This is a genomic window from Arundinibacter roseus (assembly GCF_004348825.1).
Classification (GTDB): Bacteria; Bacteroidota; Bacteroidia; order Cytophagales; family Spirosomataceae; genus Arundinibacter; species Arundinibacter roseus.
Window position 1 is genome coordinate 1 of sequence record NZ_SMJU01000011.1, and the last position, 57671, is coordinate 57671.

The following is a 57671-nucleotide window of genomic DNA, read 5'->3' on the forward strand; positions in this document are numbered from 1 at the left end:
ATCGTATCATATCTGACCGTATTAGAGCACATAATCTTGACAACCACGATTCAGCCATGGAAGCATGTGCTGGATTATGGAATTTTTACTTATCTACTTGAAAATCAGCATTGCATCAAGTCTATTGATGATTTCGGAGAATCGATCCTGAGCCTCAGCAGAACCGATTCAAAAATTGCGCCCTTTTTTCATCTCGCAGTTGACAAACGACCCGAGGAAGAACTATATGACATACGGGTAGATCCGTACTGTTTGAACAATTTAGCCGGCAAATCGGAACACGAGGCTACTACCAAAAAACTTCGCTTGGAGCTGCGGGCATACTTAACCCAAACCAAGGATCCGCGCATGAGTCCGGATGGTGAAAAAATCTATGAATCGTATATCCGGTATAGCCCAATCCGGAAATATCCCGAGCCCGGAAATTGATTTTTTTGGTCATCGAAATGTATTTAAATCGGATCGCAACAATAGCATGAACTCAACCTGCGCTGATGGATTGCACACTTTGTGGGCTGAGTGCAATTTAGCTCTGAAAGGGCGCAATCCGCTAGCATGGGTTGTAGCCCCAGGATGGATGATACGAGGGAATCTGGTTTTTCCTGAATATTCCCAAAATCATTAACCCCAAACCAAAAACGTATGTAGTATTTTTACATACATTTTAACTAATGGCCCCCAAAACCACATGAGCGTTCTGCTTGATGAATTGCGAAAATTAGCAGCAAATTCCAATTTCGAATTGGCCCTGTAATATTCGGGAAAATACGTCCTTGCGGGTACAGAACTTGTTTTCTTGGAAAATCGGTGCTATCTAAGCCTGGTTGGTTTTATGTTTATGAATATTCTTCTGCTGGGCGTAAAAGTGCCTTTTCATGTGAATTTCCAGCAAGTCGATTTACGATTTTATGTCAAACGGCTGGAACGTGGCGAATGGAAGCATGGGTTGATTTTTATTAAAGAAATTTCCCCAAAATATGCGCTGTGGTCGTAGCAAAGACCCTCTATGGCGAAAAGTCGAAACCCGTCCGGTGAGCCTAGTTGGCAGGAAAATTCCACCGAACCAAAGTAAAGAAAAACCGTATCCAAAAGTCGTGGCGGTTTTGTGGTCTACCACCGATATCCCTTTCGAGACACATAGAAGCTGTCTGAAAATCTGTAAGGTAATTCCAGGGGGATACCTTCTTGGGGACTCCTTGCCTACATATTGACCGATAATAGTCAAGGAGCATCTCCCACTTTGCCGCCAGAATCGAATCGCCGAAGCAACAGCACTTCCTTCGGGAAGAAATCTGGATGGCTTCTTTAAACAATCAGGACAGAGGCGAAATTAATTGAAGATACAGCAGGCAAATTATAAGAATTCCATGGGAATAAAACTTTTGGATTTTAATCAATTCAAAGAGAATACTTACCGTCGAATTTAACGGAACCTTTTTTGAAGGCCCTTCTGTTATGCACCATCGACGGGATATGACTGATTCCACCATCAGTTAAGTAAAGACTAAATGGTGAAATTGAATGTACAAATACCCAAAAATGCTTTGCGATGTATCATTCCAGATAAACAGACATTCTTTCTTAGCATCGAAATCTTAAAACTTAAATGCATTTATGATTAGTAAATCGGCGCTTACACGATCAATTTCAGTTTTGATCATGTTCTTTTTCTCAGCGATTACTTTGGCACAGAACCTGGCTTCCGATTACATGAATAACCCATCGCAACGGATACAGATCGCTCCTGAAAGTGTCTTCGAGAGTTTCCGCGAGGCCGGATTGAAACCAACCAACCATGAACTGACAACAACCCAAAAACAGAAAGTTTTTCATGCTTTTACTTTGTTACCGCCTTTGTATCAACGCATTTTGAAGCTGCACTTGCAGAGCCTCAGCTTTATGGATAACATGCCTAATACGGCATTAACTTCACCAGTAGATTCAGTCGGCGGAACGAAAATGTTCAATATTACATTTCGGGCGGGTTTATTGGATGAAACCATTTCACAATGGGCAACGTGGAAAGAGAATTCATGCTATAAGGTGACAGATAGTTCTAACTTTCAGGTGTATGTCGAAGCGGGCAATATGGACGCTATACTTTATGTATTGATGCATGAGGCTACCCACATTGTGGATGCAGTAATGAATATTACTCCACATCCCGACAATGCAAATGAAATCGTAGATCTGACCCAATATACCACAGATATATGGCGCCTAAGTAATTTGCCGGATAAAAGATACATTGATCCAATCCTGGAACAAACCCGTTTTCGAAGCGGAAAGCCTGTGCCGATTAACCTGGCATCAGAAGTGTATCGTAAGCTCGCGGAGACACCCTTTCCTTCATTATATGCGATGTCAGCCTGGTTTGAGGATATAGCCGAATTGGCAACAATCTATCACCTGACCAGCAAGTTGAATCAGCCTTATCATGTGGTTGTCACTAAAGATAATACTGAATTAGTCCGCTTTGAGCCAATGCTTAACACACTGGTTAAACAGCGATTGGAGCAGTTAGCCACTTTCTACGAGAAGTAATTTCAGCTTCATAGATACTATACAATCTGGTTTAGCAAGCTGAATCTTATTACCTATTAACCTGATGCACTTAAATATTCAACCCACCAGTCTCTGATCATTAACCTGCCCTGTGCAGATGATTTATGCATATATTTAAAATCAAGTAAAGAACAAAACTCACATTACATTTGAACAAATCAAGAAAGCTCATGGCAAAGCCAAATCCCTAAAAGTTTTTCCCGCCAACATCCAGGATTCAAAAAAATTAGGTGTAATCCATTAGGACACCATTTTGCGGGACGGCCACATAGGTTATTAGGATACTGAGGAATGTAACACATCAACACTCGCTGCCTATGATCTGCTTGAAATTGCCAGTATAGCCCAAACCACGTAATTTCTATCCACTTTTCTTGCACACCAGCAGAGACCAACAGGCTATCAACCCTTTTGTCAGGATACCGCCAAATCGAGTGTCGACGAATGGACGGTCAGAATTAGTACGATGACATGAACGTACCAGGAAAAGAGTGGGAAAGAGATTTTAGTGGAAAGGATACCGTATTAAGAAACGCACTGCAGAAGCCGCCCATTCAGCGTGAAATTTAATAGTAGTAGTAATCCATCATCCATCTCAGGGTTTCAAAAAGTACATTGGTCATTTAAAGGACAGACAGGTTGCACAGGTAAATGTTGTAGGCCGGTCCGTTCAGAATTTAGCCACATAATTTGAACAACGATGAATTGTGAGCTGATCAATTTTGGAAGGACACTGATGATTCCAAACTGACAGGTGGGTAATAAATTCCTAAATCAGAAAATAAATGTATTTGCGTGTCTGAAGGAAGCTGCAAAAAGGCCAAAAACTTCATGAAAAGCCCCTAACCGTCTATTTGTCTTTGTAAGACCATCAATTTTCTCACAAAGTGAACATACCACTTTACAAGTTAGTAGGTTGCTACCTTTCATCGCTTTAGAACTCGGTAAGCGCTCTTTATTTACACCCGCACAGTCTTTCAAAAAATAACTGATATCAGCCACCAGGGAAAAGGGAGTTACAGCCTGGTACAAATAAATTTGATGAATGTCATCATTTATGTATTTCCTTACAAGGAAGATCTACTGCATGGGATTGCAGAGGATTGTTAATGCAAGTGAAGTTATCTACGCTTCGTATTGATTAATTATTGAGATTATCTTTTTAAATCCAGGCTAATAGTAGGATTGCAGTTATATGGACGTTCGCAGTAATTTCAATGCAAACATTTGCAACAATTAAATGGTGACTTTACCAGCTTTTGTCTATTAATTATCTGTTCTGACCAAAAACACTATGTATCATTTAGAAAAGGAAAAATATTTGGGAAACTCGAATAAGAAATTTAGTAACAAAAAAAGCATTTCGATTATTGAAACAGAATATCATCAAAAGGTCTATGAAGGCTGGCATTCACATCAAAATGCACATATTACTTTGTTTTTGAAAGGGGGAACCGTTGAAAAAAGAAAAAAAGAAACCAACCTGGTTTCTCCTGGCACTGTTTTATTTTATCATAGTGATGAATTACACCAAAACCAAAATACTATATTCCCATCAAAAAATATTAATATAGAGATTGATGAAACACACTTCAAAAATTTTGAAATCACCGAAGAGGTACTTAAAAATAGAATTGCAAACAGTGTAGAAACTAAACTTTTGATACTTAAAATCTATAAAGAATCTTTAATAAATGACAATTTCTCAGAAGATTCAATTAATATACTTCTTTCAAATTATGTATCAAATCAGTATTATTTTGAAAAATTTTCAAATTGTCCAACTTGGGTAAATACCTTATTTGAATTATTAAATGATTGTTGGAATGAGAATCCTAGTCTAAATGAATTATCAAAGATTTTAAATATCAACCCTATTTCCATTTCTAAGCATTTTCCAAAATATTTTGGTTGTACATATGGCGAGTATATGAGGCGTTTAAAGATAGATAAATCAATATATTTGATACAACAAAAAAAAGTATCTTTGACCGAAGTCGGTTATACGTGTGGATTTTCCGACCAAAGTCATTTTATTAGGACATTCAAGCAATGTACTGGGTTTTTGCCAAAAGATTTTAAAAAAATTCTGTGAAAGGCAAATATCATTCTATTTTGAGGTTATACAATGGAGTAGTTTTGCAAGAAATTACTCAATCTTTTGGCCAATTAAGACAAATTTATGAAACATATAATTATTATTTCAATTTTGAGTATATTGTATTTCACCGGAAAAGCGCAATCACTTTTGGTAGAGCAGAAATGTAGTAAAATTGATAGCTTGATTACATTATGGTCAAATCACAAGACGTTTAATGGAGGACTTGTGATTATGCAAAAGGGTGAAATCATTTATCAGAAATCCGCTGGCTTTGCAAATTTTGAAAAAAGTATATTAAATACTGAGACCACCCCATTTAACTTGGCTTCTATTTCCAAGCCATTAACCGCAGTGGCAATTATGCAATTGGTGGAAAGAAATAAACTAAAATTAACTGATTTAGTAGTTTCATATTTGCCTGATTTTCCATATAAAAGTGTAACAATAGAACAGCTTCTCTCTCATACCTCAGGCTTACCAGAAATTGACCAATTTGAAAAAATATTTACACAAGAAAATCCATTCAATATTCTTTCAAATCTTGAAATATATGAAGAATTGGTAAGTAAAAAAGCTAAGCCATTGGCGGAAGCAGGCGAAAAACATTTTTATAATAATTTAAACTATATTTTACTGGCAAACCTATTGGAAAAAGTATCCAAGATGTCTTTTAGCCTATACATGAAAAAAAATGTATTTGAAAAAGCAAATATGAATAATTCTTACATTCGTGAACGAATCAGTCCAAATACAGCCCGATATTTCCTGCCTACATTTTATGATACTACATTTGTAAATACTGACTCGTTGAAAAATCAAAAAATTTATACAGATTATAATTTAGGAGGCACCTATGGTGACAATAATGTCATCACAACTTTGCAAGATATGGTATTGTTTGACAAGGCCCTTAAATCAGGTAAATTGCTTTCCCAAAGTGCAATCAATCAGATGTACCATCCAGTGAGATTGAAAAGTGGCAATTTTTTCTTCACAGGTGGCACAAAAACTTATACACTTGGCTGGAATGTCAATGAAAAGAACTTTGCAGGACAGTTTGTAGCATGGCATGATGGTAGTTTGGTAGGACTTACAACCATCTACTTTAAAAACCTAACTGATGATGTTACTTATATTATGTATGAGAACAAAAATACACCACTCTTTTTTAGGCGCTTTTTAGCAGTTTCAAATATTATGGATGGAATAAAACCTGCTGATGTATCGCTTCAGAAATCGTTAGTACGGGAGTTTGGCTTTTTGCTAATACAAAAGGGCCCTCATTATGCAACAGCTCGTTTCAATGAATTGAAATCAAATAAGGATTGGTATTTTCAAGAGCATGAAATGAATGAATTAGGGTATCAATTATTACTTAAATCTGAAAATCAAAACTATAAGGAATTGTCCATTGAAGTATTTAAAATGAACACCTTATTGTTTCCTGAAAGCCCGAATGTTTATGATAGTTATGCCGAAGCGTTAATGACTTTAGGATTAAATGAAGAAGCTATTATATCTTACAAAAAAGCCATACTATTAAATCCAAAAAATGAATATGCAAAGACTAACTTAAAGAAACTTGAACAATTGAAAGGTACGAATCGTTAATTTGGTAACTCTGAAAAGTGGACTTACTTAGTATTTAGGTTTTAGAACTATAATTGCTATTTGAACAAACAGGTGAAATTCTGTGAAATGGTTGAAAGTATTTCTATTTTAATTCGAAATTAATTGTCTATTAAAATTAAAGTAACACAAGTAATAATTATCATTTATTCATAATTATTTCCTACCAGCAGTACTGTACCAGACTTTTCAACAATCTATTCCATTCAAATGAAATTCCTGCTTTTAATAGGTTTTTACGGTTTAGCTATCGTTCCTTCTCCAATACTCGGACAAAATATCCAAAAGAAGATTGTCAAAGCAGATAAAATGTCATTCAATTGTTCTTTATTTGAACCAAAAGCGAAGGTCAGCAGCATACTTTTATTACTGCCCTGCCTGGGAGAAAAACCTGAAACTATATTTGAGAAAACACGGCTGCCCGCGCTATTGGCGGAGCATGGCTTTCTCACCATTTTGCCTGATCTTGGAAAAACCCTATTTGCTGACAGTACTACATGCGCAGATTTACACAAACAGATGCAGTATTTTATTGAAATGAATAAGTTGGGGGAATTGCCGGTGGTCGTTGGAGGATTTTCGAGAGGCGGAGCAATTTCCTTACGTTTTGCAGAGCACATACTATCAGCTGGCATAACAGTAAATTTAAGAGGTGTATTTGCGATAGACCCGGCCTTAGATTTGCAGCGACTTTATTATTCTTCAATAAATAAAAGTCGGTATGGTTGTTCAAAATTGATAACCAAAGAAGGAGCATCAATCACAAATTACCTGGTAGAAAAACTAGGTGATTCTCCTCAAACTCAAAGGGTAAAATACATTGGCCATTCTGTTTACTCTCACAACATCGATAGTGGTGGCAACGCAAAATATCTTCTAAACATTCCTGTTCGATTGTATAGCGAACCCGATTTAGCTTTCGTAAAACAGAAGTACTGTCAGCAACTGCAGGAAGATGATTTAAACGCATTTGACATTAGATACTTTTTCTCAGTCTGCTCAGAGAAGTTTGAGTGATACCTAAATAAGAAGCAAGTTGTTTTAGCGGAACTCTTTGTAAAAGGTCTGAATGTTTCAACATATTCAAGTACCGTTCTTCTGCTGTCATTGTCTGATAACTTAATATTCCGTTAATAACCTTTAAAAATGCATCTTCCCAAATTTCTCTTCCAAACTGTTGCCAGGCTGGAAATTTTGTATACAAATTCTCCATTTGAATTTTGTCAATTGAAAGCAATGTCGTGTCTTCTATGGCCTGAATGTTGAATAGTGTAGGCTGTCCTGATTTAAGGCTATTAAGTTCTGTGAAGAAATCACTCTTAAACGCCAACCATCCAGTTATTTGTTTTTCGTCTCTATCAAAATAAATGCGTAGTCCTCCTGACTTAATGAAATAAAAAGAAGTTACAAATTGTCCTTTCTTGATGAGGAAATTCCCCTTTTGAACGGTTCGTACTTGAAAGCTTGAAACAATGGCCTGTAAATCATTGTCTGAAATATTGATTTTAGATTTTATAAAGTCGCTTAATTCTAACATAAGTTCTTTATCAAATGATGGATCAGTACAATTATCGTTATCGCAACTATAATTTAAACTTAGTTACAAGTTTTCTCAAAACCACGGTATATTCATATGGGTGGGCAGGTAAGTAGCAATGGTCAAAATCCCCATTTCCTCGATTCAGATGCTACAAATTGACACATAGGGACATTTATTGAATAATCCATTTTCGCCGTATCTTCCTGGTAATATGCGGGCATTTGCAGGCCTGGACTGAAAAAGTCCTGATTGGGTCAATGATCCCTGATGGCAACCTTCAAACCTACCAACTCTAATAATAGGAATAAACGCCGCATATTCTCGCTGGGCACTTGCTGGTCTCAAACGAATAAACGCCGCCAACAGGTATGATAAAAGTGTTGGCGGCCCGGATTAATCCTTCAAAATGTACATTTCAACGGGTATACTACCGGAATATTTTCCCATCTTTTTCCAGCTCTTTATACTTTTCAATATACTGCTTGTCAAGCTCTTCCGAATCTTTGTACTTTATTCGTAAATCGGCTAGTTTTTTGTGTAGCTCCGCTTTTATGGAAGCATATTTTGGATCGATATAGACGTTTTTCATTTCATTCGGATCGCTCGTGCGGTCATAGAGCTCCCACTCGTCGATGTCATAGTAAAAATGCACGAGTTTGTATTTCTCCGTCACAATGCCGTAGTGCCGCTTCACCATGTGAACGCTTGGGTACTCGTAGTAGTGGTAGTAGGCCGCGTCCCTGAAATTCTTACCTTCTCCTTTAAAAATTGGAATCAGACTTTCGCCCTGCATGTCGGCAGGTGGAACGATACCGGCTGCTTCCAGAAACGTTTGTGCAAAGTCCAGATTCTGAACCATTTGGCTATTTTTTGATCCTGGTTTAATCACCGACGGCCATTTGACCAACAGCGGTGTTTTGAAGGATTCATCAAATATAAACCGCTTGTCAAACCAGCCGTGTTCTCCCAGATAAAACCCCTGATCGGACGTATAGACCACAATCGTATTTTCGTCCAGACCATTTTCTTTCAAAAAGTCCAGCACTTTGCCTACACCCTCATCAACCGCCGCAATCGAACCCAGATAATCCTGCATGTAACGCTGATACCGCCATTTCATTTGGTCAGTCCTGGACATGTTTGGGTAGTTTTTAATGAATTCCTCGTTCATTTTCCCGTAAACTTCATCCCATGCCCTGCGCTGCTCAGGATTCATGCGTCCCACGGTGCTTGTGTAGTTTCCCTTGTCGTACGAATGCGATTCTTTAATGCCCAGTTTATCCATATTTTCAGGAGTAATCTTCGAGTCTCCTGCCCAGTTCATGTGCGTCAACAGGTTCATTTCCTGCTCTTTTGAAGCTCTTCCCCGCCCTTCGTAGGTATCAAAAAGGGTGGCCGGCTCCGGAAAACTGCGGTTAATAAATTCCTTATAATGCCGCTCCGCAGGAAGCCATTCGCGATGGGGAGCTTTATGCAGAAAGGCCAGGAAAAAGGGTTTATCTTCCTGCCGCTCATTTTTCAGCCAATTCAGCGTCATGTCCGTAATCAGGTCCGTCACGTAGCCTGTCAGAGTGATTGTACCTTCATTTTTTGTTATAAAGTCTGGGTTATAATAATGACCCTGTCCTGGAAGAATTTTAAATTCATCAAAGCCCTTCGGATTATTTCCAAAGTGAAGTTTGCCAAACATAGCGGTTTGGTAGCCATTGGATTGCAGAATTTGAGGAAAGGTAATATTAGTGGTATCAAAAGGGAAATAGTTGTCAATCTTGCCGTTCAGATGACTGTGCTTTCCCGTCAGAATCACCGCCCGGGAAGGTGCGCAAAGAGAATTGGTTACACAGGCGTTGCTAAAAAGCATGCCTTCGTTAGCAATCCGGTCAATATTGGGAGTTTGCAGCAGCTTGTTGCTGTACGCCGAAATAGCCTGATAGGCATGGTCGTCGGACATGATAAAAACAATGTTGGGGCGTTTGCGCTCTTTTTGTTGGCAGGAAGTCAGAAGCGTAGCCGCCGTCAACAAGCACAAAGAGGTGAATACGAACAGTTTTTTCATTGAGTAAAAAAGGTTGAATCCGATAAAATGTAAACATTCAGGAAAAGATTAAAATACCCCATCAATCAATTTTGATTGATGCAGTTTTTGACATCTAATTCACACCAAAGGCCAAAGGCTTTTCCTTTTGATTTTTATAAAATTACCAGATTACAATCGAGGAAATCCTGAGTAATCTGGCAATTTGTACCGGAAGAGTCATTGAAAGATTACTTATTGAATTTTGAATCCTTCCGGATTTTGAGTGATTTTACTGGTAGAAATAGCCTGAAATGGAATTGGAGCAATGTATTGCTCCTTGGTTGGGGACCGAACGGGCTTAACATTTTCGGCAGGATCCCGCAATGCAGCAATTTCCTCCACCCGTTCGGTACGTACCAAATCAAACCATCGCTTACACTCACCAGCAAGCTCCCATCCGCGCTCATCCACAATTTCATTGGGAGTCGCGGTAGTACGATCAACGTCTGGATTAGGGGTTAGATATGGTAAACCGGCCGCTCTTCTTTTGACCTGATTTAATGCTTCTATTGAACTCGCGGTTTCCCCGATTCGTGCCTGTGCCTCGGCATAAATCAACAATACTTCGGCATAGCGATAAAGTTCAACAGCCCGAAATCCAAAGGTTTGTGTAGCTACCGTCAGATCTTCGGAGATGGTAAATTTTTTGTACATCGGATGCGCGCGCTGCGACTGTTGCCAGGGCTTGAATGCAGGATTCAAGGATACAATTACCCCCGCAGCCACACCCCGCTGAGGGATTTGGGTCGCAAAAGTGGCCTGTTTTCTTGGGCCTTCGGGAAAACTCCTGAAAAATTGCAGCTCGGGAAAGATATCGGAAAATCCACGAGCCTCATGAAAGCTGAACGCAGTGGGATAAAAAGATGTCATATTCTCCGTTTTCGAAAACTGCACCGCAAATATGGATTCCAGACTATTTTGGTTGGAAAGCAGCCACAATTGATCAATAGGCAAAAGTTTATGATAGCCCCTATCAATCACTTCTTTTGCTTTGGCGGCAGCCAGGGCATATTTGGAGTTATCTTTCAGCGGCCAGCCCCCCCAGGTCAGGTATAAGTCGGCCAGAAGAGTTTTGGCGGCAGCCGAGGAGGCCCTTCCCACGTTTGAGGTGGCACCTGGCGAAGGAAGCGCCGCCTCAGCGATCAGCAAATCACTTTCTATTTGCAGATAGTTCGCTAAAACTGTTGCCCGTACTTCTTCACCTGTGGGTTGATTGCCATCCAGAATTATGGGCACATTTCCATGGGTACGCACCAGATTAAAATAGCTCATGGCCCTGAGGAACCGGGCTTCTGCATCAGCAATATTTTTGACCGATTCTGAAACAGGTGAAGTTTTCAGACCATGGATCAGCGTATTAGCAAAATAGATGATACGCCAATAGTTATTCCACCCGTCGGCCAGCCAGTTTATCTCGGCATTTTCACCCTTTCCGTAATCAAAGCGATCAAACACGCGGAGTGGAGCCTTGTTACCAGCTTCCCAGGTCGTAATGTCATCCGCGCCAAAGGTAGGGGTGCGAAGATTCTGGGGGTTACGGTGTGTCACCTGCATTTGCCGATAAATGGGCGTCAAGGCGGCAATTACATCGTTCTCAGTTCGCAAATTATCTATATCCAGGATACTGCTTACATCTTCTTCCAAATCAATACACGAGTGACCAGAAGTTATAAAAATGGCAATAAGAAGTATGTTCAGTAGGCGTTTCATAAGCAAGTTTGGTTAAAAGGTCAGGTTGAGTCCCAAAGTAAATGTGCGGTTGATCGGATAGGCATCGTAATCAATTCCCAGGTCAATATCAGAGTTTCCGGAGGCCGTACTTTCCGGATCGAACCCACGATAGCCAGTTAGAATCAACAGATTATTGGAGCTTACATACAGCCTGAGTTTGCTGATACCAATTTTTTGCAACAAGCTGTTGTCAAAGTTGTAGCTGAGAGCCGCATTTTTGAGCGTGGCATACGATCCGTCTTCCAGAAATTGGGAAGACAATAGCTCCGTTCCGTTTCGGCCTGATGGAATATTCGAAGGGTTTGTTGGGGTCCAGCGGTCGATATAATCCTGATGCACGGCATGAAACTGCTGGGCACCCAGGGCCATCATGCGTCCGCGTTGGAAATTGTAAATATCATTACCTTGTGAACCGGTTATCAAGAAATTCAGGTTGAAATTTTTGTAGGTAATATCCCAGTTCCAGCCCCAGGTAAAGTTTGGGTTTCCGGTTCCGATGTTGGTAATATCGTCCGTCGTGATGAGACCATCCCGGTTAATATCGCGGTACTTTGCATCACCGGGACGGCGGTTAAACTTTGCTGCTTCACTTTCTTCTCCCAACTGATACACCCCTTCAAAAATATATCCCCGAAAACTACTAATCGGCATTCCGACCTCAACGCGGGTAGGATTGACCGAAAACGTACTTGGAACGTATCCGGCGCCCAGTTCCAGAGGCTGACCATCGACCAGTGCCAATACTTCATTTTTATTTCTGGAAACATTGAGCGATGACCGCACGTCCCAGTCATCGGTACGAATCATATTCCAGCCCAGCGAAATATCAAACCCCTTGTTTTCTACTTCACCAACATTGCGGGTAATTAACGTTGGGCCAAGGAAAGAGGGCAATTGGGCGTTCAGCAACAAATCGGTTGTATTTTTTTTGTACAGGTCAACTGACAGCGTCAGGGCTGAATTGAAAAGCCCAAGATCCAGCCCAATATTGGCCTGCCGGGTGGTTTCCCAGGTCAGGTCAGGATTGGCCGCCCGCTCGGAGGGAGCCACGCCGATCGTAGCGGTATTGCCGGTAAAGGGATAATTAACGTCCGGAGAAATCACGGGCGTTGCCCGGGTGGCCAGCGGACCAATGGCCTGACTGCCGATAACGCCGTAGCTAACCCGCACTTTCAGGTCGCTGATGGCAGGTATATTTTTTATAAATTCCTCCTCAGCCAGTTTCCAGGCCACGGAGCCCGAAGGGAATACGCCCCACCGATTATCCTTCCGAAATTTGCTTGAACCATCAGCCCTGACTGAGGCAGTAACCAAAAACCGGTTCAGCAAAGAGTAGTTCACCCTGCCCAGAAAAGATTGCAGACTTTCGTCCGAAAACGTGTTCATTGTTCGTTGAATCGATCCCAGCGAGAGATTTTTGTAGGTGGTTTGGTCGGAGAAAAAATTACTGGCAAAAGATGTATTGCCCGAACGTATGACGAGTTGCTGTTCATGCACGGCGTCGATGGTTAGGCTGTGATTTGGGTTTTTGTTTAGGGCATATGTCAACCGATTGGTATTCTGAATTCTGGTTACTGTTTGATTAAAAACCGTCGCGCTGCCGATATTATTTACCAGTATGGGCGTGTAGCCATTATTGTTTGTCGTAAATCGGTCTACTCCACCAGAAATGTTGAGTGTAAGATTTTTTAGTATATCGTAGTTTGCAAAGCCGCTTAGCGTGAGACGATCCTCAAAATTTTCACGCGTGTTGTTTTCCGGTATCAGCAAGGGGTTTGGGGCGGCATTGCCCACGCCCGGTTTGAGGGGGGCGAAGTTATAATTTCCCTGTGCGTCAAAGGCCGGTGTCGTGGGGTCCCAGGTCAAACCAGTCGATAGTTCTGCCCGGACACCGGTGGCTTTTTCATGACTGATAAACGAATTCAGACCAAGCCTGATTTTTTTTGAAACCTGGGCATTAAAATTGGCGCGCAGGGTATAGCGTTTATAATCCTGATCAATAAGGGTCCCTTTCGAGCTATTCAAATTTCCCGAAACAAAGTAATCAAAGTTCTCACTTCCTCCGCTCATCGATAGCTGCGTATTGGAAAAAGGGGCGGTTCTGAAAAATCTATTTTGCCAGTTTTCACCGGCTCCAACCCGCAAAGCGGCGATTTCGTCAGCCGTATAAAGCTCCCGGTTTTCTGCAAAGTTTACTCCCAGGGCAAATTCAGCCGGACTCATTAAATCCAGTTTCTGAGCTACGTTTGAAACGCCTGTGAAAAAACCAACTTCTATCTGCGCCGGACCTTTTCTACCTTTTTTTGTGGTAATCAGCACTACCCCATTTGCCCCTCTCGACCCATAAATAGCCGTAGCGGAGGCATCTTTTAACACCTCCATGGATGCAATATCATTTACATTCAGGGAGTTTATATCTCCTACCACCAGGCCATCCAAAACGTAGAGCGGGGAATTATCACCGCTGATTGAGTTTGCCCCCCGGATCCGAATTTTAAAGCCGCTGCCCGGTGCGCCGCTTGTTTGGGTAACCTGTACACCCGCCGCCCGGCCCTGCAAGGCCTCGTCAATTTTGGTAAGCGGTTGTTTTTCAAAATCTTTGGCAGTAACCGATGAAAGCGAACCGGTCAGGTCAGACTTTTTAACGGATCCATAGCCAATTACAACCACATCAGCCAGCTGCCGGGCATCAGGTTCTAGGTTTATATTGATGGTTGAGCTTTCACCTACAGGTTGTTCACTGGACTGATACCCCAAAAAACTAAAAACAAGTATATCGCCCGAGTCAGCCGTGATGGAATAGGTGCCATCTGCCATTGAGCTTGTGCCAACAGTACTGCCTTTAATAAAAACATTGGCTCCCGGTACGGCCTGGTTCTGCTCATCCACAATCTTTCCCCGGATTACTTTCTGAGCGATTACCTGCGGCAATCCTAAACCAATTAGTAAGGAAAACAGCAGGAAGGCTCGCGATAAAAACGTAGTATAATTATTCATTTTGTCATGGGTTTAGTTTAGTAATTTTCAATCTCATTTTTACTTTGGCATCCATTAGATCCAGAATAGCTACCCTTTTACCTTCTATTGTGGCAATGCAAACGCTACATAACTATCCCCTTTTTTGGTGCCAAGTTTCGCTCCGCCGCAGGCAATTACTACATATTGGCGGCCGTTGGCCTGGTAAACCGACGGCGTGGCAAAGCCGCCCGCAGGCAGTTTGGTTTCGTAGAGTAGTTTGCCACTGCGTTTGTCGAAAGCCCGAAACATACCGTCTTTGGTAGCCCCAATGAATAGCACCCCGCCCGCCGTTACGACGGGTCCGCCATAATTCTCACAGCCCGTGATGGGAATGCCTTTGGCCGTGAGTTCTTTAAATTCACCTAACGGAATTTTCCATTCGTATTTACCCGTATTCAAATTCAAAGCACTTAACTGTCCCCAGGGAGGATTAATACCCGGATAACCATCCTGATCCAGAAATTTTTTGTAGCCATCCAATTTGTAGGGAAGCGGAAATTTTTTATTTGCTGGCTGAACTCCGACACTTTCTTTTTCCAGATCAAAAAGAAATTCGATGAGCGCCTGCTGCTCCTGTGCTTTGAGCGCAAAACCGGGCATCATTCCCTTCCCATTTTTAACAACTCCATTGACATACGCCTGATCATGACGTTTATAAATGTTCTTTAGCGAAGGAAACCCACTCGCCGGATTGCCCAGCAAATCCTTGCCGTGGCAGCTTGAACAGTTAAGGCTATACGTTCGGTGTCCCGGACTAAGATTGGCTAGTTCATCCTCATCAGGAATCGTGCGCATGTCCATGACGTAGGCCATTTCGTTAGAATTGATGTAGAGAATTCCCGACTCGGCGTCGTAGGCAGGTCCGCCCCATTCGGCTCCGCCGTCAAAGCCCGGAAACAGCAGCGTCCCTTCCAGACTGGGAAGCTCAAACTGGTTTTTATGTCGCAATTTTTTTAGCCTTGCCTTGAGCTCCTGCCGATTGGCTGCGTAAGGATTGACATCATCTTCTCCTATGGACTGCCGGGCAAAAGGTGCGGGCTGCTGAGCAACCGGCTGCGTAGGCGAAGGCACCTCGCCAGGCAGAGCGTTGGTAGGTACCGCCATTTCTTTTATAGGAAAAAGGGACTTACCCGTCATTCTATCAAAAACGAAAACAAATCCCGACTTGGTAATCTGGGCTACGGCATCAATCGTCTTGCCCTGACGCTTAATGCTTACCAGCGTAGGAGGCGAAGGTAAATCCCGGTCCCATACGTCGTGGTGAACAAATTGATAGTGCCAAATCCGCTTGCCGGTAGCGGCATCAAGCGCCAACAGGCAATTGGCATACAGATTATCGCCCGGACGATTGGCGCCATAAAAATCATAACCCGCCGAGCCCGTGGGCACGTAGACAATGCCCCGGCCGCGGTCAATAGCCATGCCAGCCCAATTATTGGCGGCTCCCACATCCGTGTTTTTCCAGTTATCCTTGCCCCAGGTGTCATATCCCTCCTCGCCCGGGTGAGGAATGGTACGAAATGTCCACACAAGCTGACCCGTTTGCACATCAAACGCCCGCACGTGCCCGGGTGCTGCATCCGGTCCTTCTGACACACGGACTGGCATAATGATTAGATTTTTAAAGAGTGTACCGGGAGTGGTGGAGCGGATAAATTTAGTGCGAGCACTTTCTGGCAAACCCGTGTAAAGACTCACGCGCCCATTCTCTCCAAAGGATTCAATCATTTTACCCGTGGTAGCGTCCAGCGCATACAGCCAGGTGCCCGCACCGTACAAAATCCGTTTGTCATTCCCGGATTCCCAGTAGGTAACGCCCCGAACCATGTTGGATTCGGTGGCACCTTTAAATCGCCAGATTTCCTTACCTGTGACAGCATCCAGGGCAAAAATCTGGGAGGAGGCCGTAGGTGCGTATAACACCCCATCGACAATGATTGGATTGCTGGGCATTAATCCCGAAAAATCGCCGGTATGGTACTCCCAGGCCACCTGAAGATTTCCCACATTTGCCGCTGTGATTTGGGTTAAAGGCGAGTAGTTCGTCCGCCCCGGACCACCCAGATATTCCCGCCATTCGCTCGTGGTTTCTGTGGCAGTTTTTGTAAAATTCAAAAAGAAAAGTGCGCTACCCACCGCAACCAGTGATAGTACCAGTAATTTATTTTTCATGGTCTTTGTTCGATTATACCCACCACAAATTGCAGCGGGTTCCACTTATTTTACCGGCGTGACTTCAAATGTCAGAACGCCATTCAGCCCTTTATTTTTTACCTCGAAAACGAGCCTATTCACCTCATTTCCAAGGTTACTTAGTAATTTGGGATCATCAATTTTGATGTTTTCAATGCTGGCGGTCAATAAATCCTGATTGTATTTCATTTGCATGTCAAAATCATCGCCCCTTAGTCGGATCATACCCGGCTGAATGATTTCGGCGGGTAGTTTTGTCATGAAGTGCAGACTGGTCTTACCGGAATTTTCGGCCAGCTGATACTGATCCCGAATGATGAATTTCTTACCCCGCTGCAAGGTGTAGGTACGCTGCCAGGATTTTACATGAGCCTGCTCGGTGTAGGCTTTGGCAAGATCGGTTGAGTAACTTATGGCATTTTTTGAGGGTGTATAGCTGGAATTAGTGGCTTTAAATGCTCCCCCATTTTTTTGACCTAAACCATTGATGACGGGAAGGTTATGGTAGTTGGACTGCATCGTCCAGATGTCGTACCGGCCCCGGCCGAAGGTCTCGCGGGTATACGTACCTACTCCCAGGTCGATAAATATCGGATCGCCATTAAAATGCAGCATAAAAGAACCCACGTCATTGTGGTTGTGCTGCTCGTTGTTGCTGCCACCTTTGGCAGAAAAATAAAAACCATCGGTTGTACCGGCCTGATCCCGTGCTATGACAGCATCCCAATCCGGGAAATAAAATTCAGAAATTAGTGGCTCCTTCGGAGTTGTGGCTGCCCAATTGATGGGTTCAAAGAGAATTTCCAGGGATTCCCCAATTCTTCCCCCGAGGCCCCCATCCTGATCGCCTGAATGCTTATGGAGAAAAGCGGCAAAGCCGGTAAGTTCCGGGTCGTCAATCCGCGTACCGATTCGGTGCAGGGGCGCCGGTCCACGCTCAATTTTGTGGGCAGCATCGGCATAGTTGGTATAGTACATCCCTTTGCTGATGTAAACCCGGTAAATGTAGCGCGCCATTTCCTTGACTTTCTGATTTTGAAAGATGTCGATCTGACCCTTGGTTACCCGGTGTACGAGATCCAGATAACTATAAAACCGCCCTACGGCACTACTCCAGTAACCAGGCCCCTCGCTACACGAACCATCCTGGGGGTAATTGTTAATAAACTGGTCGACTGATCCCAGGCTTTTGTACAAAGCATCTGCTTTTTTGACAGGATCCTGCTCCATCAGCAGAATGCAGGTGAGCACATTGTAGTTGACCCATGGATTCCAGTTATTGACATTGCCTTCTCCCCGCCAGCCGTATATCCACCAAAAGTCATTCCGGGTATAGTAAGGCTCCAAAACTTTCCGGTTCAGCTCGTCTTTTATTCGTTTAGAGATCACCGGGCTTACCTTATCAAATTCGTCGTGAAGAAAATAGAACGACCAGGCCAGGTCGGCCGCCAGATCACCGACCACCAAATCGATCACCGGATCGTCCAGGTCGGGTACCACGGTGGTCGGTTTGTCCATTGAACCTTCGTGGCCATAGAGGTAAAAATGCGCGGACGAGCCCCAGTAGGTTCTCTCACAAAGACTGAACACACCATTGATGAGGTCATCCCGAAATCGACCCTTCCCTTCCATGAGCTCAGCCATTAGCAAGGCCCGAAACGCCTCGCTGAATTCCCGGTTTTTATCGTCTACAATAGCCCGGTTTCCGCTTCTGGTAAATTCAAGATAATCAGTCGCTTTGATTGATGGCCACTCAAAACCCAAATACTTTTCTCCTTGTTTGATGGCATTTGTCCGGGTTTGTTCCGGCAGTTTGGTCCAGGCGTCGCGGTCGGTGTAGGCTGGATAATTAATCCAGCTATGATCCCGCACCAGGGCTTTATTGATATCGCCGCGCGAATAGGTATTGGTAATAACGTTGGTTAATTCCTGAGCCTTCGCAGAATTTAGCACCAGAAAACCAGCCAGAAATACGATGCTTAAATAGTTTCTCATTCGTTCTTTTTATTTAAATTCTTGATTTCCAATCGAAAGTGTCCATGTTTCCTTTCCCGAAACACTACTTTTTTACGGATGGATGCACGCCCCATTCGTACCTTCGTTCGGGGTTAAAGTCGGGATTTGGCACGGGAAATTCGGCACCCACCTGGGTTTGCCAGCTTTGAAGTAGTTGGTGGAGTTCTTTGGTTTTGCTTTTAAAATCGGAGGCAAGATTGGTCGTTTCACCGATGTCATACGTGAGGTTGTAAAGCGCTTTTTCCCCGGTCATAAAATTTTCAATCAGTTTCCATTCACCCTGGCGAATAGCACCACTGGGAACATCGTGATGAAATACGGGATAATGCCAGTAAAGAGCCCGATTAAGATCGTGATTTCCGTCAAGGAGTGTGGGAACCATCGACTGTCCATCCCGATTTACCGGCTTCATCCCGGCCATTTCCATAAAGGTGGAGTAGAAATCATTGCTGATGACCATGGCCTCACTAATTGTCCCTGGTTTAACCGCCCCCGGCCATTTAACGATGAGCGGAATCCGGATTCCGCCTTCATAAATACTGCCTTTCTCGTTTCTTAACGGTGCATTTGAGGTCCCGATGAAACGCAACGGGCTGTCAGCATACATATGTTTTTTGGAATCGGCCAGGGTAACCCAGCGATCATGCCGGGAAATTTCATCCCGCTGTACTTTGGCAAAAGGATAAATATTTTCGCTGACTACTCCCCCATTATCAGAAGCAAACACCAGAATGGTATTTTCATCCAAACCGGCACTTTTCAACTTCGCCATGATCCTTCCCACACTTCGATCCAGGTGTTCGATCATGGCTGCGTAAACGGCATTTCCGGGGTAAGTTTTATCTTTTTTCTTTTGAAGATATTTGTCAATCAGATCTATATCTGCATCCAGCAGCACATGAACATCGTAATGGGCAAGCATTAGAAAAAAAGGTTTGTCCTTATTTTCTTCAATAAAATCAACCCCAAATTCGGTGATGCGGTCGCTGAACCGCAGGTCGCGGTAATCTTCCCGGGCAGGAATAAAAGTTGTGTTGTAAAACGACTGACCGACATTGGCAACATCAAAACCCTGGTTCACAGGATGATACGGTTTATTATTTCCCAAATGCCATTTTCCAAAATAGGCCGTTGCGTAGCCTGCATCCTTTAACTGCTCCGCAACGGTCTTGATTTCCTGGGGAAGAAACTGCGCCCGGTTGCTGGGAGTTCGTACTTGTTCATAGGGCCGCCAATGTCCGGGAATATGGCAGACAAATCCCAATCTTGCCGGGTATTGACCGGACATGATGCTGGCCCGGGTTGGGGAGCAAACCGGACCGGCCGAATAGGCGTCGGTAAACCGCATTCCTTCTCGGGCCAGTTTATCAATGTTTGGTGACTCATTGAAGCGGTTTCCATACGCCGGCAGATCGGCCCATCCCAGATCATCCGCCAAAATGAAGATGATGTTCTTCTGCTTGGGGGGCTTTTGATTGCTGCTGGATTTTTGGGCGTTCACTTCACAGAAATTCGCACCGCAAACCAGAAGAACGAGGGTGTATAGAATCGATTTTTTTGTCATGTAAATTTTCATCAAAAATGAATTTCGTTCGTATTTCCACGGTTCCTAGGGCTTCACCCTACGTTTTTGGATTTCTTTCGTAGGGCATCACCCTATGCTGATAGATTCCGCCCTTTCAGGGCTGAAAATGAGATATTTAATCTCGTCCTTTTTACGTTTGGTCTATTTTGTTGGGGCAGGAGTTATTGAGCTTTCCAACTCTTTATAGATTTTATCCAATTTCATCCTGTACTCCTTGACAACAGAAGAATATTCGGGCAATGCCGCCACATTTTTGTTTTGCTCTGGATCTTTTTGGTGGTCGAAGAGCATCATTTGTCCTTTGTTTTTGGGCTCAAACCAGTAGGCAAAAGCGTAGCGGTCCGTCATCAGGGCCCGTGCGCCCAGCCATTCGGAAACCACCGAATTTTTCCAGGAATCAGCTTTCCCCGCAATCAATGGGAGCAAACTCTCGCCGTGAAGCTGATGCTTGCTCTGTATACCCATCAGCTCACAAAAGGTGGGGTACAAATCCACAAATTCTACAATCTGATCAAGTTTGGCAGGTTTTTGTCCGGGAATTTTCAGAATCAGGGGAGCATGGATGGCATCGTGCAGGGTGCTGTGTTTTCCCCAGTAGTTGTGCTGACCCAGTTGAAATCCGTGGTCGCCCAAAAGAACCACCACCGTATTTTTTTCCAGATCCAGTCGTTTGAGCTCGGCAAGTACTTTCCCTATTTGCGCATCTATATAACTTACACAGGCATAGTAGCCATGCCGGGCTTGCTGATGAAATTCCGGCGTATTGTAGTGGTCGGTATATCCATAGCTGAGTATTTCCTTAGAGGGCTTGGCCGCTGCGGGTATATTTTCAGGTTCAAACGGATTGTCAGCCAATGGCACATTTTTATACAAATCGTAGTACTTTTTAGGAGCATTAAATGGTAAATGAGGTTTGGAAAAACCAACAGCCATAAAAAAAGGCTGCCTGCTTCCGGCCAGGCGCTGCAGATCAAGAATTGATTTTTCCGCAAGTTGGCCGTCCGAATATGCATTGTCCTGTACATCGGCACTTTCAAAAAAAGGACCGCGTTTGGTTTTACTATTCTGGTTTTCCTGTGTAATCGGATTGAGGAATTGGGGGCGGTCAGGACGCCAGGGTTTTTCCGACCAGCCGTGTTCACTGTCGTCTGCATCATGAAAAACCTTGCCATTAGACACCGTATAATATCCCTGATCCTTTAGGAGTTTAGGAAGCGTAGTTGCCGAAGGATAGTCTTTATCTGCCCGGCTTGTAAATGTAATGTAGCGCTGCGGAAAATGGGGACGAATCCCTGTGAGCAAACTCGCCCGAGAAGCTCCGCACACGGCCACGTTGCAATAAGCCCGGTTAAACTGTACGGACTCCGAGGAAAGCTTATCAATCATGGGCGACTTTACAACCTTATGCCCATAAGCCCCAAGCACCGGGACGAGATCATCCACAAAAATGAATAAAAAATTGGGCTTCTCAGGAGCTGGTTTATGGGTGGTAAATCCAACGGAAAAAAATACCAGCATCCAGCTGAAAATCTGTTTTTTCATGGTTTATATTTAATTAAGTGACTGTATCATTTTTTTCCAGGTCTCCACTTTATCCATCAGCTGTGCCACTATCCCCGGGTTTTTGGAAGCCACATCCTGTTTCTCCCCAATGTCGGTGGCCAGATGAAATAAGACAGATGGCTCTTTGCTGTTTAAGGGAGCTACCAGTTTGTAGTCACCCCTGCGCGCATATATGGGCCGGGTTTCACCGCCCTGCCAAAAAAGAATCTCATGCGGATCAGCCCTAACCTTGCTCTGCAAATAGGGTATCAAGTCTACACCATCCGAAGGTGTTGCAGGGGCATTGGCCATTTTTCGGAATGTTTCGAACAAATCCAGGGTACTCACCGGACGGGTATAGACCGAATTGGCTTTCAGATTTCGGGGCCATCTGAGGATAAAGGGAACGCGGATTCCGCCTTCCAGAAATTCCGCCTTACGCCCTGAAAGTGGTCCAGCTGAACCCACAATGGTGCTGTCCCAATGGGCAGGCCAGTTGAGAGCCGGATAATTTCGTCCCCATTCGGGGCCATTATCACTAACAAACACTACAAGCGTTTGCTCATCTACACCCGATTCTTCGAGTTGCCGGAGTACTTTGCCAACATTTTGATCCAGTGAATAAATCATGGCAGCGTACAATTGCATTATTTCCGGGGTAATGTGTTTGTATGTATCTTTCAATTCCAGCTGTGCCTGCCAGGGGCTATGGGGAGCATTGAAAGCCAAATACAAAAAGAAAGGTTGTTTGATAGAAGCCTGGGCTTTAATGAAACCAACGGCTGCATCCCCGTGGGCATCGGTCATGTAGGGTGTTTTCAGGCTATCGCTCCAGCCATGTTGCATGGGCTGCTTCAGTTTGCCCGTAAGCTTGCCTTCGGTATTTGGGAAATAATCCGCCCCACCATTAATCTCATTAAATAATTCATCAAAAACATTTTTTACCGGACGGTTGATATGCCATTTGCCGATGTGCGCCGTACGATAGCCTACTTTTTTGAGCAGCTGTGGAATAAACAGTTGCTGCTGCGGAATTTTTGCACGCGGGCTCGTTTTGTTACTATACGCACCGTACCGCTGCTGGTAGTTGCCCGTCATCAAACCTAGACGACTTGGGGCGCAGGTGGCAGCGGATGCATAGCCATCCGTGCACCGAATGCCCTGGTCTGCCAACCGGTCAATATTTGGCGTTTTTACTAGTTTTCCACCGTAACAACTCAGGTCTCCGTACCCCAAATCATCGGCCACGATTAGCACGATATTGGGTTTGGAAGATGATTGAGCCAGAAGTGAAATACTTATAAATAAACCTGTTATCCAAACAAACAAACTGAAAATCCGTTTTGCCAGTGTTGTATTCATGCTATAAATTTGATGCCTCCTTTCTGCACCATGGTGCAGAAAGGAAAGTAGGTGATAATAGCCAGAAAAATCCGGTAATACTTAAAGAAATGGTATAACAAAGTCTGCCAGCTACCAAACGGGTTGAGTAATGGACAGACTTCTGATAGTCTATCAGGTAGTTACCAGCCGGGATTTTGAGTCATATTTTCGTTGAGGTCTATTTCATTGGCGGGTATTGGCCACAGGTAGTCTTTTTCAGTAAATGATTTTTTATAAAAAACCCTTTCAAACCGGTAGTCCAAAACTTCATGATTTAGTCCAAAAACAGGGTCATCGGTATGAGCTGTCCGCCAGCGTTTTAAATCAAAGTAAAGATGCCCTTCAAACAAAAATTCTTTGGCACGTTCCAGCCGAATATTCTGCCGCATTTCATCTTTTGATAGTCCGTCCGGCAAAGTCACTACCCCGCCGCGTGCACGAACTTTATTCACCGCAGTATATACATCAGCCGAAGCCCCGCTTATTTCGTTTCGTGCTTCGGCATACATCAAAAGCACGTCTGAAAAGCGGATCACCGGATAGTTCATCGGTGAATCTTCGCGAAAGAGCGTATGTTGATCGCCGATTGTCAAAAACTTACGAATGAGCACCTTGGCATCGGCCTGCCCAGTCGTATTCAGTGCTCTTGGTGTAGCGTTTACGTAGGGTGTAAAGGGCCAATAAAGTTTGAATGTTACGTTGCCAGCCCCCACAAATGTAGAGCCAGGCAAAATAGCGCTCTTGTGTATACGTTGGTCTACGTCCTCAAAGGTTTCAATATACCAACTGGTTAAATCTACCCCGTGCGCTACATCATTTGAGTAGCTGCTTCTTCTGGGTATGGTTGAAAAATCAATGGGGCTGCCATCGAGTTTGGTAAATACTTTCAGCATGTGCGAGCTCATGGCAGCCCGGTCGCCTCCGTTTATCTGCACCGACCGATGCCCGTACCATCTATTGAATGAACTGCCAAGCCCTTCCTGTTCCACATATTGCAGTTCAAATACTGATTCTTTATTATTTTTTGTATTGATGTTAAAATTATCGCTGTAATCGGCCATTAGGTCATACGTAAATGGTGCTTTTAGCAGTTTTTCAAACTCTGCCGCTGCCAGGTCCCATTTTTGTTGGTATAAATAGGTTTTACCCAGCATCGCTATGGCAGCACCTTTGGTAACTCTTCCCTGATCGCTGGCAGAACCATACGAAACCGGCAACACATCAATCGCCTCTTTGAAATTCTGAATGATAAAATCTTGTACCTGCTGTTCGCTATTTCGAGGGAGATAGGTTTCGGTTACCGGTGTAGGTTTGTCAAGAAGAATGACGCCTCCGTAGAAATTATTCAGGTAAAAATAGCAAAGCCCCCGGATGAACTTAGCCTCTCCAATCATGCGTTTTCGCAGATCGTCAGAAACGGCTTCATTACCATCCAGGCCCGAAATCACATCATTAGCATAGATGATCGGGCGGTAAAAATTCCTATAATTGGCCTGAATGTTGGCATCACGGGCCGTTGCCAGTCCCATTGCATGGGTCATCCCCCAGGGGGCACGGAGCTGATCAAATCCTTCCGGGCCCAGGTTGGTGACATAGTTAAAAAATTCTGCTTCAAACGAGCGATTGGCCAGGGTACTGTACACGCCATTCATGGCCATGAGTGCGTTGGCATCTGAATTGAAGATAAGGGAGGTGGACAAACCGTCGTAGGGCGCGGTGTCCAGAAATCCATCATTACAACCGATATTGAAGGTCAGCAGAAAGATCAGTAGTATATATAGTTTCTTTTTCATTTGGTCTGTACGATTAAGGTTAAAAACTTAGGCTTATACCCATTGAAAATGTCTTGCTTAATGGATAGGTCTGATCAAAACCCGATACAGAAACCTCAGGATCCATCGTGGGCCAGGAGGTAAAGGTGAAGAAGTTTTCCATGTTGGCAAATACTCTGAGCTTTTCCAGCTTTATGATTTTGGTTGCCTTGGCCGGTAAGGTATACCCCAGTTGTATAGATCTGATTTTCAGGTAATCAGCACTTCGCAGAAAGAAATCAGAGGTTTGATCATTTTTGGGATTGTTGAAATAAACTTTCGGAATGCTCGTACCAGGATTCGCTTCTGTCCAGGAATTTAGATATTCCTGAGGCCATTGGTAGCCTTCCTGATGGTTTAGCGCATACAGCGACCCTCGTAAGTAGCGATCCCATTTGGCTACACCATCCAGGAAAACAGCAAAATCAAAGCCACCGTAGGACACACTTGCATTCCCTCCATAGGTGTATAGCGGAATCGGATTGCCTTTCAACACCCGGTCATTATCATTAATGAATTGATCCCCGTTAGCATTGCGATACAGAAAATCACCCACACCCGGTGTAGAAGGATGAAACGAGATTCCATCGGCCACCAAAGCCTCTACGACCGATGGATTTTGAATGATCTGCTCTACCTCACGTACCCAATATACGCCTACGGGATAGCCCTCCGTCCATGCCTGACTGTCGCCCCTTGGTTCTATAAGATCACCCTTGTATTTAACAATCGTGTTTTTGTTGTAGCCCACGTTAGCCGCAAGATTCACCGTTACTTTTCCAAGATTTAAGAGATAACGAAGTTCCATTTCCAGACCCTGATTTTGCACCTCGGCAGCATTTACCCGCGGAGCACCTATTCCGCCATTGACAAGTGGTATGGGCAGGTTGGACAAGATATTCCTGGTTGATTTTTTGTAGTAGTTTAAATCCAGATTTAGAGTATTGAACAACCGAATGTCTGCGCCAATATTTAGTACATCCGTCGATTCCCAGGTAATTTGAGGATTACCAAATGTGTTGTACGTGAGACCGGGAACGATAGTACCTCCAAAAGCATAGTTTGACGCTCGATAAAACTCCTGCCATTCATAGTTACCAATGCCGTTGTTTCCAAGCGTACCCCAGGAGGCACGGAGTTTAAAATCGTTGGCAATGTGGGCAATTGGCTCCCAGAAATCTTCCGCTGAAACCATCCATCCGGCAGATACAGAAGGAAAAAGTCCCCACCGTTTGTCCGGCGCAAAGCGTGAAGAGCCATCATAACGCAAATTGGTTTCCAGTAGATATTTCCCCTTATAATTATAGCTAAGTCGCCCAAAAAAGGAACGCATGGCAAAATCAGAAGCATTACCATCTGCCTGAGGATCACTCGCAGCCGCATCCAGAACGGGAGTGTCATAGCTCAGCAAATCGCTTCGTGAGGCCGAGAAATTGCTACTTACGTACTGCTCCTGATTGAAACCCGCCAGTGCTGAAAAATTATGATTGCCGATTGTTTTAGTATAATCTGCATATAAGTCATAAATCTGTCGTTGATTTCGGCTGATCGAGTTATTGATGTTCAGACGGGCGCCTGAGGTGCGGTCGATACCTACGGCCTCGGTTTGAAAATTCCACTGATCCGTGGCAATGCTACCTCCCCATGCTTCCCTTAATCTGAAATCTGAGAAATAGCTAGCTGTAATGTTAAGATCTTTTAAGGGAGAAAGCACTGCAAAAATTTTGCCCTGAAGCTGCGTTCCTTTGGTTTCGCCACGGCGGTTTTCCACAGTCATCAATCCATTGTTTGTTCCTCCTTCACCACCCAGCAATTGCCCTGATCCATATCTGCCATCAGGATGTTTTGGAACCACCGCCGGCGTAGTTGCACGCATCCATTCAAAGGCATTTTCGATGGTAGCGGGTTCGGCTGTAGTAGAAATTACTGTGAAAGTATTGCCGAACTTTAACCACTTATTGACTTTGTAAGTCAGATTATTTCTAAAATTCAGGCGCCTAAACCCGGTATTTGGGATTAAACCATCATCACCAAAGTAGTCTACGGAGGAATAAAAATTAACCTTGTCATTGCCACCACGCGCTGAAAAATTATGGTTCATGACCATATTTGGCTTAATGAGTGCCGTCAGCCAGTTGGTGTTTGGGTACCTGATTGGGTCCATTTTTGATCCTTCGCGCCATTCTTCTATATACTCTTGCGTAAACTTTTCGGGCAATCCCGAATTCTGACGCATGCGATTGACAAGCAACAGGTAGTCCGGTACATTGTCTACCAGATTCGCAATTTGTGCAGGAGTTTTTGATCCCACAAAATTATTATAAGAGAATGTAATTTTTCCCTTACTATCCATCCCTTTCTTGGTCGTAATGAGAATCACACCGTTGGACGCCCGGGAACCATAAATTGCCGCCGAGGCCGCATCTTTCAATATTGTTACAGAGGCTACGTCATTGGGGCTCACGGAATTTATGTCCGCTACTTGTCCATCAATTACTACCAAAGGTGCAGAGCTACTATTTAGCGAGCCAACGCCCCGTACATTGATGGAAGAATTATTGTTTTCGCTCGGCAAACCATTGACCTGCTGCACCCTGATACCCGAGGACATTCCCGCCAGCATCGTTGACACATTGGTGACAGCCCGGGAATTGAGCGCCTGATTTTCAAAATTTACCGTTGAAACCGCCCCGGTCATATTTGCTTTCTTCTGAGTTCCGTAGCCAACGACGACCACTTCTTCCAGAGCCTTGACATCGACCTCCATGGTTACCGACAGGTTTGTTTGCGAGCCTACCAAAATCTCCTGCGGCATATACCCGACGAAGGAAAAAACCAGGGTGGCGCCAGCGTCGGGTATTGTTAGTACAAATGAACCATCGGTGGTTGTGGAAGTGCCCTGCTGAGTATTTTTGACCAGAATACTCACACCGGGCAAGCCTTCCCCGCTTGTATCGGTAACTCTCCCCGTTATTTTCCGATCTACCGGAAGTAGCATTCCCTGGTTCTGGGAGGATTCTCCGGGAAGGCGGGACTCTTCCTGCAACATAATCTGCCCACCCATCAGACGGTAGGTAATATTCAGCGGTTTCAGAGCAAGGGTCAATACGTCAGATAATTTACGATCCTGGGCAATGACAGTCACTTTCCTGTCGGCACCAATGGCGTTGGAGCTATACACAAATTTGACTTTTGCCTCCCGCTCAATTTGTTGCAGGACTTTACGCAGCACCACGTTTTCGAGCCTGATACTCAACTGCCGGTCCAGTAACTCCTGGCTGTGCACCGTATGGGCAAAGCTCATCGAAATACAGATGCATACAAGAAGCGATTGCATAAATGTAATTCTCATGAGGTACCTGGCTAAGGGGGTAAAACGTACGCGTTTTTTCATTAGATTTGTTGGTTTGGTTAGGTTTAACGGAACTGATACCGGACAACTCTTCCCTATGCACATTCGGCAAAGAATGCATAAAGACGGAAAGAGTACATTGTATAGAGTCGGGGGTGGTCGCAACACCTTCGACTCTTTTATTTAGCAAATAATTGGTATTCAATAGGTTATAAACATCCTCTTCCACTAATCAATACACGAGTACCTCGTACTTCATAGCGGGCATTTACAGCTGCACACAAAAGGTCAAGTTTGGTAAAGAGCGTCTGATCAGGCAATGCGGCCGTAAAGAGACACTTTTCAAGAGCCTCATTTTCCAGAATGATTTCAATTCCGTAGGCCTGTTCCAGTCGGTCAATTACCTCGGTCATCGGCGCATCTTCAAATAGGAAAGAGCTTGTCATGGCAGATGACCGTGCACCCTCGGGTTTGACGATCAGTGGATTTTCAACAATTGTCATTTCAAACGAATGGCTTTCGGGGAGAAATCGAGCACGTTGATTGGCCGTCAGTATTACTCCGTTTTTAATTTTCTCGCTGCCGGGTTGCACTGTTTTTGTCAGTTGAGAAACCGACACTTTGCCCGTCACAACGGCAACCTCAATGGACTGACCATCTGGCCCGTCATCCACCCAGAAGCTTGTTCCCAGCACCTTGGTAATAACTTCACCACTATACACCAGAAATGGTCTTTGTACCATTCTAGTGATATCAAAAAACGCTTTTCCTTTTAGTTTAACAGTACGATGATCCTTTGCAAAAAACTTTGGATACTCAATTTGACTGCCGGGTGTAAGTTCAAGCCGCGAGCCATCCGGCAATTTCAATTCCAGATTTGCAGTAGTGGTGTTGGTTTGAATAACATGATTTTCAGAAGAAGCCGCCTGTGTTTTTAAACCATCCCACAAAGCTATTGGCTGCTTAGCGGACTTAGGAAGCACGCCCCAAAGGGCAAAGCCAAGAAGAATAATTGCCGCCGCCGCCCAGGACCACTTCACCCAATGCGGCCGGATTACCTGCTGCTGCTGCCGAGATTGAATAGCACTCCACAATTTTTCTTCCAGAGCCTCATTTTCGGGCTTGCTCATAGGTGGCATATCCGCATCCAATAAGGCAAACCATTGTTCGACGAGTTGTTTTTCGTGCGTAGAACAGGTACCGTTTCTGTACCGGCTCAAAAGTGTATGAAAATTGTCCTTGCTCATGCCTGCGAACGATTAGCCTTTTTTAAGAAGACCAAAATCACCGTCAAGACCGCAAGTTATCCAGAAAATTCTCGGAATAGTTCTAAAAATAGCGAAGTTCCTGCCGAAACATCTTTGAATAGTTATAAGGATAATAGTAGAAGAAATGATGTGAGAAGGCTTTGAAATGAGAGGCGAAAAAGGCGGAGGCCCTGCGTAATATGATACTCCACCGTACGGACTGGTAATTCAAGCTGAATGGCAATTTCCCGGGCAGATTGTCCTTCAAATCTGTTCAATAAAAAAATCTCCCTGGTTTTGGGCGACAAACTACCCAGGGTCTCCTGAATCTGCGTTTCGAGTTCTTCAAGAAATAATGGATAATCGGGAGCAATTGAGTCTGTGGCCTTTTCCAATTCCAGAAAAATGGAATCTTTATAGTAGTCAATGATTCGGTTACGTGCACATGCAAACAGATATCCCCGCAAATGAGAGATGTTTAATTCATTTCTTTTCTCCCAAAGTTGTACAAACAAATCCTGAATTAATTCCTCGGCTATGTCCTTATCATGCGTTTTGGCAAGTGCAAAGATGTAGAGCGGATGCCAATACTCCCTATACATGGCCTCAAATACCTCAGGGTTCTTAAAATCCACGCTGGTCTGAGTCTTGCCGGAAAGCGATTGAAATAGCGATAGCACGTAAGAAACTGGTTAATTTTTAAAAATTGTTGAGTACAAGCCAAAATGATGAGGATTAATTTGAATATATGTATACTTTACTAATCATTTTTGCATACACTTTATTGGATCATGGAATTCTAGGGTATATCTAAATTCATGAATCCTTATAGGACATTTACTGAAAGAAGGGAAATACGATAATTTATTAGGCGAATATAGAAGAGTTTTTGACAAATTCCAATATAAATTTTGTTTTTTTCCTGATTGTATTTTCAAATTTTGCATTTATTGTATACATTTGAATAAATAAATGTACACAAATGTTTAAGCATAAGAACTTTTAGACTAGTTCTAATTACTTACGAAGATACCTGAAATGATTTCCGCAGAGAAAAAGTCCGCAAAGAAAGCCTGGGAAGATGCCTATTTACGTATTGAGCAATTAATACTGGATTCTCGACTTGTTCCTGGTGATTATATAACCGAAAACTCACTAGCTGAACAGCTCGGAATCAGCCGGACTCCCATCCGGGATGCAATAAAAAAACTGGAAGAAAAGGGATTAATTGTTAGCATTAACGGTCGAAAACGTATTCATCTGTTGACGATTCATGAAATGTCTGAGGTTTTTGACATAAAAATCTGCCTGGAAAAACAGGTCGTGCGCTGGGCAATCGAGCGGGGATGTCCTGAGGAATTTGAGGAACTTGGAGTACTCATGGGTGAAATGCGCAATTTTGTCCTGAATTCCTCCCATGCTGCCGGAAACGAGGAGGATGAACTCCAGCAGTGGCTCGAAATTGACCGGCGACTTCATCAGTTGATTTTTTATATGGCCAGGGCTCCAAAAACGGAGAGCATCATACAAACGCTCAATATGCAGTGGCATCGTTTGAAAATAGGTTCTCTGACGCTTGAAGGCCGCATGAAACGGTCCATCCATGAGCATGAAAAATTTGTACGGGCGATTCTTGACAAAAAGCCTGATGAGGCTGAACAATCCATGCAAATGCATCTACAAACCATTAAGAATGAAATGATTAAGCTAATGACATTGTTTCAATACCCGGCCTAGCAATTTTGCTAGCCCGGGTATTTTTATGACCAATCCTATTTTGTAAAAACCAGTACGTACTTTTTTACCTCCCCTACACTCTTGATACTAATGGAGTGCAGGTTCACAAATGGAATGCTATTAACCTCATCCCATCGGGAGACGCGACCATTCAAATAAAATTCAACATCTTTCAATTTTTCAGAGAACAATACAGTTCCTTCATTTGATTTTCCAATTCCCACCTTATTCATGATTTCAGGTGCGTATGCTCCTTCAAATGATTCTTTGGGGAAGTACCTCGTACCCAAACCACCTTCCTTTTCGACTAAAACTTTACTTAAACTATCTTCCAGATACACCGGCAAATGATTTTGTTTAATTTCCAATGCTTTTTCAAAGTCTTTTCGCATTGCATTCAATAAGGGGTTTGGAGGCAATTTTCCCATGCCCAGTCCATTGCTACTGATATAGCCTGAATAACCTTTTGTTGGAGTGTACATACCTGCTCCCTGACTACCCTTGCCTTCTCCACCTGATGCTTTAATTGAAAAACTGATTGAGGTTAAAAACAGATTGAGTGGGTCATACTGCAGGCCATTGATTTTCATATCACCTCCAAAAGCTACTATATCTTTCCGAATTATGCCGATGTCTTCCAGGCTTACCAAAGGGGAAATTGCCCAATAGAGCGTATCCTCAATTAGTAGCGTCCATTTGCTCAGGTTGTTAAATTTTAGGGTATCTTTCTCCGCTTTTATTAGATTTTCTTCGAAAGGTTTTAGGATAATCTCTGGATCGGGTAATTTGGAAAGATCTGGATCGGAAATAATTTCCGGCTCATGCATTGACTCCTCGATCATGGCGCTAACTACTGATTTGAGCGGCACGGGAGCAAGTTCAATCAGCTGCCTGCGATAGGGAGAAACAAAAGCAGATGAAAGATACAGCACGGCCAACAGGAAAGCGTACTTTCCCCAGACCCATTGTGGGGAAGGTTTCTGGTTCATCATTTTGATTCGTTTTTTAAGAATTGATTGAGCAAATGAATTAGTAAGGGGTAGTTCATTATCACCAAAAACGGTTTTTAATAAATGAACCTGATAGAGTTTACGGTTATATCCACCAACCAACACGGCCTGATCTGCCAGATATTCCAGATTACTTTGTACCAACTTTTGGTGAAGCCAGCTGAACGGATTAAACCATAATGCGATCCGCTGCATTTCTGCCAGCAGAAGGTCCAGACTATGCCACTGACGAGCATGCTCACTTTCATGCACCAGAATATGACTTAATTCAAGCGATGTATATTGGTCAGGGTTACAAGCGATCCATTTAAAGAAGGAATAAGGTGTGGTGGTGAAAGTGTCACGCACCAGGTAGATATCTCCTTCCAGCTGTTCTGACGGAAGATGTCGTATCTTTTGCAGCAGGCGGCCTAGCTGCCATAAAAATCGAGAAGCCAGCAGCACAACTCCCAGCAGGTAAATGAGCAGTAAATAGTTCATCAGACTCCATACTTCATGAATTTCTGCCCTACTCGTTTCTGGGAAACTATTTTTCTGGGGTTTTATCTGAGTTGAAAAATATGGCACACTTTGCACAACCTCCGGAACTGATTGATGAAATTGCTTTTGTACCTCAACTGGCCCCCATTCGGGAAGCGGAATCAGCGGAAGTGACCACGCAGCAAGGACATTTAACCAAAGCAGAGCGCGGTTTAGGCGGGTAAATGATTCGTACTGAATCAGCCAACGGTAGGCCAGTGTAAGAGCAGCCAGCAAAAGGCTTACTTTAAAGAGGTAGGCTAGCAGCATGGTTTTCCAGGTTTAGGTGGAATAAAATAATTTCTTATTCATTTTTTTCTTCAATCATCCGTATAATTTCACGAAGCTCGTCGGGGCTGATTTTTTCCTGATTTGCAAAGTAGGCAACCAGGTCTTTGTATGAATCATTAAAATAGTTACTTACTACCTTGTTCAGCACATGCTTATTCTGATATTCTTCCTTACTTACAGCTGGAAAATACTCGTACGTATTGCCGTACTGTTGATGGGCTACGTACCCTTTTTCTTCCAGATTCCGAATTATGGTCGAGAGAGTATTGTAATGAAGCGGCGGGTCCGTAAAGTGAGGTAGCATGTCTTTTATGAATGCTTTCTGCAAGCGCCAGAGAACCTGAATCACTTCTTCTTCCTTATTAGTTAATTTTTCTAATTCCATGAATAAATGTAATTACTATAAATATAGTTTGCAAACTATTTTTATAGTTTTCTTTATTTATAAGCCTATATCAATCATTATCAACCAATTACAAGGGATCTTAAATTTAGAAAACAAACGATGATTTTGATCCAGGTACAAAACTACACCTTCACCCTAGCCCGACCGCTATACCGAAAAGTCCTGCCAAGTATGATTTAAGGGGCGACACAATAGTTTTACATACTATTTACATCATTTTACGAGGCAAAAGCTAGATCAAAATCCTCCTTCCCTACCTTTACCCAACAACTTCACCCAATCGTTTTTGTCATGAATACTATGAGCCTTGTCTTACTGATCATTTTCCAATTCAATTTTGCCTTTGATCGCAAAATTGAATTCCCTAAGGCCTCACCTGTTTCGGAAAGCCAACCAAAACAAATGAGTTTCCCTTCTGTATCCACCTACACAATTTTAAAATCTTTTGATGGCGGATTTACCTGGCAGCAAATTGGCGATGGACTTCCGGCAGATTTGAAGGAAGAAGGTTTCTTTGTCAACGAGCAAGGGTTCTACCTGCAGGCAGGAAAGGTAGTATTTCACAATAAGTCAAATTCGACAGGCGCACAATGGGAAAAAGTACCTGTCGAAGTCAGGGAATCGAAAATAGTAAAATCAAACGGTGTGTTTATGGCAACAAGTCAGAAAGGAATTATACGATCAAGCGATCAGGGAAAAACCTGGGAAGTAGTATTGAATGAAGGCGGTGTAGGTATTGCCGTTGAACCCATCAAAGGTGGTTTCGCTGCCATCAACTACAATACAGAGTCAAAAACCAGAAGAGTACGCATAACCTATGACGGAGGCAGGAACTGGCAGGCCATTGATGCGGGCCTCCCGCCAAGTCTTACCATTTCATCCATTGTACAGGTCGGTGAATATTTCTATTGCGGACATCCTGAGGGCATTTTCAGATCATCAGATGCGGGTAAATCATGGGTACTTATTCTTACTTCCATTGAGGATAAGGTCTTCAATTTGGCAGTTTCAGGAAAAGTAATGTATGCCATTCCCAGAGCGGGCGGCTGTTGATATTCAGGTCAGATGCTAATAATCTGACCTGTATTTTTAAACATCCTAGCTTTCCTTTATTCATTAATTTAAATGATTAAACTTCACCTAAATGATAGGTTGGAGTTTGGGCACCGCAATGCTGGCCAAACCTGCTAATCAGGAGCTTAGAAACGGAACTTATAGGAAATAACAGGAAAAAGAATTCATTTACTCCAAATGTTTTTTTAGGAAATCAATCACCTTACTCCTGACTTCATCGGCGTCGAACATCACGCCATAATGCGGCGCATCTTTTACAATAATTAGTTCGTTGGGAACACCTGCCACATGGAGCCATGCACTCAGAAGTTGAGATTGCCGGGGAGAAACCATGTCGTCTTTTTCGCCATGAATAATTAAGAACGGAGGATCATTCTTGTCGACATAAGTTACCGGGCTAGCAGCTTTGGCTAGATCAGGGCGAGTTAACGGGGCTGCGCCAATCAGTAGACTTTCGGGGGATTTGGGGTCGTTGGCACTGGGGAAAAGAATCAGTTCTGCCGGGCCATAAAAATTAACGACCCCTTTGAATGTAAAGGATTTACTGCTTCCGGGCATATAAAACTCCTACACGTCATTATTATGTGCCAATCCAACGAGGGAAGCTAAATGACCCCCAGACGAAAAACCCATGACAGCCATTCGTGTTTTATCTATGCCATATGATTCAGCCTGATCATACAAAAACGAAATTGCCTGGTTGCAGTCCTGCATTTGAGCTGGAAAAACGGCCTGTGTGCTGAACCGGTGGTCAATGGAAGCGATCGCAAAACCCTTATTGATTAGTTCAGCCAGGGTGTTTTTCATGTATCCCATATCGGCATATTTGGAATTACTCAACCAGGCCCCACCATGAATAAAAACGACCAATGGGACTTTACCCAGTGGGTTTGGCGGCAGATAAATATCCAATAAATGTTTTTGAAGGGTATCGTTATTGTAGGCAACATTACCATGCAACCGGGTTCCCAGTGGAAAATTCTTAATTACCGGATTGGTCTGACCAAAGCCCGAAGTAGCAAAAAGAAACGCGAAAATGGTGAATACTAGTGTTGTTGTCTTAAACATACAAAGGATTGGGTCAGGTTTAATAGTCAACTAATTTAGTAAATTTTATGGCAGGGGTTTCTTCGTGTTTAAAAAAGTCTTTTGCCCACTTTTAGACTTACAACTCTATACTATACCCGATTACAAACGGGAAATTAACCAAAGAAAATTACGGTCGAGATCATCACCCGTGCTGTTTTTCGGTTTACATGACCGGTGGAGGGGTAAAAAAAGAATTACATACGGTGAAACCGATGAATTTGGGTACTACATCACCAAAAACCCCGTACATATTCACGACCTGCAAGCCACAATTTTGCATCTAATGGGCATTGATCATGAGCAGCTTACGTTTAAATTTCAGGGACGTCGATATAGACTTACCGACGTGGCGGGACACGTGGTAAAACCCATTCTGGTATAAAATGCATTTACCAATAATCATAAAGAAAATCTTAATCAGGTAGTCTTTAGGCCGCCTCCTAATCGCTTTTGCTATCCCTTTGATAAAGCGTTGGCCTTGCGTGGAAGGGAGGAAATTGAACCAGGATTTTTTCTTCGCTGATGCGAGCGATTATTCCCTTTTCCTAACCAGATTTTTACATCTGTCATGCAGAGTTATTTCTATTTGCTTCGCTTGGGCATCAGCAATGGCAAACATGTAACGGAACTTTATGTATTATTGGCTCCGCCGGATTGGGGGTTAAAAAATGGATAATCTGCTGTGACACGTACCCAATGGGCGCAAAACAAGGGGGAGGTTTTAGTGATAAGGCCCCTGAAAGCCGCATCGAATGAAAAAAAAATTAATGAAAAGGTATGACATAAGGCTGTCACTACCCCATCCGATCTTTGTAGAAATAATAAACAAACCAGTTTAAACACAAGCAAAGATGCAAAAGAACACAACCGATCCCTGGGAATGGGGTAAGTACACTAATTCAGTACAAGCAGTAGAGATTAAAGAGCCGCAGGGAACCCTTTATTGCTCGGGGCAAGTTGCAATTGATGCCAATGGCCAGCCTGTTGCCTCGGACATGAAGACACAACTGGAGCTGACGATCCAGAATTTAGAACATCTGATCGGTGAGGCTGGCTATGAGCCGGGCGGTATCGTAAGACTTAACGTCTACACCACTTCTACACAAGAGTTTTTTACAATCTGCGTGCCGACTTATCAAGCATGGATCCAAAAGCATGGAATTAAACAAGCGACTAGCATGCTCGAAGTAAAAGGTTTGTTTGGTGGGCTTACCGTTGAACTTGAAGCAACCGTGGTACGATAGCTTTTTGGATATTGACCAGACAGGTTGCCTGATTTGGGGCCTCCTGGCTGGTCAGTATTTCAAACTACAGAATCTATGAATGAACTATCAATGAACATTCTATGATTTTTTTGAAAAGTGAAAACCTGGCAGCGATTGGTCTAAAAATAAAAGCGTTATGTCAGAAGACCTATGAGGGGCTGTTTACAGCAAAAACTAATGAAACCCTTAACGGATCAGTGAAATTGTTGAATTTGCGGTTCGAAACGTAAAACTACATTTCCTTAAAAGGACTTAGAAAAGTAAGCCATGAAAGATTCCGAAGTCACACGACTATCCCGCCTGGTAGCCTTGCTAACACTACTGCAAACAAAGCGAACTGTGACTGCAACCGAGTTAGCGGACCGCTTTAAGGTAAGTACCCGCACGATCTACCGCGACATAAGAACCCTTGAAAGCGCAGGTGTGCCGATAGTTACACAGGAAGGAAAAGGATATTCGATGCTGGAAGGCTACCGCCTGGCTCCTGTTATGTTCACACGGGATGAAGCCTTATCGCTGCTTATTGCTGAAAAGCTTGCCAGTAGACTTACGGATAAGGCCACAGCTCAACTCACCGGCGCAGCAATGGACAAAATTCGTGCAGCTCTCAGGCAATCAGACCGCGACCACCTGGAAACAGTGGCCCCCTACATACAGGTTCTGGAACCTGCCAGTGTATCCAATCACTCCAACATCTACCAACAATTAGTTACCGCCGTTACAGCTAGACAGGTTGTGCGCATGGGCTATCAATCAGCCGACAGCTTCGTGCAAACTGTGCGCGAAATCGAACCTATTGGTTTGTACCTTAGCCAGCACTGGCATGTAGTGGCCTATTGTCGCCTGCGGCAGGCTTTTCGAAATTTCCGACTGGATCGTATCAGTAGGCTGGTAATTTCCCAGGAAATGTTTGAGGCACGGACAGAAACCTTACAGCAATATTGGATCGACGAAGCAAAAAGGAGGGATAAGGAAAAAGTGGTGATACACTTTAACCCCTTGATAGCATTGCCTGCCCAGGTGCAATTCCTTCATGACACCAGGCGCCAATATGGATTCACGCACGAGGAAGTACTGTCCGACGGAAACCTTTCGATGGTATTTCTGGTAGGCTCACTCCCTTATCTTGCGTCCTGGTTGTTACCGTTTGCTGGTGCTATATCAGTTGTAGAGCCTGCTCAACTACGGGTTTGCTTATCCAAACTAGCGCAATTGGCCTATGATTCCTTTTCCATCCGCTAAAAGACTGTTTATAATTTCTCCGAATAAGACAAAAACCTACATTACCAGAAATAAACCGCAGAAAACACCTGACTTCGCGGTAACTCCTAAAGCAGTCCGATTTTGACGCACGGTGGCATTGCAATGCAAATTGTAAGGCAGGTGATTCAAGTGGGATATGGTAAATATTGACAACTGACCGATAAATATCTAAACGCCAATGATGCCACAGGAACAGGTGCTATTGAGCGGCTCACCTAAATGGCCTGCTGAAGCGTATTGCCACCGATGAAGGACAGCTTGTAAAAGTGGACAGGGCCTGGAAGTGGCAGTATTACCTGAAAGATCACCTGGGTAATGTACGAGTAGTACTATTCTTGGTTGTGTCTTTCGATAGATTGTAGTGCCTAATTATTGGCTGGATTATATTTGCCTATATTTCTTCCAGATACATTTTGTTTCCATCTAAAAACACGGAGTATGACAACAGTAGAATTTTTAAAATCCTATGACCCAAAAGTTCAGGAAATATGCCTTCACCTCAGAGAAATTGCCCGGGAACTCCTGAATGATTCAGAAGAAATCCTTTTTGCAGGTTGGAAGAACTTTTCCTACGGCACAGCAGATAGCCGGGCCGACAAAGACTTGATTATTTATATAGCACCTTTCGAGGAGAGTATAAATCTTGGTTTTTATCGCGGGGCTAACCTACCTGACAAGAAGAAATTACTCAAAGGTACAGGTAAACTTCTGCGACACTTAAAGATAAAATCAATGGCGGATTATGATATAAGCGATATTGAGCAGCTTATATTTGAAGCAAAAACAAAACGACAAGGGACGAAGTAAAAGAAAAGCAGCTAAAAAAACAAGGCTCCCTTCTTACATTACGAGGTAAGGCTTTACCATTTATTTATTGATTCTTTTCAGCGATAATTGAAATATCTCTCGGGGATTATACTAGTTAATGCTTTTGGCTTTACCATCTCAACACACGATGACAGACCTATAAACTAAATTTTCGCATGATATTTTCTGTAGCGAAAATCCAATCGCTTTCTGACACATTACTTATTTTCCTGTAACTTTTTAAAAAACAAGGGCATAGTTGATTCATCCACCGCTTCCATTTCTACTAATTTCAGCGACTTGACCATGTGGATCGTGGTAGTTTTATACTTCTGGAAATGGGGAGTTTTCAGGTGTTGTTCATAAGCAGCTTTACTTGCATAAATTTCCAATATTCGAATCTGGGTTCTATTCTCTTTTTCATACATTGGGAAAATGGTAATTACGCCCGGTTCCAGTTTTACAGAGGCCGCTGCTTCAACTTCCAAGATTCCTATATATTCTTCAAGATAAGCAGGAAGTATCTCAATTTCTGCTATCCGCACCATCATTTTTGATTGTGCGGAAACTGTCTGGATACCTGTGAACATGAAAATCATCATGAACAGTGAACCAAAAGTCCAATGAGCTTTGCTAGTGCCTGCTACTATTTTTAATATATCTGTACTTACCATTATTTTTTATTATACGGTTAAAATTGTAACTAACTAATTAAATTACAATTCTTACTAGTATTGAAAGCAATAAATGAATGTCCGAATTGCTTTCAGCTGCTTACTGTTCACCGATCTGAACAAAGGTCCTGCCTTTAATTTGCCAAAATAGTATACAGATTACGGATAATACTACCAAGATTACTGATTTGAATTAACCTATCCGAAGCTGACAGATTAAAGTGTTAATTTTGAATACGTTAAAAATGACTGATATGGATAATTTACGACGGTTCGAGACAATACATGACTACAATGTCTTCAACAACAACGCTACACTCCATCCGCAGGTGAACATTGTTGATATGTCGAAGGCAAGCCCCCGACCAGCCTCTCCTATGTATTTTGGGTTTTATACAGTTTTTCTTAAAGAAGTAAATTGCGGGAATCTACGGTACGGCCGTCATACCTACGACTACCAGGAAGGAACGCTCGTATTTATTGGTCCCGGACAGGTGGTGAGTGTCGACAGTCCCGGAGAGACCTACCAGCCCAAAGGCGTGGCGCTGATCTTTCATCCCGACCTGATCCATGGTACAGTACTTGGACGGCATATGAAGAACTATTCGTTCTTTGGGTACCAATCCAACGAAGCACTTCATTTGTCTGAGCGAGAAAGAAAAATTGTACTGGATTGCTTCTCAAAAATCGAGTACGAACTCGAGCAGGGCGTCGACAAGCACAGCAAAAGGCTGATTATAGCAAACATAGAACTCTTTCTAAACTACTGCACCCGATTTTATGACCGGCAGTTCATTACCCGCGACACGGTGCATCTGGGTGTTCTGGAAAAGTTTGAGGCTCTCTTAAACGAGTTTTTCCAAACCGATAGGCCGCACACCGTGGGCCTGCCTTCGGTCGCCTGGTGCGCGGAACAACTGAATTTATCGGCCAATTACTTTGGCGACCTGGTAAAGAAGGAAACGGGGCAATCTGCCCAGGAGTACATTCAATCCAAGCTGATGGAGGTGGCCAAAGAGAAAATTTTTGACCGCAGCAAAACAATCAACCAAATTGCTTTTGAACTGGGTTTTAAATATCCCCAGCATTTCAGCCGCTTTTTTAAGGAAAGAATTGGTCAGTCTCCCAATGAATATAGACTCTTTCAGGACAATTGATCCATTCTCTACGGAAAAGCAAATTTGAAAGGTTACTTATCCGTTGAATTTTGTACATTCTGGTTACTTAAAATTCGCATACTTTTTCAATCTATTTACCATTTTACTCGATCTCATAAATATTTCTCTATGGCAAAATACACGCTGAAAATTAACGGAAAACCCCGCCAGATAGATGTAGATCCGGCCACTCCTATGCTGTGGGTGCTCCGTGACCATCTTGATATGCCGGGCACCAAGTATGGTTGTGGCATTGCCCAGTGCGGGGCCTGTACTGTACATCTTAACGGCACGGCGGTACGCTCCTGCCAACTGCCGGTGTCGGCAGTTGGCAACGAAGAGATCACTACCATTGAGGGACTTTCGGATAATGGAGACCATCCCGTCCAAAAAGCCTGGCTGGAACACGATGTGGCTCAGTGCGGCTACTGTCAGACGGGGCAGATCATGACAGCTGCTGCTCTACTTAAAATCAACCCCACTCCCACTGATGAAGACATTGAAGCTGGTATGAGTGGAAATATATGCCGATGCGGCACCTATTTACGCATCCGGGAAGCCGTAAAAACCGCTGCTAAGAATTAATCGGTGACCCAACCTTTAACCAATTTACCTGATCATGGAAAACCTTAAAACTAAATATAACAGGCGGTCATTTTTGAAATCTTCGGCCCTGGCGGGCGGTGGGCTGATGCTTTCGGCCAGTTGGTTTGCATCTGCAAAGGCAGCCGAAAAAATAGACGCTTTGAACCTGCCCGAACATTGGAATGAACTGACAGCCTATATCAAAATTACCCCCGATAATGTGGTCAAAATCCTTTGTCCCAATCCCGAATTTGGACAAAACGTCATGACTTCCCTGCCGATGATTATTGCCGAAGAACTGGACGTTGACTGGAAAAACGTGGTAGTAGAAATGGGGCCACACGATAACTTAAAATTAGGACCTCAATTTACGGGGGGGAGCAATTCCGTCAGAATGTACTGGAAACCCCTGCGGGAAGCAGGAGCTGCTGCCCGGCAAATGCTTCGTGAGGCAGCTGCTCAAACCTGGAGCCTGCCCCTCGGTGAAATTACTACCAAGGCGGGCGTACTCTACCATCCCGGCACGAAGATGTCAGGAAAATATGGTGATTTTGCCGAAAAAGCAGCCACTATGCCCGTCCCCAAGGACATCAAGCTTAAAGAAGCGCGTGATTTTAGTATCGTTCGCAAGTCAAAAAAAAATGTGGAGGGCCAAAAAATAGTTACCGGAAAACCACTTTTTGGCCTGGATTACCGGGCAGACGGAATGTTAATTGCCATGATTCAGCATCCACCTGCATTCGGTATGAAGCTAAAATCATTTGATGCGGCAGAAACTCTTAAAATGCCGGGAATCAAGGATGTTTTCAGCCTAAAACTCTATGAAGATGGCTTTGAACAGGGCGGCTTCGATACCCGCACGTTCAATGATTTACTGGTGACAGTTGGAAAAACTACCTGGGAAGTAATGAATGCCCGTAAAAAGCTACAAGTGCAATGGGAGCCAATTGGCGATACCAAAGAAACTATGGCTGGAAGGAGCGGAAAACAGGAGGTTGTAATTCCGGCCGGGCTGGAAAGCACCACTACCCAAATGGAAAAAATGCAGGAGTATGCCCAAAAACCTGCGCAGCAGCTACGGAAGGACGGAGACCCTGAAGCGGCCTTCAGGAACGCTGCGGTGGTTATTGAACGTACGTATACCGCACCTTTCCTGGCCCATAACTGCATGGAACCGATGAATTTCTTTGCCGATGTCACCCCGGAAAGAGCAGTAGTGGCAGGTCCCCTGCAGGCACCGGGCTGGGCGGAGCCGACGCTTTCAAAACTGTTGAACTTGCCGCCCGAAAAAATTGAAATCCAAATGACCCGGATGGGTGGAGGATTTGGCCGCAGAGCGTATCCTCAGTTTATGTACGAAGCAGCGCTCATTTCTCAAAAAATGAAGTCACCCATTAAACTGATCTATTCGCGTGAGGATGATATGACCTACGGTATCTATCGCCCGATGTACACGGCGACCTACCGCGCGGCGCTGGACGCCAACAAGAATCTAATTGGCTTTCATGTAAATGGAGGTGGTATACCGGAAAACCCCGTTCATGCCAACCGCTTTCCGGCGGGGGCAGTAGATAATTACCTGGCCGAAGGCTGGCAGATCCCTTCCAATATTACTATTGGGGCGTTTCGGGCACCACGCTCTAACTTCAACGCCGCCGCCGAACAATCCTTTCTGGACGAAGTAGCCGAAGCTATGGGTAAAGATCCGATTGAGATGCGGCTGGAATTGCTGGAAAGAGCAGCTAAAAATCCGGTCGGTAAAAATAACGATTACGATGCCGCCCGATATGCAGGGGTATTGAAACTGGTTCGCGACAAATCGGGCTGGAACGGAGGTAAAGACGGCAAGTATAGCCGGGGAGTGGCCGCGTATTTCTGCCATAATTCGTACGCTGCTCATGTGGTAGACATGGTAACCCGTAACGGCGAGCCATACGTGGAGCGTGTGTTCAGTGCCGTAGATTGTGGGGTGGTAGTAAATCCTGATGCTGCAGTAAATATGGTACAGGGTGCAGTTGTAGATGGAATCGGTAACGCCTTCTACGGAGGACTGGTCCACAAGGACGGAGCGGTGCAGCAGACCAACTTTGATAAATACCGTCTCATCCGGAATCAAGAGGCTCCCAAAAGCATTGAGGTACATTTTGTGCAAAACGACCTTGACCCGACTGGTCTGGGAGAACCCCCTTTCCCACCGGTGTTTGGCGCGGTAGCCAACGCATTGTATAAGACTACTGGTAAACGACACTATCAGCAGCCATTTAAATCGGAATCGGCAAGTTCCTGAATAAGATTGCTGCTATAAGAAACCGGGATTCCAAATATGAAATCCCGGTTTCTTTGTAAAAGAGTATTCCCAGGTTTTAGTGTTACCTTATAATACCGCTTCACATTTTTGATGTTAAATATTTAGGACCCAAACACTGTTTTCACGCACCTTACAGTGGAACTTTTGTTTCATGTTTTTAAATTTATCGATGGCCATCTAGATTTCATTCTAATTCAAAAGTAATGTTTACATTTTTGCTACCAACCAATGCCGCAAGCCCGGTGGGATCGCTGACGCGTCCAAGCCTGGTATAGCTATATGAGGTAGGAATAGTTTTATAGAAGAGTACCAGGGTGTTGGAGCCATACAACATTAGATCGCCGTTCTGAATCGTTTTGGGATTAGCGGCGTTGGTCGGCAAGCTGCTGGACAATTCAAAAAATTTCTCATTCCCATTCAATTCCTTCATAGTCAGAGTTAGAGGCAAAAGCGCTTTAAAAGCACTGGAGGTGGGATTGTCTTCAAGGGTAGCCGTAAAGGTGCTGGTTCCAATTTTTATCTTCATTTTATTTCCTTTGGGATTAAGACTCATGTTTCCCACCAATTTTCCCGTGTCAGAATCACTAAGTCCCCTGGCAGTTTTGTCACAGGAAGCAAAACCAGTACCGAAGATCAAAAGGAAAAAAATAACGGTCAGGGAATGTTTCATGGCGTTTGTGGTTGATTATAGCCTGTGCTTTAATTCGTTTTGTTGTATTCTTCGTCCGTCACTTTCTGCAGCCAGGTAACAATACCTTTTTCCGTTTTGGGCAGGATGTACATTTGTTGCATACCAATTTCTGGGCTTGCGCCATGCCAGTGTTCAACATTGGGTGGGCATTTCACAATATCTCCTTTTCTGATTGTTTGTCTAGGCTCCCCTTTTATTTGATGGAATCCAACACCGTCAGTAATAATCAGTATCTGACCAGATGGATGGATATGCCAATTGCTTCTGGCCCCCGGTTCAAAATATACGTTTCCTATGACCGTGTTGTAGGTACTATCATTTGCAACCAGCGGAGAATTCCATGCATTGCCGGTAAAATTTTCAGCAGGACCTTTTTCTCCTTTCGGAAAAATGGAGTTGGTCTCAACTGTAGCGGATTGAGTAGGTATCTTTGACCTACAACCCAGGCTGAATAAAGTTACCAGTAATAAAACGGATATTAATAAATTATTCATCCGACGATGTTTAAGGTAAATACTATTTTCCATTGGCAGAGCCCAGTGCGGCGGCCTTTTCTTTTTGAGCCGGTTTACCTGCTGTCAGGTGTTCTTCGAAAAAGACTGTTAGTTTATCAAACGGAATTATGTCCGTTTGGTCGTATAAATCAACGTGACTGGCGTTGGGAATAATCACCAGTTCTTTGGGCCCGGCAGCAGCTTTGTAGGCATCTTCGCTAAAATAGCGGGAATGGGCCTTTTGGCCGGCAATCAGCAATACCGGTCGGGGTGAGATTTCATGTAGGTAGGTAAGCAGGGGCATATTCATAAAAGACAGCGCATTGGTAGCCGTCCAGGCACCATTTGAATTAATTGATCGACGATGAAAACCACGGGGCGTTTTGTAATAGTTGAAATAATCCACTACAAACTGGGGCTCGTTACCGCTCAACTTTTCCGGTAGATTATTGGTAGCGGGCGCAGGTTCGCCCTTTCCGGCATCGGCCCAGCGTTGTTGGCTCAGTATTTCCAGCGTCGAAGTGCGTTGTTCCGAAGTCATGTTGTCAAAATACCCTTTTGCCATCACCCGAGACATATCATACATACTGGTTGTGGCAACAGCCTTCACACGTTTGTCCACGGCGACAGCATTTAGCGCCATCCCTGCAAAACCACAAATACCAATGATGCCGATCCGACTCCTGTCAACAATTGAATGCAAACCCAGATAATCCACGGCGGCACTAAAATCCTCCGTATTGATATCCGGCGAGGCTACATTCCGAGGCTCTCCTCCACTCTCACCGGTATATGACGGGTCGAAGGCAAGCGTTACAAAGCCACGTTCAGCCAGGGTTTGGGCATACAGTCCGGAAGATTGTTCTTTCACTGCCCCGTATGGACCGCTAACAGCCAATGCCGCTAAAGTTTCACTACCACGATTTTTTGGAAGGTATAGATCTGCCGCAATCGTTATGCCATACCGATTTTTAAATGTTACCGCCTGACGGATCACTTTATCACTCATTGGAAATGTATAGTGGTCGTTGCCACCTGCAGTTATCCTTGTATTTTGTGATGCTGCATTTTGATTTATTTGTGCCTTAACCTGTCCCACAATCATGAGCGAGGTCAGGGCTAATATACTTATTCTTTTCATGGTTTTTACCTCTTTATTTTACCTGACTAAGGAGCTGAAAAGTAAATGATTATTCTATTGCTTTTATAAAACGGGCAGGTACCCCACCTACTATGGTGTTGGCCGGCACATCCTTAGACACCACAGCTCCGGCGGCTATAATGGCGTTTTCGCCAACAGTCACACCGGGAAGAATGGTAGCACCCGCTCCAATCCAGGCGTTGCGCCTGATGAGGATCGGCTTACAGACCAGGCTTCGGCGGTTTGCCGGGTTATTGGGGTGATTTTCGGTTATGAGATTAACCTTCGGACCTAACAATACGTGGTCTTCAATAAGAATTCCTCCCAGATCCAGGAAGGAACATGCATGGTTAATAAATACATGCTTACCAATGCTAATAAACCGGCCAAAATTGGTGTAGAAGGGTGGGAATACTGTAGTGCTCTGATCTAGAGGCGTTCCAATGATGTCACTGAGTCGCTTCCGTACCTGATCTACATCGGTGGAGGTATTTAGGTCGACGGACAACCGAATGGTACGTAAAACGAATTCGTGTATTTTATGATACTGGGGATCGTCCTGGGCGATAAGTTCACCGGCTTTCACTCTATCAAAAATATCTTTTTCTTTACTGGGTGAATGACCTTGCTGTTGCAATTGATTCATAAATTATTTCTTTTGTTAACCAATGCAAAGGTACCCAGGACAAGTTACATGTTGATAATGGTTATCAAACCAAAAACTAAGGATTTCAAACCTCCCCAATTCGATAGGTCTTTGGATTAGTACCCGTCATTCGCTTGAAATAGTTATTAAAATACGATGGATACTCGAAGCCAAGAGCATAGGCGATATCGGCAATGTTCCAGTCGGTATGTTGCAAAAGAGCCTTGGCTTCACGGATGATTCGTTCACTAATGTGGGAAGTGGTGGACTTGCCGGTCACCTCTTTAACCGCCCGGTTAAGGGAATTGACATGTACGGCAAGAGTACTGGCATAATCCTGGGCAGTTTTTAATTGCAAGGGTCTGTCAATGCTTTCTATGGGGAACTGTCTTTCCAAAAGTTCCAGGAACACCGACGTCAAACGGGAGGCGGCATTCAGATGCTGAACATAATTTTCGGAAGGCCGCAGTTTGAGCGCTTCGTGAATTATCAGGTTGATGTAGTTTCGGATTAGGTCATCTTTGTAGGTATAATCAGTCTTCTGCTCATCTATCATCCTGAGGAATAAGGCATTTAAAAACTCCCGCTCTTGCTCCGTAATTTTGAGTACCGGTGTACCTCCAATCTTAAACAGGGGTGATTTCTGCAGGCTCTCGGGACGGTCGGAAGCTTTGAAAAACGCCTCTGAAAAAAGACAGGTGTAGCCTACATAGCTGGTAGAGATAGTCTCCCAGGAATAAGGAATATGAGGATTTCCAAAGAACAAAACAGTGCCCTCAGTCTCAAAACTGCGGTCGGCATAATGAATAATGCTCCTGCCCGTAGTTAGACAAATTTTATAAAAATCCTTTCTACTATAAGTACGGGTGGCTTTACCATCACTCTCAATCTGAAATACATTGAAGCCTTTCATTTTGAGCTCATTATTGAACTCTGAAATCGAACGTTCCTTATTGTCTTGCATCCCGCAAAGTTATGAAAAGCAAACTATGACAACAACAGAATGTTATTCATCAATTTCCTAAAGTAATAGTTTGAATGCATTAAAATCAGAAGAAAATGCGACTTTCAGAACATGTATTTGCCAATTTAAGGTACCAGATTTTCGTTCCAATCTTATACGTGATTTTTAATGCATTGCATCCCTTGAAGCCGACAATCCATTAGCCATCTTACCGTTCATTAGCTTTGGCAATAATCCTTTCAGCGGCCCGGATATCGTAACTACCATCAACTTTTTCGCCCACAATAACCTCTTTGACAGCAGGATATGCCTTTCGGGCTTCGTCCCCAAACTCGTCCAGAATATTCAATGCCTGAACCCGAGCCATTTGATTTCCCTTTTTCAGAGCCTCAATCAACACATCAACCGCGTTCTCCTTTTCTCCCAGCCTGCCCAAAGCCTCAGCCGCCGCAATGCGTACACTGATTTCGGGATCAGCGAGCAAATTCACCAAACTACTTTTCAGACTTTTGGCCCGATCACCCAAAATGGTACATCCGGTAACGGCCCAATACCGTATGATCGGGTCAACATCGGACATTCTTTCCCTCAATACTTTTATATTCTTAACATCTCCTGTGGATGCGAGTTCAGCCATTTCGACAACCTTTTTTACATTGTACTTTCCACTTTTGGCGTAGGCAAACAGCGGCATGGTCTGCGCAATTTCCTCTACTCGGGCCTCCGGAATAAAACCTACATCGTTGCTTTCAATGAGGTAGTCATGATTCGCCTGCCTCATCCTTTTCAAAACAGCGGCATACTCTGGATTTTGGGCAAGATTATTAATATTGTGCGGGTCGGCATCCACGTCAAAAAGCTCTTCGACTGGTTTGGTTTCCCAGAACTTTTTCTGCACTGCGTTTAGAGTTCCGGCTTTATATGCCGCTTCCCAGGAACCCATAGACGGCGCTTTCCAAAGATATTCGAGGTATTGACCATAAATCTTGTGCGGCATGTAGTTACGGATATAGCGGTATTTTTTGTCTCGAACGCTGCGCACCAGATCCGTCCGTTCGTCCATTCGTCCCCGGAAAGCGTGGGCATACGATCGTTCGGGTCCTTTTTGAGTGCCCAGAAAAGCGGTACCCTGCATATGCTTGGGAATGGGCACGCCGGCAAGGCTCAAAAGAGTGGGTGCAAAATCCACAAAGGTTACAATTTGATCCGTAGTACTGCCGGCAAGGCCCGGCGCCAAATGAGCATATCTTTTTGGAAAATGGACTACCATCGGAATGTGCAGACCCGATTCGTACATGAAGCGCTTGCTACGGCCCAACACGCCCCCATGATCACTAAAATAGAAGACAATGGTATTTTCTGCTTCGCCGGATTTTTCAAGCTCATCCAGTACTTTTCCTACGAAGGTATCCATATCCTCAACCTTGTCATAGTATTGAGCCCAGTCGTGACGCATTTCGGGAGTATCCGGATGATAGGGCGGCAGAGGTACCTGCGCGGGATTATGACGCAACTTTTCATTGGGTATAGAATTGTGAATGGAGCTTTCGTGTGACAGGGTGGTATTGAAAATAGCGAAGAAAGGCTGACCTGACTTCCGGTTTTTGTAGCTAGCCGTATTGCTTGATTCGTGCCAAACAGTCGGTTGATCGGGCGTATTATAATCCTTCTTAACGTTATTGGTAACATAGTACCCGGCATCTTTGAGATACTGCGGATAAAACGTGACAAAGTCAGGCGTAGGATAAGTACTTCGCATATTTTCTGTTCCCAGGGAAGGAGGATACATTCCCGTAATCAGGGTATTGCGGGATGGAGCGCAGACGGGAGCAGTGGCGAACGCATTCAGGTAACGTACGCCCCTGGCAGCCAGTCGATCAATGTTTGGGGTAGTGGCAAATGTATCACCGTAACAACCCAGCAAAGGACTGTTGTCCTCACTCACGATCCAGAGAATATTCGGTCGATCGGCTACCGGTTGGACTGTCGATTGTGCAGTTGTAGCAGGGGAATAGAAACTTATGAACAAACTCAATACTACTACTGTCTTGAAGAAAAATCGCATCGGTTTTGGCTGTTTAGAATGGTCCTTTGTGATTGATAAATTCGGCTTTTTGGGCTTTGCCCGGCATTTCTCCCCGTTGATCCTTTTGAGGCAATGGTTTACCCGTTTCCCGGTGGTACCAGTCAGGCGTCAGATCATCAGGCAGGGTATCGCCGGTTTGCTGTTGCCACAGGGAAAGCTGTCTCCGAAGCCGTTCAACTTCTCTGGCATAGGTTGGGTTGTTAATCAGATTATGAGCCTGAATGGGATCTTTATGCACATCAAAAAACTCTTCTGTGGCTCTGGGAGTTTGAAAAATATCCTGCTGAATTGGTGTAAGCCTGCCCGTATTTCTGGCTGCCTTTAACGCCATTGCGGATGGACTTTGATTTGCATCAATGGGTCCTTCGTTTGTAAGCGCGGGTCGATGGTTTACTACGTACAAAAACTCGTCGGTTCGTATTGCCCGCTCGTAGGCTGAATAGTCATGCCAGTTATGCTCGGAGAATACGAAAAAGCGATGGGTAGTGGAAGGTTCCGTGAGAAGCGGAACAAAACTTACCCCCTGAAAGGTGGAGGTGGGTTTAATGCCGGCCAATTGAAGGAGCGTTGGCGCAATATCAATGCTACTTACCAGGCTCTGACTAACCGACCCTTGCTTGCGGATTCCCGCCGGCCATTTGATTAGAAAGGGCGTACGCATGCCCGTGTCATACACCCGGGTTTTACTTCCCGGAAACGGGCGCCCATTGTCGGCCATGAAGATAAGAATCGTATTTTCGGCAATTCCCTGTCGGGTTAGTTCAACCTGTAAATCTCCCAGATAATCGTCAATTCGTGAGATTTCGTCGTAGTAAGCTGCCAGGTCACGTCGGGTTTCGGGAGTATCCAACAGTTGTGGAGGTACAATTACGTCTGTATCGGGATCGTGTCGGGTACGGAAACCGTCGGTGGACCAGCTTCGGTGGGCATCAAAGGTAGAAAGCCAAAAAAAGAACGGTTTATCCTTTGGGCGTGATTTGAGCATATGTACCCATTGCTCCTGCCCTCCTTCGCCATTGATTTTACGGTCTGTTGATAGCGTATCGTAGGCACGCCTGGTATGTGGGCCCTCGTGCCACTTGCCCAGAAGGGCCGTGAAATATCCTTCTTTTCGCAACAATTCGGGGAAAAAATTAAGATGAGCGGGCAAAGATGTATGAAGCTCAGCGGCTCCGGTGTTGTGTGGATAGCGTCCGGTGAGAATGCTGGTGCGGCTGGGACTGCAAGAGCTGGCGGTAAGGTAAAAATTGGTAAACTTTATTCCTTCCCTGGCCATACGGTCAAGGTTAGGCGTTTTAATCTTTTTATTGCCATAGCAACCTATGTCCTCCGCCGAAATATCATCCCCCAGGATAAGTATGATGTTGGGTTGGCTGTAATCCTGACCCTGAACAGAAATATAAAAAACCAGCTGAAAAGCAAATGACAGAAACAGTAGACGGCGCATGCGGGCAAATGGTTGGTAAATACTTTTCATTCTGTTGAAATGAGCATAGATTCTCAAAAATCTACCTGAAAAAACAAGAATTATTCCTCCATTAAGCATCTTTCAAAAGCTATCATTGGTTTGGTTAGGATCAATGTGCTGATACAAAAAAGCGACAGCGCACGATCCTAACCAAAAAAAGAGTAGCAGCCATTGACCTTAATTATACTCGTTCTGCGTAAGATTTGGGTTTACGTCAATGGCATTCTGTGGAATAGGAAACCGGAGTTCCTTGTCAGTGATCACATACCCTTTTGCCTTTAAAACCTCAACTGCCCGACCCGTACGGACCAGATTGAGTTAGGCCGGATTGACGGCTACCTAGGAATACATCAATAAAACAAATGAATTAAATCAAGTACTCAGCCAAAATCACTTGGCAGGAAGCGGCGAATTATTACCAATAAATGGCTACGGCGTTATCGTCTCTTCCCAAAAAAGCCCGTTACATTACCATCACCGTAGCTTTAGAACTTGTAAGGTAATTTTTGACTTTCAATTTTGAACTCTCTAAATTACGTCAATGCTGAGGATACTTTTTTCATAAGCCTCTGCCCTCCGCAGCCATTTTACGGTAACGCTCACTTAACCTTTTGCGCCTGCCGGCGGATTTGTACCTTGGTCGAGCTGATCCGGGTTCTGCCATTGTCTGCATGCAGATTATGCTGATCTGGTGTTGGCAGGGATCGTAAAGACTTGCTTGCATCCTTCTTTATGTAGGACAGCCAACTGAGGGTCAAGGTTTTGTTCCCGGGTATACACCTGGCGGTACTCTAAGTTTATTTCTTTTGTGCACCCATTGGGTCAAGATGGGTGTAAGTAGTACAGTTAACATGCTTGATGCCGCTACCTGAGAAGTAGTGACGTCCAGATTTCCGAGTGTTGGATCGATCATTACAAGAGCGGCGGGAGTGGCTACTGCGTTTCCGGCCGTACTGGACGCAGCCGCTCCCGCAATTCCTGTTCCTCCTGAAAGACGATCGGCATAAATACACAAGGCTCCACCAAGAATGGTGGTTAATAACCCAAGCAGAATTCCGGCTAAACCAGCCGAAAAAAGGACTCCAATTGATAGAGAACAACCCAAACTAAATGCAAAAAATGGAATAAGAACCATCCCACCAATGGTTAGAAACTTCTCCATCTCAACATCAAGATTGCCCAGAATCATTCCGGCAACAATCGGAATGACCACCCCAAGCAGCGAGTGAAACGGTATGACCACCAGGCCAGAAGCACCCAGAGCTATCATGGTTAAGAAAGGCCCATCGTTCAGTGATAAAATTGCAATTGATCCTACATCAGTTTCGTCACCATACTCACCCGCTAATGCTGCATACAAACCACCATTGGTATTTGTCATTGCGGCAATTATGGCCAAAGAAGATAGGCCTAAAAAAGAATCATTACTAAAGTAGGCAACCAAAAGTCCCAAACAGGTTCCAGCCAAAAATTTTGCAAGAGTCACAGCAAGACCTTTCTTAACCACGGCTGCCGCAGCCCTGAATTTTATACCGGCACCCATGCAAAACAGAAAGGTGCCGATCAACGCCCCCGAACCATGCGCTATGGAAGTAACGAAACCACCAATTTCCAATGCAGTTGGAAAAAATGTATAAGTAAGAGCTCCCAAAAAAAGGGGTACAACCATCATCCCACCGGGGATTTTCTCAATCTTTTGTTTCAGCAGCATGCGCGTTTGAATTATTGAGTGCAAAACGGGCACATTGCTGAATCGCTTCAATCATACTTTCAGGTTGAGCTTCTCCTTTCCCGCCTTTGTCAAAAGCGACTCCATGATCCACCGACACCCGGATTATTGGCAATCCAAGCGTAATGTTGACCCCGGAAAGATTCTCCCACTTATCCAGCAATGCATTGTATGTGAATCCAAGTAGTTTGGTCGGAATATGCCCCTGATCGTGATACATACACACTACACAATCGTAGAGTCCTCCTTTCAATTTGGGAAAAATGGTGTCTGGGGGGTGGGGACCGTCTGCCAAAATCCCCATTTGGCGAGCGGCATCTATGGCAGGTATGATTTCCAGTATTTCTTCATCCCCAAACAAACCATTCTCTCCGGCGTGGGGATTGAGACCGGCCACGGCAATTCGTGGTTTATCAATTCCCATGGTTTTTAAGGCATGATCTGCTAAGGAAATAACACTTAGAATTCGTTCTTTTTTTGTTCGTTCGATTGCTTCACGCAGAGAAACATGCGTTGACACATGCACTACCCTGAAATCCTTTTCGGCCAGCATCATGGTGTAGTCCCGGGTGTTGGTCAGACTACCATAAATCTCGGTATGTCCTGCGTATGGATAACCTGCCAAATGTAGTGCTTCCTTGTGTATTGGGCCTGTAACTGTACCATCAATCAGATTTGCCGAGGCCAGTTCAATCACCTTTTTTACATAGGCAAATGAGGCCGCCCCACACATGGCTGACACCACATTAAATGCAAATGATGCCGGTTGTATAAAATTCATTTCAAGTACATCGAGAGTACCATGGCGATATATCCCTTCCTGTGGATGCTTTACGCGGTTTATTTTTAAGTCAACAGACAGGATTGCAGTCATCTGTTCAATTATGAAGGCATCGCATACGATCAGCGGTCGGCATATTTCATAAATCTCCGGCAGGGCCAGAGCCTTTACCGTTACTTCGGGTCCTATTCCGGCCGGGTCACCGGCGCTAATTCCAAGGAGAGGTCGTGGGTTTTTCATAGTTGTTGTTCCGAAAAGGTTAGTTTTAATGTGGCTGGCCAGGCGTAGCTTCCAGGTTTTACGATTACCCGAAGAAAGGGATAGTCTACTGGTTGTACGACCACTACCCCTTCGCTTAGCTCACCCGTAATTGTAAATTGGTGGATTGCCAAATGATGGAAAAGACATGAGGCTGTTGAACCACCGGTTATAAAGAGGTTTAAATTTTTAAAATAGTGTTTCTCAATTACCCTTTGAACAAATTCGGCAAGAAAATAAAGGGCCCTATAAGCTTGCCCTTCCTTAATATCGTCTGTTGGAGCAAGTCCCAGTAGCGCCGTATTGCGAATGTTAAGATCCAGATTGACCAGTTCAATTTGATCAAGGACAGTGGAATCAAACGTCAGCGAAGGTCCAAATGCCTGTATGAAGGTCACTGGAATATCCGGAAACATTTCCTCAAACGATTGGTGTACATAGGTGCTACCATTAATAAAAAGATTTTTTTTCTGAAATACTATTGTATCCATCAGGCTCGTTCGTGGAAAGCCTTCTGCCATTAAAAATGATTCAAAAAACTCGGCTCCTCCTGCCAGTAGTACTTCCTTTCCGGAAGAATGCAGGTAGTAATCAAGATCTTCACGGGTTCTTACGTCAGCAGTTAGTAGACCCGATAAATTTTCTGTTTGGGTGTGAGTGTAAAAATGCCGGTGTTGTTCGGTATGGCCAGGATGGTGTAAAAGGTCGTATACATGGGATGACTGACGGGGAAACTCAGGATCAAGGGCCAAAGCGGTCTGATGTAAAAAACGTCCGTCAATTTTTAGAAAACCATCCTGAATTGTACGATTACGAGATGGATTGGCAGGAAGTAGAATCACCCTTTTAAAACCAAAATGCTGCTTGATTGCCCGAAGCTCTGCTCGTATATGTCCCCTAAGCAAGGAGTCTACCTTTTTAAAAAGTCTGTAAGGTTTATTGCCGAGTTGATCAATTTTCTGGCATATTACCTGAATTTTCTGGTGGGCCTCCCACTCAGTTAGCGAACGAGTAGCTGAATCTATAACCAGAAGTTTGGGTACTTTTTTAACGGGTAAATTATTTACAAGTAAAGTATCCATTCCACAGGCATTCCCAATTCCTGCAATTTCGGCTGCGCCACTAAAATCATCAGCAATAACAATTATCATAGATGGTATAATAAAGTATTCAAAGACACTTGCCTAGGGACAAAGTGGATACATGAAATCCAATTCCCCTGGTTTTTCAGACCTGTTTCTAAATTAATACAATTGACGAACGGCCTGGCCAAATGCGCGTAGACTTGAATGCCGCATTTCGTCATACTCTCGGGAGGCCAGTAATCCACCCGCACCCGCCTCTATGGCCTTAAACACCGCTTGTTTTAGAATTTCAGGGTCGCTTAACTGTGGCATCATGCCTGCGGGTGAATGTCTTAGAACATCAATTCCGATTCCAGCAATCACCGGAATTTTTCCGTTTACAGCTTTGACACATCGACTGATTTCATCAAAAACATAAGACGGCCCCATGCTTTCGGTATCCAACCGATCCAACGCTACACGACTGGATTTGGAATATCCCATCCATGCATAAAACATATCCAGAACCTGCTCTTCGGTCATATCCCTGAAAATGCGTTTATTCCACTCTTCAATCACCCAATGGCGCAGTCGAGGGCCATAAACATCATGATAAACAATGGGTTTTATATAATCTGCCGATGCAGTCATCTCTGAATAATCTACGGCAGAACGGTAGAATATATCCCAACTGGAACGTTGATGATCAATATGCCTGACTACTTTTGCCTGGGCACGAACCCGCTTGACCCGGTTAAACATTTCCTGTTGAATTTCCTCATCAGCTCTAAACCACTGATAATTCCAGGACAGGATTTCGGGGTACCGTTGCATGAACTTAAAGACGTTAACAATCACGGTATCTGCACTATCATCTTTGCCAGCTTCAACCTTTTTTATGTATTCATACAGTAGCCGGTAGCCCTCGGTGGCCCGATCCGGATCAATCCCTTTCTGCTGGTTTCGCCTGCGGCAATGTTCACAAAAACAAGTAGGTACTTCCCCTTTAAAAACCAGGTTAGACAAGGGACCTGTTCGTTCGGCACCATACTGCAGACCGTCCAGTTCATAGGTTTCAAACATATCCTGCATGGTCGCATAAATCCATTGTCGATACTCAGGATGATTCCAGCAGGCACCTTTCCCTACTTTACCGTAAACTGTCACCGTCTTTACTTTATCATAGTTCTTTATACCATCTGAACCACGGCTGTCACCTGCTTCCAGCATCCGGGCGTATACCTGCATGTTACGCTGCCGTGCCGGTGCAGCAATATCTTTAAAAATATCCTGTTTAAAGAACTCCATGCCTTCCTGCGGTGGCGCATGGCGAAGGGTAGTATCCTTAAAGGCAGGTTCATGATGTCGTACCCATACATAGGGAAGTTTTCGATTGGCCAGATTCTTGGGTATTAAACCAAAATGATCACGTGCCAGTACCTGCATGGGTTTTTTGTCAATCCCATAGTAGGTGTGACTATATATCATTAAGGTATTGATGGCTGCATCTTTGTTCAAAAAATCAAGGGTACGTTCTATTCCTTCGTCGTATAAACTGTGGGCGGCCATTTGGATACCAACCATAGAATCAGCCGTAAACCGGGAGCCATTTTTTGCCGGGATAACCTCAGGAAATACAGGTATAGATAAACCTATCCCTGCGGATGAAAGGGCCATATTTTTCAGAAATTGTCGTCGCGGTAAACTCATGGTTGATTGCACATTTAAGTCTTACTATTCAATAAAATACGATTCCTGACCGCCTCCCCGTGAAGCGGGCAGGAATAAAAGAGTCTCAATTGTACCCTGGATTTTGCTTTAATTCTGCATCAGCATTAATCCGCAATTCGCGCGATGGAATTGGGTATAGATTGTTGTGTTCTTTAATAAATGGTGCAGCATAAGGATTATACTTAACGGTACGCTCATACACCTTTCCCAGCCGGGCCAGGGTTAGTCTTCGAGGTTCTTCCAGATAAAGTTCACGGATTCTTTCATCCAGAATATAATCAAGGGTAACATCTGATGGCTGAATTAGAGTCGCTTTTGCACGTGCCCGCACGGAATTAATATCTGCGGCGGCCTTCGAAAGATTTCCTGCACCAAGATATGCCTCAGCACGGAGCAGGTAGGTCTCGGCCAATCGGATGGCATATTGATCCGTGTATAATCGCCGGGCATCACCAACCATCCGGGGCCCCACACCATTTTCGAGCTCAGTAGGAAAGTGGTTATTCACCATGGTCATCTTCAGGAATACGGGGTAAAGCATCCGATTAGTATCATTTTCGATTGTAGCCGGATCTACAAATGCATAGAAACTGGCAGGGTTTCCTACATCAATTATTTGATTAAAAAAAGCAGAAGCCGGATT

The 57671-nt window shown here is 44.1% G+C and carries 41 protein-coding genes and 5 pseudogenes (1 of these 46 running past the window's edge); 16 read left to right on the top strand and 30 right to left on the bottom strand.

Going from position 1 to position 57671, the window contains the following annotated elements; translation table 11 throughout:
• The 7 genes and pseudogenes from EZE20_RS17235 to EZE20_RS17265 all read left to right on the top strand — a co-directional run.
• Positions 1–429 (top strand): annotated as a pseudogene (locus tag EZE20_RS17235) (hypothetical protein); the annotation flags it as partial.
• A 358-nt stretch (positions 430–787) separates the two neighbouring features.
• A pseudogene (locus EZE20_RS17240) lies at positions 788–994 on the top strand (DUF2071 domain-containing protein); the annotation flags it as partial.
• Positions 995–1614: 620 nt separating this feature from the next.
• Entirely contained in the window at positions 1615–2544 is a 930-nt protein-coding gene (locus tag EZE20_RS17245; RefSeq protein WP_132119967.1) for a hypothetical protein, read from the top strand.
• Between the two features lie 403 nt (positions 2545–2947).
• Positions 2948–3040 (top strand): annotated as a pseudogene (locus EZE20_RS24655) (hypothetical protein); the annotation flags it as partial.
• Positions 3041–3859: 819 nt separating this feature from the next.
• A complete protein-coding gene (locus EZE20_RS17255) occupies positions 3860–4660 on the top strand; it encodes an AraC family transcriptional regulator (RefSeq protein WP_132119969.1) in 801 nt (266 codons plus the stop codon).
• Positions 4661–4747: 87 nt separating this feature from the next.
• On the top strand, positions 4748–6277 hold the full coding sequence (locus tag EZE20_RS17260; RefSeq protein WP_132119971.1) for a serine hydrolase domain-containing protein: 1530 nt from the start codon (positions 4748–4750) through the stop codon (positions 6275–6277).
• Between the two features lie 228 nt (positions 6278–6505).
• Complete coding sequence (locus EZE20_RS17265) at positions 6506–7312, top strand: alpha/beta fold hydrolase (RefSeq protein ID WP_132119973.1); 807 nt, start codon at positions 6506–6508, stop codon at positions 7310–7312.
• Here the strand turns inward: EZE20_RS17265 and EZE20_RS17270 are convergent.
• From EZE20_RS17270 to EZE20_RS17330, 13 genes are all read right to left on the bottom strand, one after another.
• Positions 7272–7832 (bottom strand): Crp/Fnr family transcriptional regulator, encoded by a 561-nt coding sequence (locus EZE20_RS17270; protein ID WP_132119975.1) that lies wholly within the window; start codon positions 7830–7832, stop codon positions 7272–7274. The two genes, EZE20_RS17265 and EZE20_RS17270, sit on opposite strands and share 41 nt — an antisense overlap.
• A 430-nt stretch (positions 7833–8262) precedes the next feature.
• A complete protein-coding gene (locus EZE20_RS17275) occupies positions 8263–9891 on the bottom strand; it encodes a sulfatase family protein (protein ID WP_132119977.1) in 1629 nt (542 codons plus the stop codon).
• Positions 9892–10104: 213 nt separating this feature from the next.
• Positions 10105–11622: a RagB/SusD family nutrient uptake outer membrane protein gene (locus EZE20_RS17280; protein ID WP_132119979.1), complete on the bottom strand. Its 1518-nt coding sequence runs from the start codon at positions 11620–11622 to the stop codon at positions 10105–10107.
• Between the two features lie 12 nt (positions 11623–11634).
• On the bottom strand, positions 11635–14640 hold the full coding sequence (locus EZE20_RS17285) for a SusC/RagA family TonB-linked outer membrane protein (RefSeq protein WP_132119981.1): 3006 nt from the start codon (positions 14638–14640) through the stop codon (positions 11635–11637).
• Between the two features lie 84 nt (positions 14641–14724).
• Positions 14725–16833 carry an outer membrane protein assembly factor BamB family protein gene (locus EZE20_RS17290; RefSeq protein ID WP_132119983.1) on the bottom strand — a complete coding sequence of 703 codons (2109 nt, stop codon included), beginning with the start codon at positions 16831–16833 and terminating at the stop codon, positions 14725–14727.
• A 45-nt stretch (positions 16834–16878) separates the two neighbouring features.
• The gene (locus EZE20_RS17295; RefSeq protein WP_132119985.1) at positions 16879–18849 is read right to left on the bottom strand and encodes a heparinase II/III domain-containing protein; all 1971 of its coding nucleotides are present in this window, start codon (positions 18847–18849) and stop codon (positions 16879–16881) included.
• A gap of 64 nt (positions 18850–18913) precedes the next feature.
• Positions 18914–20434, bottom strand: a complete 1521-nt coding sequence (locus EZE20_RS17300) for a sulfatase (RefSeq protein WP_165933504.1) — start codon at positions 20432–20434, stop codon at positions 18914–18916.
• A gap of 162 nt (positions 20435–20596) precedes the next feature.
• Positions 20597–21997: a sulfatase gene (locus tag EZE20_RS17305; protein WP_132119989.1), complete on the bottom strand. Its 1401-nt coding sequence runs from the start codon at positions 21995–21997 to the stop codon at positions 20597–20599.
• A gap of 9 nt (positions 21998–22006) precedes the next feature.
• Entirely contained in the window at positions 22007–23359 is a 1353-nt protein-coding gene (locus EZE20_RS17310; protein ID WP_132119991.1) for a sulfatase family protein, read from the bottom strand.
• 161 nt (positions 23360–23520) lie between these two features.
• A complete protein-coding gene (locus tag EZE20_RS17315) occupies positions 23521–25173 on the bottom strand; it encodes a RagB/SusD family nutrient uptake outer membrane protein (RefSeq protein WP_132119993.1) in 1653 nt (550 codons plus the stop codon).
• A 19-nt stretch (positions 25174–25192) separates the two neighbouring features.
• The gene (locus tag EZE20_RS17320; RefSeq protein WP_165933505.1) at positions 25193–28585 is read right to left on the bottom strand and encodes a TonB-dependent receptor; all 3393 of its coding nucleotides are present in this window, start codon (positions 28583–28585) and stop codon (positions 25193–25195) included.
• Positions 28586–28752: 167 nt separating this feature from the next.
• A complete protein-coding gene (locus EZE20_RS17325) occupies positions 28753–29790 on the bottom strand; it encodes a FecR family protein (protein WP_132119997.1) in 1038 nt (345 codons plus the stop codon).
• 122 nt (positions 29791–29912) lie between these two features.
• The gene (locus EZE20_RS17330) at positions 29913–30470 is read right to left on the bottom strand and encodes a sigma-70 family RNA polymerase sigma factor (protein ID WP_228713850.1); all 558 of its coding nucleotides are present in this window, start codon (positions 30468–30470) and stop codon (positions 29913–29915) included.
• Positions 30471–30828: 358 nt separating this feature from the next.
• On the opposite strand from EZE20_RS17330, the gene EZE20_RS17335 reads away from it, so the two are divergent.
• Positions 30829–31527 carry a GntR family transcriptional regulator gene (locus EZE20_RS17335; protein WP_132119999.1) on the top strand — a complete coding sequence of 233 codons (699 nt, stop codon included), beginning with the start codon at positions 30829–30831 and terminating at the stop codon, positions 31525–31527.
• A gap of 35 nt (positions 31528–31562) precedes the next feature.
• Here EZE20_RS17335 and EZE20_RS17340 read toward each other — a convergent pair whose 3' ends face one another.
• Positions 31563–33326, bottom strand: coding sequence for a M56 family metallopeptidase (locus EZE20_RS17340; RefSeq protein WP_132120001.1), 1764 nt, complete (start codon positions 33324–33326; stop codon positions 31563–31565).
• A gap of 34 nt (positions 33327–33360) precedes the next feature.
• The gene (locus tag EZE20_RS17345) at positions 33361–33732 is read right to left on the bottom strand and encodes a BlaI/MecI/CopY family transcriptional regulator (RefSeq protein ID WP_132120003.1); all 372 of its coding nucleotides are present in this window, start codon (positions 33730–33732) and stop codon (positions 33361–33363) included.
• A gap of 321 nt (positions 33733–34053) precedes the next feature.
• Between EZE20_RS17345 and EZE20_RS17350 the strand changes: the two genes are divergently transcribed.
• Positions 34054–34806 carry a WD40/YVTN/BNR-like repeat-containing protein gene (locus EZE20_RS17350; RefSeq protein ID WP_228713852.1) on the top strand — a complete coding sequence of 251 codons (753 nt, stop codon included), beginning with the start codon at positions 34054–34056 and terminating at the stop codon, positions 34804–34806.
• 189 nt (positions 34807–34995) lie between these two features.
• Here EZE20_RS17350 and EZE20_RS24600 read toward each other — a convergent pair.
• Positions 34996–35895 (bottom strand): annotated as a pseudogene (locus tag EZE20_RS24600) (alpha/beta hydrolase fold domain-containing protein).
• A gap of 122 nt (positions 35896–36017) precedes the next feature.
• Here EZE20_RS24600 and EZE20_RS17360 point away from each other — a divergent pair.
• From EZE20_RS17360 to EZE20_RS17375, 4 genes and pseudogenes are all read left to right on the top strand, one after another.
• Positions 36018–36298: pseudogene (locus tag EZE20_RS17360) on the top strand (DUF1501 domain-containing protein); the annotation flags it as partial.
• Between the two features lie 469 nt (positions 36299–36767).
• A complete protein-coding gene (locus EZE20_RS17365; protein ID WP_132120007.1) occupies positions 36768–37160 on the top strand; it encodes a RidA family protein in 393 nt (130 codons plus the stop codon).
• A gap of 288 nt (positions 37161–37448) precedes the next feature.
• Positions 37449–38423, top strand: coding sequence for a helix-turn-helix transcriptional regulator (locus EZE20_RS17370; protein ID WP_132120009.1), 975 nt, complete (start codon positions 37449–37451; stop codon positions 38421–38423).
• A 459-nt stretch (positions 38424–38882) separates the two neighbouring features.
• Positions 38883–39251 carry a DUF1801 domain-containing protein gene (locus EZE20_RS17375; RefSeq protein ID WP_132120011.1) on the top strand — a complete coding sequence of 123 codons (369 nt, stop codon included), beginning with the start codon at positions 38883–38885 and terminating at the stop codon, positions 39249–39251.
• Between the two features lie 218 nt (positions 39252–39469).
• On the opposite strand, the gene EZE20_RS17380 is transcribed toward EZE20_RS17375, so the two are convergent.
• Positions 39470–39925 carry a putative quinol monooxygenase gene (locus EZE20_RS17380; RefSeq protein ID WP_228713858.1) on the bottom strand — a complete coding sequence of 152 codons (456 nt, stop codon included), beginning with the start codon at positions 39923–39925 and terminating at the stop codon, positions 39470–39472.
• Between the two features lie 254 nt (positions 39926–40179).
• On the opposite strand from EZE20_RS17380, the gene EZE20_RS17385 reads away from it, so the two are divergent.
• The 3 genes from EZE20_RS17385 to EZE20_RS17395 all read left to right on the top strand — a co-directional run bounded on the left by EZE20_RS17385 (position 40180) and on the right by EZE20_RS17395 (position 43954).
• The gene (locus EZE20_RS17385) at positions 40180–41082 is read left to right on the top strand and encodes a helix-turn-helix domain-containing protein (protein WP_132120013.1); all 903 of its coding nucleotides are present in this window, start codon (positions 40180–40182) and stop codon (positions 41080–41082) included.
• A 129-nt stretch (positions 41083–41211) separates the two neighbouring features.
• Positions 41212–41667 (top strand): (2Fe-2S)-binding protein, encoded by a 456-nt coding sequence (locus EZE20_RS17390; RefSeq protein WP_132120015.1) that lies wholly within the window; start codon positions 41212–41214, stop codon positions 41665–41667.
• A gap of 34 nt (positions 41668–41701) precedes the next feature.
• Positions 41702–43954, top strand: a complete 2253-nt coding sequence (locus tag EZE20_RS17395; protein WP_132120017.1) for a xanthine dehydrogenase family protein molybdopterin-binding subunit — start codon at positions 41702–41704, stop codon at positions 43952–43954.
• Between the two features lie 205 nt (positions 43955–44159).
• Here EZE20_RS17395 and EZE20_RS17400 read toward each other — a convergent pair whose 3' ends face one another.
• The 13 genes from EZE20_RS17400 to EZE20_RS17460 all read right to left on the bottom strand — a co-directional run.
• Entirely contained in the window at positions 44160–44645 is a 486-nt protein-coding gene (locus tag EZE20_RS17400) for a cyclophilin-like fold protein (protein ID WP_132120019.1), read from the bottom strand.
• Between the two features lie 29 nt (positions 44646–44674).
• Positions 44675–45160, bottom strand: a complete 486-nt coding sequence (locus tag EZE20_RS17405) for a (R)-mandelonitrile lyase (protein ID WP_132120197.1) — start codon at positions 45158–45160, stop codon at positions 44675–44677.
• A 22-nt stretch (positions 45161–45182) separates the two neighbouring features.
• Positions 45183–46301: an alpha/beta hydrolase gene (locus tag EZE20_RS17410; protein WP_132120021.1), complete on the bottom strand. Its 1119-nt coding sequence runs from the start codon at positions 46299–46301 to the stop codon at positions 45183–45185.
• A 49-nt stretch (positions 46302–46350) separates the two neighbouring features.
• The gene (locus EZE20_RS17415) at positions 46351–46938 is read right to left on the bottom strand and encodes a DapH/DapD/GlmU-related protein (RefSeq protein ID WP_228713860.1); all 588 of its coding nucleotides are present in this window, start codon (positions 46936–46938) and stop codon (positions 46351–46353) included.
• A 94-nt stretch (positions 46939–47032) separates the two neighbouring features.
• Positions 47033–47911 (bottom strand): helix-turn-helix domain-containing protein, encoded by an 879-nt coding sequence (locus EZE20_RS17420; protein WP_132120025.1) that lies wholly within the window; start codon positions 47909–47911, stop codon positions 47033–47035.
• A gap of 208 nt (positions 47912–48119) precedes the next feature.
• Positions 48120–49976: a sulfatase-like hydrolase/transferase gene (locus tag EZE20_RS17425; RefSeq protein ID WP_132120027.1), complete on the bottom strand. Its 1857-nt coding sequence runs from the start codon at positions 49974–49976 to the stop codon at positions 48120–48122.
• 13 nt (positions 49977–49989) lie between these two features.
• Positions 49990–51444: a sulfatase family protein gene (locus tag EZE20_RS17430; protein ID WP_132120029.1), complete on the bottom strand. Its 1455-nt coding sequence runs from the start codon at positions 51442–51444 to the stop codon at positions 49990–49992.
• A gap of 198 nt (positions 51445–51642) precedes the next feature.
• Entirely contained in the window at positions 51643–51729 is an 87-nt protein-coding gene (locus EZE20_RS24660) for a RagB/SusD family nutrient uptake outer membrane protein (protein WP_394345657.1), read from the bottom strand.
• Positions 51730–52219: 490 nt separating this feature from the next.
• Positions 52220–53176 (bottom strand): 2-keto-3-deoxygluconate permease, encoded by a 957-nt coding sequence (locus EZE20_RS17440; RefSeq protein ID WP_132120031.1) that lies wholly within the window; start codon positions 53174–53176, stop codon positions 52220–52222.
• Complete coding sequence (gene pdxA / locus EZE20_RS17445) at positions 53154–54215, bottom strand: 4-hydroxythreonine-4-phosphate dehydrogenase PdxA (protein ID WP_132120032.1); 1062 nt, start codon at positions 54213–54215, stop codon at positions 53154–53156. The genes EZE20_RS17440 and pdxA overlap by 23 nt, the downstream gene beginning before the upstream one ends.
• On the bottom strand, positions 54212–55384 hold the full coding sequence (locus tag EZE20_RS17450) for a four-carbon acid sugar kinase family protein (protein WP_132120033.1): 1173 nt from the start codon (positions 55382–55384) through the stop codon (positions 54212–54214). The genes pdxA and EZE20_RS17450 overlap by 4 nt, the downstream gene beginning before the upstream one ends.
• 93 nt (positions 55385–55477) lie before the next feature.
• Positions 55478–57007 (bottom strand): hypothetical protein, encoded by a 1530-nt coding sequence (locus tag EZE20_RS17455; protein ID WP_132120034.1) that lies wholly within the window; start codon positions 57005–57007, stop codon positions 55478–55480.
• Positions 57008–57092: 85 nt separating this feature from the next.
• Positions 57093–57671, bottom strand: partial view of a RagB/SusD family nutrient uptake outer membrane protein gene (locus EZE20_RS17460; protein ID WP_132120035.1) — the 3' end only. It continues 1131 nt past the right edge of the window; only the last 579 of its 1710 coding nucleotides appear in the window; the start codon falls outside the window, past its right edge — the gene reads right to left on this strand; its stop codon occupies positions 57093–57095.

Bases quoted from the DNA above. Each gene is read 5' to 3' on its own strand.
- EZE20_RS17325 (WP_132119997.1), bottom strand. From the start codon at position 29,790: ATGAGCAAGGACAATTTTCATACACTTTTGAGCCGGTACAGAAACGGT.
- EZE20_RS17315 (WP_132119993.1), bottom strand. From the start codon at position 25,173: ATGAAAAAGAAACTATATATACTACTGATCTTTCTGCTGACCTTCAAT.
- EZE20_RS17410 (WP_132120021.1), bottom strand. From the start codon at position 46,301: ATGAAAAGAATAAGTATATTAGCCCTGACCTCGCTCATGATTGTGGGA.
- EZE20_RS17425 (WP_132120027.1), bottom strand. From the start codon at position 49,976: ATGCGATTTTTCTTCAAGACAGTAGTAGTATTGAGTTTGTTCATAAGT.
- EZE20_RS17285 (WP_132119981.1), bottom strand. From the start codon at position 14,640: ATGAATAATTATACTACGTTTTTATCGCGAGCCTTCCTGCTGTTTTCC.
- EZE20_RS17420 (WP_132120025.1), bottom strand. From the start codon at position 47,911: ATGCAAGACAATAAGGAACGTTCGATTTCAGAGTTCAATAATGAGCTC.
- EZE20_RS17290 (WP_132119983.1), bottom strand. From the start codon at position 16,833: ATGAAAAATAAATTACTGGTACTATCACTGGTTGCGGTGGGTAGCGCA.
- EZE20_RS17255 (WP_132119969.1), top strand. From the start codon at position 3,860: ATGTATCATTTAGAAAAGGAAAAATATTTGGGAAACTCGAATAAGAAA.
- EZE20_RS17380 (WP_228713858.1), bottom strand. From the start codon at position 39,925: ATGGTAAGTACAGATATATTAAAAATAGTAGCAGGCACTAGCAAAGCT.
- EZE20_RS17245 (WP_132119967.1), top strand. From the start codon at position 1,615: ATGATTAGTAAATCGGCGCTTACACGATCAATTTCAGTTTTGATCATG.
- EZE20_RS17320 (WP_165933505.1), bottom strand. From the start codon at position 28,585: ATGAAAAAACGCGTACGTTTTACCCCCTTAGCCAGGTACCTCATGAGA.
- EZE20_RS17390 (WP_132120015.1), top strand. From the start codon at position 41,212: ATGGCAAAATACACGCTGAAAATTAACGGAAAACCCCGCCAGATAGAT.
- EZE20_RS17365 (WP_132120007.1), top strand. From the start codon at position 36,768: ATGCAAAAGAACACAACCGATCCCTGGGAATGGGGTAAGTACACTAAT.
- EZE20_RS17455 (WP_132120034.1), bottom strand. From the start codon at position 57,007: ATGAGTTTACCGCGACGACAATTTCTGAAAAATATGGCCCTTTCATCC.
- EZE20_RS17385 (WP_132120013.1), top strand. From the start codon at position 40,180: ATGGATAATTTACGACGGTTCGAGACAATACATGACTACAATGTCTTC.
- EZE20_RS17275 (WP_132119977.1), bottom strand. From the start codon at position 9,891: ATGAAAAAACTGTTCGTATTCACCTCTTTGTGCTTGTTGACGGCGGCT.
- EZE20_RS17260 (WP_132119971.1), top strand. From the start codon at position 4,748: ATGAAACATATAATTATTATTTCAATTTTGAGTATATTGTATTTCACC.
- EZE20_RS17400 (WP_132120019.1), bottom strand. From the start codon at position 44,645: ATGAAACATTCCCTGACCGTTATTTTTTTCCTTTTGATCTTCGGTACT.
- EZE20_RS17310 (WP_132119991.1), bottom strand. From the start codon at position 23,359: ATGAATACAACACTGGCAAAACGGATTTTCAGTTTGTTTGTTTGGATA.
- EZE20_RS17335 (WP_132119999.1), top strand. From the start codon at position 30,829: ATGATTTCCGCAGAGAAAAAGTCCGCAAAGAAAGCCTGGGAAGATGCC.
- EZE20_RS17280 (WP_132119979.1), bottom strand. From the start codon at position 11,622: ATGAAACGCCTACTGAACATACTTCTTATTGCCATTTTTATAACTTCT.
- EZE20_RS17405 (WP_132120197.1), bottom strand. From the start codon at position 45,160: ATGAATAATTTATTAATATCCGTTTTATTACTGGTAACTTTATTCAGC.
- pdxA (WP_132120032.1), bottom strand. From the start codon at position 54,215: ATGAAAAACCCACGACCTCTCCTTGGAATTAGCGCCGGTGACCCGGCC.
- EZE20_RS17300 (WP_165933504.1), bottom strand. From the start codon at position 20,434: ATGACAAAAAAATCGATTCTATACACCCTCGTTCTTCTGGTTTGCGGT.
- EZE20_RS17440 (WP_132120031.1), bottom strand. From the start codon at position 53,176: ATGCTGCTGAAACAAAAGATTGAGAAAATCCCCGGTGGGATGATGGTT.
- EZE20_RS17370 (WP_132120009.1), top strand. From the start codon at position 37,449: ATGAAAGATTCCGAAGTCACACGACTATCCCGCCTGGTAGCCTTGCTA.
- EZE20_RS17395 (WP_132120017.1), top strand. From the start codon at position 41,702: ATGGAAAACCTTAAAACTAAATATAACAGGCGGTCATTTTTGAAATCT.
- EZE20_RS17340 (WP_132120001.1), bottom strand. From the start codon at position 33,326: ATGCTGCTAGCCTACCTCTTTAAAGTAAGCCTTTTGCTGGCTGCTCTT.
- EZE20_RS17305 (WP_132119989.1), bottom strand. From the start codon at position 21,997: ATGAAAAAACAGATTTTCAGCTGGATGCTGGTATTTTTTTCCGTTGGA.
- EZE20_RS17450 (WP_132120033.1), bottom strand. From the start codon at position 55,384: ATGATAATTGTTATTGCTGATGATTTTAGTGGCGCAGCCGAAATTGCA.
- EZE20_RS17350 (WP_228713852.1), top strand. From the start codon at position 34,054: ATGAGCCTTGTCTTACTGATCATTTTCCAATTCAATTTTGCCTTTGAT.
- EZE20_RS17265 (WP_132119973.1), top strand. From the start codon at position 6,506: ATGAAATTCCTGCTTTTAATAGGTTTTTACGGTTTAGCTATCGTTCCT.
- EZE20_RS17270 (WP_132119975.1), bottom strand. From the start codon at position 7,832: ATGTTAGAATTAAGCGACTTTATAAAATCTAAAATCAATATTTCAGAC.
- EZE20_RS17345 (WP_132120003.1), bottom strand. From the start codon at position 33,732: ATGGAATTAGAAAAATTAACTAATAAGGAAGAAGAAGTGATTCAGGTT.
- EZE20_RS17375 (WP_132120011.1), top strand. From the start codon at position 38,883: ATGACAACAGTAGAATTTTTAAAATCCTATGACCCAAAAGTTCAGGAA.
- EZE20_RS17430 (WP_132120029.1), bottom strand. From the start codon at position 51,444: ATGCGCCGTCTACTGTTTCTGTCATTTGCTTTTCAGCTGGTTTTTTAT.
- EZE20_RS17295 (WP_132119985.1), bottom strand. From the start codon at position 18,849: ATGAGAAACTATTTAAGCATCGTATTTCTGGCTGGTTTTCTGGTGCTA.